The organism is Vibrio sp. WZ-1, from assembly GCF_052037695.1.
In the GTDB taxonomy this organism is placed as follows: domain Bacteria; phylum Pseudomonadota; class Gammaproteobacteria; order Enterobacterales; family Vibrionaceae; genus Vibrio.
Genome location: NZ_JBQEQR010000082.1, coordinates 1 through 57,671, shown reverse-complemented (window position 1 = coordinate 57,671; position 57,671 = coordinate 1). Strand labels below are relative to the sequence as shown.

The following is a 57,671-nucleotide window of genomic DNA, read 5'->3' as shown; positions in this document are numbered from 1 at the left end:
TGGAAACGCTATCGAAAAACTGTGAAGAGTTTGGTGTTACGCTTTACGACATCAACCACAAATACCAAGGTATTGTCCACGTTATGGGCCCTGAGCTTGGTATTACCCTACCGGGCATGACTATTGTTTGTGGTGACTCGCACACTGCTACACACGGTGCGTTCGGCTCTCTCGCTTTTGGTATTGGTACATCTGAGGTTGAGCACGTATTAGCAACTCAAACGCTAAAACAAGCGCGCGCTAAAACGATGAAGATCGAAGTGAAAGGCAAAGTGGCTCCGGGCATCACGGCGAAAGACATCGTGCTAGCGATCATCGGTGAAACCACAGCTGCTGGCGGTACAGGCTACGTGGTTGAGTTCTGTGGTGAAGCGATCACCGACCTTTCAATGGAAGGCCGCATGACCGTATGTAACATGGCGATTGAGCTCGGTGCGAAAGCCGGTTTGATTGCACCAGATGAAACCACATTCGAATACATTAAAGGCCGTAAATTCTCACCTCAAGGTGCGGACTTTGATGCAGCAGTAGAATACTGGAAGACATTAAAAACTGACGATGATGCTCAGTTTGATGCGGTTGTGACGCTAAACGCAGCAGACATCAAACCACAAGTCACTTGGGGTACTAACCCAGGCCAAGTTATCGCGGTAGACCAGCCGATCCCAGCACCAGAAAGCTTTGCCGACCCAGTAGAAAAAGCATCGGCAGAAAAAGCATTGGCGTACATGGGTCTAGAAGCGGGCAAGTCATTGTCTGATTACAACGTCGATAAAGTCTTCGTTGGTTCTTGTACTAACTCACGTATCGAAGACATGCGCGCAGCCGCTGAAGTAGCGAAAGGTCGCAAAGTCGCGTCTCACGTTCAGGCGCTAATCGTTCCTGGCTCTGAGCAAGTAAAAGCGCAGGCGGAAGCGGAAGGCTTGGACATTATCTTTAAAGAAGCGGGCTTTGAGTGGCGCCTACCAGGTTGTTCAATGTGCCTAGCAATGAACAACGACCGTTTGGGTCCACATGAACGTTGTGCGTCGACTTCAAACCGTAACTTTGAAGGCCGCCAAGGTCGTGATGGCCGTACCCACCTAGTGAGCCCTGCGATGGCAGCGGCGGCAGCAATTGCTGGTCACTTTGTAGATATTCGTGAACTAGACTAAGGAGCAAACAAATGTCAGGCTTTAAACAACACACAGGCTTAGTTGTTCCTCTAGATGCAGCGAACGTTGATACTGATGCCATCATTCCAAAGCAGTTCCTACAAAAGGTCTCTCGTCTAGGTTTTGGTAAGCACCTGTTCCATGACTGGCGCTTTCTAGATGATGCTGGCGAACAGCCAAATCCTGAGTTCGTGATGAACGCTCCGCGCTACCAAGGCGCTTCTATCTTGCTAGCGCGTGAAAACTTCGGTTGTGGTTCTTCTCGTGAACACGCACCGTGGGCACTAGCGGATTACGGCATCAAAGCGATGATCGCACCTAGCTTTGCCGATATTTTTTACGGTAACTCAATCAACAACCAAATGGTGCCAGTGCGTTTGACTGAGCAAGAAGTGGATGAAATCTTCCAGTTTGTTGAGGCGAATGAAGGCGCAGAAGTCGAGGTCGATCTAGAAGCCAATGTGGTTCGTGCTAACGGCAAAGAGTACAGCTTTGAAATCGATTCGTTCCGTCGTCACTGCCTGCTAAACGGGTTGGACAACATTGGTCTAACCCTTCAACACGAAGACAAGATTGCCGAATACGAAGCGAAGATTCCAAGCTTCTTAAGCTAATTCAAATTGAAACAAATACAAGGTTGGCTTATGCCAGCCTTTTTTCTTTTATTTTCATTACCTCAGAAAGAAACTACTTCTTCTACGGGTCTACACTATCAACAAGGTTTAACCCAAAGGTCTCTCTATGAAGCGTCTGTTATTGCTATTGTGTGCTCTGGTTTCTTTCTCAACATTTGCCGCACCTAAATCGGATTTATGGCCGTATTGGAAACAATCGAATCAGGCTAATCAAACCCAAATCTCTCATCAGGAATGGCAACAACTGCTAGACAGTTACTTGGTTGAACAAGGCGAGAATACTTTGTTTCGTTATAGCCAAGTCACCTCTACCGACAAAACTAAGCTAAAACAATACATCCAGCGTTTGGCAAAACTCGACCCTCTACAATACAGCCAAGCAGAGCAATACGCCTATTGGGTGAACCTTTACAACGCCATCACGGTTGATCTGATTCTGGATAACTATCCCGTCAAATCGATAACCAAACTGGGTGGCTTGTTTAGCTTTGGGCCTTGGGGAGATGATGTGGTCGTAGTCAATGGTAAAGATCTGACTTTGAACGACATTGAGCATAGAATTTTGCGCCCGATTTGGAATGATCCAAGAACGCATTACGCCGTGAACTGTGCCAGTTTAGGTTGCCCAAATTTACAAACTCAAGCATTCACCGCCGACAACACACAAGCGCTACTCGATTTCGCAGCTAAAACGTTTATCAACAGCAACAAAGGCGTATCAATCCAAGGAAACACGGCACAACTGTCTTCCATTTATGATTGGTTTGCAGCGGACTTTGGTGGCGAGAAACAAATCTTCAACCACATCGCGAAGTACGCCCCGCAATACGAAAACTTCTCTGGCAATGTGAAATACCAATACGACTGGAACTTGAATCACGCCAACTAAACTGCGGAGATTTGAGGTCAATTAGCGTTAGGATCATGATAGGCCAAAAGCTAAAGACACCGACAACTCAAAGACTAAGACATGAAAAAAGGGCACTCTGTGCCCTTTTTTAAATCCAATACTTGATAGAAAACGTCCGACTACTTAAAGCCTTTCACTTTCTTAATTAGATCGTAAGCATTTTGAATTTCTTGCGATTTTTCTTTCGCTACGTTCATCATTTCTGGTGGTAGGCCCTTGGCCATCAATTTATCTGGATGGTGTTCATTCATCAATTTACGGTAAGCACGTTTCACCGTTTTACCATCTGCATCTGACGATACATCCAGAATTTTATAAGCGTCCGCCAATTGATCCGCTTGCGAAGCTTGTTGCCAGCCAGCGGATTGGTATTGTCCTTGCTGCTGGCCATGGAAGCCACCTTGACTTTGGAAACGGAACGCCGCTTCTTGCATGTGCAGGCGACGTTCTAATTGCTCTGAAGAGAAACCCAAGCCGCGGGCAATTTTATGCAGGACATTTCGCTCACTTGGATGGATCGAGCCGTCAGCAAAGGCTGCCGAGATTTGCAGTTCTAAGAAAAATTGCAACAAATCAAAGCGGCCACCTGAGGAGATTTTCACACGCACCAACACATCATCTAGAGGAAAGTCACTTTCTTTCCCTTCACGAAATGCATCTTGCGCTGCACGGCGCTGGTCACCGTGAAGACTCATGCGATCCATCATTGCTGACGCCAATTGAATCTCTTCTTTGGTCACCTGACCTTTGGCTTTTGCTAGATGGCCCATCACCGCAAATGCCGATTTGAAGAACTCTTCTTGTCGCTGAGCTTGGCTCGGGCCTTTACCAAAACCACCCGAAGAGAATCCAGCTTGGCTTAAGCGACGAGCTTTATCAAATTGGTGGCCAATAAAAAGACCAAACAGTAAACCGAATGGACCTCCAAGCAACAAGCCAAAAAAGGCTCCTAATATTTTGCCAAAAATATGCATTATGTGTTCTCTATCAATGAATTTTTATCGACGATGACGGTCTTATAGTGCTGGACGCGATGATTTCCTTTATGATAAGGGAATTGTTTTTATTTCGGCCAGGCCATTTCGCCTTTTATCTTTGCGACTTATTTATTTGGCAATTATGCCACAACTATATGAGCACTGAGATATGCGCCGCTATAGTTAGATTCATTTGGCTATATAGCGAAGGGATACCGACCCCAATAGCCATCGAGCAGCAGTGACATAGGACAGTTCAATTCCATGCAACATTTCTCCCGCACGTTTTTAGCGGCCTCTATCAGCACCGCTCTGTTTGTACCCACAACTCACGCTGAAACAAATATGCATGATAGTGTGCAGGAAATGCCCACCACAGATCAATGCTTGGTCCAAACCAGTGACAGTGAAGATGCACTAAATACGCCAGTTGTTGTTCAAGCGGATAGTCTCCAAGCCATTAATGGCGACAAAGCAATGTACTCTGGCAATGTAGAAGTCACCCAAGGCCACAAAAAAATTACCGCTGATAGCGTTACACTTCATCAACAAGACAATGTCGTCGTTGCTGAAGGCAATGTTACTTTCAATGATGGTCAAGTAAAGGCGAAATCCGATAAGGTCACCAACGACATAAATCGAGATACTTTCTCTCTAGAAAATACTGATTATCAGTTTCTATGTCAGCAAGGCCGTGGTACTGCCGCATACATTGCTCGTACAGGCCAATCTGTCTATGAGTTAGAAGATGGCTCAATCACTTCTTGCCCTCAAGGCGATAATTCTTGGCGCCTAGTCGCATCCGGAATAGACGTAGATCAGGATGAAGAAACTGCAACACTCCATCACCCAAGATTTGAAGTGCTCAACGTTCCCGTTTTCTACGCTCCATACTTAACACTACCAATTGGTGATACTCGTAAAACCGGCTTCTTATTTCCATCGATTTCTTATGGTTCAAGCGATGGCTTAGAACTTGAAGTTCCATTTTACTGGAATATGGCCGCTAACTACGACATGACTCTTACGACGCTGTACATGCAAGAGCGTGGCACCAAACTCGACTCAGATTTTCGTTACCTCACCGATGGTTGGGGAGCTGGCGAAATCAAAGGCGAGTACATGAATAGTGATAAGAAGTATCAAGATGAACGTCGTTGGGGTTATCAGATTAAACACGACGGCATTATTGATAAACAATGGGTTGTAAAACTAGATTACTCTCAAGTGAGTGATATTAACTATTTCCGCGACCTAGACTCAGATATTGGTAACCGTGAAGATGGCCAGTTAGTTCAAGAAGGGCAAGTCAAATACCGTTCGAACAACTGGGATATGGCTCTTACCGTTCGTGACTTCCAAATTCTACTTAAGGAAGAGAACCAACCATACCGCTTACTTCCACAAATTGATTTGAACTACTACACCCCACTCTGGGGTCAATACCTCAACTTTGATGTAAAGAGTCAAATTAGCCAATTCGATACCAGCGATACTGCAAAACCTGATGCAACACGTGTACACGTAGAGCCTGGTTTAACCGTACCACTATCTACCTCATGGGCGACTTGGACCACAGAGGCAAGAGTACTTTCGACCTACTACTCACAGAACATCGATAGCCTTACCGATGCAAACTTGAGAAACCAACTGGACGAAAGCGTATCCCGCGTTATTCCTGAGTTTCGCTCCCACGCTCGAATTTACTTAGAGCGCGATACTAGCTGGTTAACGGGGTATACTCAAAGCTTAGAGCCTCAGGTGCAATATCTGTATGTACCAGATGAAGATCAAACCAATATCTACAACTACGATACCACCTTGCTGCAAACCGACTACTACGGCTTGTTCCGCAGTCGTAAATACAGTGGCATCGATAAGATCGCATCAGCAAACCAGCTAAGCTATGGTGCAAGTACGCGCTTTTTTGATGATGAGTACAAAGAAAGACTCAACATCTCTTTTGGTCAAATTTACTACTTTGATAAAAAGACCAAGATAAGTAATAGCCCAACTGAGCCCGATAAAACCACCAATTACTCATCATGGGCAATTGAAGCGGACTTTAACTACAACGATTACCTGTTCTACCATGGTGGAGTTCAATACGATATCGACTTGAGTGCAATGCAGCTAGCCAATAGCACACTTGAGTACCAATTTAAAAATGGCTTTATTCAAGGTAACTATCGTTATGTAACACGTGATTACATTGAAGATACGATTATCCTAGAAAACTTAGATACCATTACTCGTAAGGGCATCTCTCAAGCGGGTATCGTTGCAGCTTATGACATTAATCGCAATTGGTCAGCAAGCGGGCAATACTACTATGACTTGAATGAAAGTATTGATTTAGAGTGGCTAGCAAGCCTTCGTTACCAATCTGACTGTTGGTATATTGGCTTCACGTACTCGAACCAGCTTCTAGGTTGGGATAATGCAATCATTGGTGCAAATGGCGCCTCGGCTCAATACGAAAACAACGTTAGCGTTAACTTTGGTATTCAGGGTTTTGCCACGAACCAACGTGCAGATACCGCGGCAAAAGAACTTGACGGCTCAGACAATGCGATCAAATACGGCCGACCATTCTATCTGAACAATTAATCAAATTAAGCGTCATATATATCGATGACGCTCAATTTTAACAACGGAATATTTAATGAAAATTTGGAAATCCATCTTATTCACCACCCTACTGTCTTGTGGTGTTGTAGCTGCACCTGTTGAGCTAGATAAGGTTGCCGTAATTGTAAATGATGGTGTGATACTACAAAGTGACATCAACACCGCGATGAAAACGCTCCAAGCTAATGCCAAACAAAGTGGGCAGAGCTTACCTTCAGCAAGTGTACTGAAGGAACAGGTGGTTGAAAAACTGATCATGGACACGTTACAAGAGCAAGAAGCTGAACGTATCGGTGTTCGTATTGATGACAACCGTCTAAACCAAGCGATTGCAGAAATTGCGCGTAACAACAACCAAACGATTGAACAGCTAACCACTTCAATTCAACAAGATGGCTTAAGCTACGCGGAGTTCCGTGAACAAATTCGTAAAGAAATTGCCGCATCTGAAGCTCGCAATGCATTAGTTCGCCGCAGAATTAATATTCTTCCTGCTGAAGTAGATGGTCTCGCAGAGCAACTAGCACAAGAAACCAACGCAACCGTTCAATATAAAATTGGCCATATTCAACTACGATTCTCCGATGACAAGCAAAAGTCAGAAGTTGAAGCTCAAGCAAAAGAACTGGTTAAAGAACTAGACAAAGGTGCCAACTTTGCAGAAATGGCATACGCCTACTCTAAGGGCCCTAAAGCACTGCAAGGTGGCGACTGGGGTTGGATGCGTAAAGAAGAAATGCCAACCATCTTTGCCGACCAAATCAAAATGCAGAACAAAGGCAGTATCATCGGCCCATTCCGCAGTGGCGTTGGTTTTCATATCCTGAAAATTGAAGATGTGAAAGGCCTAGAAACAGTCGCAGTAACAGAAGTAAATGCGCGCCACATTCTGATTAAACCGACCGTAATTTTAAGTGATGATGGTGCGAAAAAGCAGCTAAACGAATTCATTCGTCGTATTAAAGCTGGCGAAGCAACATTTGCTCAACTGGCGACACAGTACAGCCAAGACCCTGGCTCTGCGGCGCAAGACGGTGAACTGGGCTACCAAACTCCAGATCTTTACGTACCGGAGTTCAAACACCAAGTTGAGACATTACCAGTGGGTTCAATCAGTGAACCATTCAAAACGGTACATGGCTGGCACATTGTAGAAGTGCTAGATCGCCGTCAAGTAGACCGCACAGACTCAGCGATGAAGAACAAAGCTTACCGTATTCTATTTAATCGCAAGTTTAATGAAGAAGTAGGCGCATGGATGCAAGAGCTTCGAGCGAGTGCATTCGTTGAAATCGTGGATGACAATGATGAAAACTAATTCGATTCGCAGAATCGTCGTCACCGCAGGGGAACCTGCGGGGATCGGCCCTGATTTGGTGCTGGCTCTATCTAAAGAAGACTGGGCGCACCAAATTGTCGTTTGTGCAGACAAAAATGTATTGGCAGAAAGAGCCAATCAATTGGGCATAGACGTTCAACTGTTTGATTACAATCCAGAAGAAGCACCGAAAGCACAAAAAGCAGGCACATTAATCGTAGACCACATCGAAATTACAGAGACAGCGGTTGCTGGTCAACTTAATGAAGCCAATGGCCACTACGTACTAAAAACGTTAGAAAGAGCCGCTTTGGGCTGTATGAATGATGAATTTGATGCTATTGTCACCGGCCCTGTTCATAAGGGGGTGATTAATCGCTCTGGTGTTGCGTTCAGTGGTCATACTGAATTCTTTGCTGAGAAGTCCAATACGCCGCTAGTCGTGATGATGCTGGCAACGGAAGGACTACGAGTAGCGCTCGTCACCACGCACATTCCTTTGGCTTACGTATCAAAAGCCGTCACGGAAGAGCGATTAGAAAAAATCATCGATATTCTTCATAAAGATCTTGTAGAAAAATTTGCCATCTCGCAACCAAACATCTATGTTTGCGGGTTAAATCCACATGCGGGAGAAGATGGCTGTTTAGGTCGCGAAGAGATCGAAACCATCACTCCGACATTGGAAAAGATTCGACAAGAAAAAGGAATCAATCTGATCGGTCCTTTACCGGCAGATACCATTTTCAATGAAAAGTATTTAAACGATGCTGATGCTGTTTTAGGTATGTACCACGATCAGGTGTTGCCTGTATTAAAATACAAAGGCTTTGGTCGTTCAGTAAACATTACGCTTGGTCTACCATTTATTAGAACCTCGGTGGATCACGGTACTGCATTAGAACTGGCAGGGACAGGTCAAGCGGATACAGGGAGCTTCCGAACAGCGCTCACGCATGCGATAGAATTGGTAGAGAAGAAACAATGAGAAATGATGTCCATTTAGGACACAAAGCGCGTAAACGTTTTGGTCAAAACTTCCTGAACGACCCATACATTATTGATGGTATCGTATCAGCAATTAACCCAAGACCAGGTCAGAACCTTGTTGAGATCGGCCCGGGCCTTGGTGCAATTACTGAACCTGTAGGTCGTGAAGTCGACAAGTTCACGGTTATCGAACTAGACCGAGATCTAGCTGAACGTCTACGCAACCACCCAGAATTAGCTGACAAGCTTACGATTCATGAAGGTGACGCGATGCGCTTTGACTTCACGCAATTAGTGAAGCCAAATAACAAGCTACGTATCTTCGGTAACTTGCCATACAACATCTCTACACCATTGATGTTCCATCTATTTGAATTCCATAAAGACATTCAAGACATGCACTTTATGCTTCAAAAAGAAGTGGTAAACCGTTTAGCAGCAGGCCCTGGTAGCAAAGCTTACGGCCGTCTAACGGTAATGGCTCAGTACTACTGTAAAGTGGTACCGGTACTAGAAGTACCGCCAACGGCATTTGTTCCGCCACCAAAAGTAGATTCAGCAGTAGTTCGCCTAGTTCCTTACGAAGTACTTCCACACCCTGCAAAAGATTTGCGTTTGTTGGAGCGTGTATGTCGCGAAGGCTTTAACCAACGCCGTAAGACTGTACGTAACTGCTACAAATCACTATTGAGCACAGAAGTATTGGAAGAGTTGGGCGTAAACCCAAGTATGCGTCCAGAAAACCTGACGCTACAACAGTTTGTCGCCATGGCGAACTGGCTTGCGGATAACCCGCAGCACCAATAACTCAAACGATGAGCCAAACCCTTCGCGGTTTGGCTTATTATTATTGAGATAGTCGTTTTTCGAGGAGTGCACATGGACGTCATTCAACCTTGCATCAAGATTCAAGTTCATACCAAATACATTGAAGAACAGTCCAATCCAGAGCTACAACGCTACGTTTTTGCTTACATCATCACAATAAAGAACCTTAGCCAGCAAACCGTGCAATTGATCAGTCGTCGCTGGTTGATTACAGACTCCAATGGCAAGCAGATGACGGTAGAAGGTGAAGGCGTTGTCGGTCAACAACCTTTCATTGCCGGTAGTGACGAATACACCTACAGCAGTGGTACCGCACTTGAAACCCCCGTTGGTGTCATGCAAGGGCACTACATACTTCTGGATGAAAAAGGACAGGAATTTATCACCGAAATTGATCCATTCCGCTTGGCTGTTCCAAATGTTTTAAATTAATCAGGAGAGTCAGTGGCTACCTATATTGTTGGTGATATCCAAGGCTGTTTCGATGAGCTGCTACAGCTGTTAGAACAGGTCAACTTCTCAGCAAATCACGACCAACTTTGGTTGGCAGGCGATCTTGTCGCCCGCGGACCTAAGTCATTAGAAACTCTGCGTTTTGTTAAATCTCTTGGCGACAGCGCTAAAGTCGTGCTCGGCAATCATGACCTGCACCTTATGGCAGTGTCTCAGGGGCTGAAAAAAGTCAAAGATAAAGACAAAACCGCACCTATCTTCTCTGCTCCAGACAAAAACGAGCTACTGGCTTGGCTCGCTCAGCAACCACTACTGGCAGAGCACGATGAGTTTGTCATGTGCCATGCGGGTATCTCTCCGCTATGGGATTTACAAACGGCTCGAGAGTGCGCACGTGAAGTAGAGAATATCATCCAGAGTCAGCAACTATTCTGGCTGCTAGAAAACATGTATAGCAACCAGCCTGATCTTTGGGATGATAATCTATCGGGATTAGATCGTTATCGCTATACCATTAATGCATTCACGCGTATGCGTTTTTGCTTTCCTGATGGTCGCCTAGATATGGATTGTAAATTGCCACCGCAAGAAGTGTCTGAAGATGAACTGGTGCCGTGGTTTCAACTGCCACAGCGAGTGCCATTAGAAAAAACCGTACTGTTTGGTCACTGGGCTGCACTGCAAGGTCATATCGATGAGCACATTATTGGTCTTGATACTGGCTGTGTATGGGGAGGTTTATTAACCATGATTCGCTGGGAAGACAAACAAGTTTTCACTCAACAAGCACTCAGTTAACGGCCCTCGATTACCGGACTAGAAAACAAAAAAGCACCGCATTGACGGTGCTTCTCTTATTCTTCAAGCTTACTTTTCTAGAATGGTAAACCGCATGTTATAAGCGTTTTTCTCATCCGCTTGATACGCTTCAGAGTAAATTTCTTTAAACTCACTCCCCCAATCTGGGAACTGAGTATCGCCCTCAATTTCGGCTTCAATATGCGTGATATACAGTTTGTTAGCCATGGGTAAACAAGCAGAATAAATCGCCCCGCCACCAATGATCATTACCTCTTCAATATCACCAGCAACATCAAGCGCTTGCTCAATCGAGGTTACTGTCGTTACTCCCTCAATTGAGAGTGAAGCATCACGACTAATAACAATGTTCAAACGACCAGGTAAAGGACGCCCGATTGACTCGTAGGTCTTACGTCCCATCACAACAGGTTTACCCATGGTACAGCGCTTAAACCATGCAAAATCTGCCGGAAGGTGCCAAGGCATTTGGTTATCTTTGCCGATGATTCGGTTGTCTGCCATCGCGGCAATCATGCTGATGATCATATTGGTTCCTTATACTATGGGTCTACGTCGATAGAATAGCAGCCCCGGAACCGCCAAGCCAACCGCTAAGCCTGCAATAATAAACATCGCTTTAAGAAAGTTTTCCATGCACGTCGCAATAAGTTCTGGAGAGTAACCCAAGTGGTTTATCTCTACCATGGCAATCATGGCTTTATAAGCGAATACACCCGGAACCATAGGGATTAAGGCAGCAACAGTGAATACTTTCGGGTGAGCAAGAAAACGATGTGACCAATGAACACCAATCATGCCAACCAGAGTCGCGGCAAAAAAAGTAGCCCACTCAATCGGTAAGCCAAAATGCATCATCAAATATCGACTGCCATGACCAATAGCACCACCTACTGCACAATAGATCAAAGCTCTCTGAGGTACATTGAACACCATAGCAAAGCCAACCGCAGGAATGGCAGCGAAGAACATATCATTTAAAAGCCCGAAAGCCAGTTCAAACACACTCATTAGCTCATCCACCCCCAAATACCCGTCACTTCCATTGCCGCAACAATACCAAGACAAGTCGCTAAAGTAAGAAGGCTTGCCATAGTGAATCGAGCGATACCCATATTGATATGACCTTTCAGCATATCTGCTACTGAGTTAATGAGTGGAAAACCAGGAACCAGCATCAATACTGATGACGCCATAGCAACGGTAGGCAAATTTCCGATATCAAAGATAACCGCTTGCGCAGAAACAAGAGTGGTAACAAAAGCTGTTGCAGCAAAGTTGAGCAAGGGATTAAAGTGACGGTGGCCAATTTCCTGACGTACTGTCATACCAACGGCTGAAGCGATAAAGGTCATCACGAATACTCCCAAATCACCTCCTGCAAGATGACTAAAAGCAGCGCACGATAGGCCAATCATAAATACTACTAACCATCGGTTATAACGCTCAGGGCTGATATGATTGAGTTTTTTTTGCGCCATATTGAAATCCAGCAACCCACGCTCCATCAAGATACAAATGCGCTGAATTTGGGTAATCACACGCATATTGATGCCGCGATCGGCACAACTTCGTGCGGTGGTAATACAGTGGTCTTCCATAACAGTGGTCACAACAAGCGCGTTAGCAGAGAGTGCTACAGCGACTTCAGATACTCCACATGCAAGACCAATACGACGCATTATGTCACTAACTAAAGTGCTTTCTGCACCATGAGCTAATAACATCTGTCCAGACTGAGCGACTAACCTAGATATCGCTCTCTGCTTTGATGACATAGAGACTTCCTAATTCCTTTTATAAAAGCATGCAGACGCAAAGACTATCGTCCACTAAATATGTGATTAAGCACAATTTGGTATTGTGCCGTAAATCAAATCGGCTAAACATGATTTAGATACAAAAAAAGCCGCAATACACATTGCGGCTTAATAAAATAGCTAGCGATTAGTCGCGGACGTAAACAACGTGGCCGTCGTCTTCTTCATCGTCCCAGTCATCCCAATCGTCGTCGTCATCTTCAGTGATCACGTCTTTACCAGCGATAGCGTCTTTATGGTAATCATCCCACATGAAGTTAACTTTATCTTCTTCAGCCACTTCTTCCTCTTCACGAGGTAGGTTTTCCATGAAGTCTGCCAACTTGTAGCAAAGCTCTTTGGTACCGTTACGGTTGATCGCTGAGATCTTAAAGAACTCATCTTCCCAACCAAGCGCATCTAAGATCTCTTGGATCTTTTCGTTCGCTTCTTCTTCCGGCATAAGATCAGTCTTGTTGAAAACTAACCAACGAGGTTTGCCAGCAAGTTTCTCGCTGTATTGCTCTAACTCATCAATGATAGTTAGGGCATTTTGAATTGGATCTGACTGATCGATAGGCATGATATCAATCATGTGCAGCAACACTCGGCAACGCTCTAAGTGCTTCAAGAAGCGAATACCAAGACCAGCACCGTCCGCAGCACCTTCGATTAGACCTGGAATATCTGCTACAACAAAGCTCTTCTCAGGAACCACACTCACTACACCCAAGCTTGGGATCAAGGTAGTAAATGGATAATCTGCTACTTTTGGTTTCGCTGCCGATACTGCGCGGATAAAGGTTGATTTACCTGCGTTAGGTAGACCAAGCATACCAACGTCAGCCAATAGCAATAGCTCTAAACGGATTTCACGGATTTCACCTTTAGTACCCAGCGTTCTCTGACGAGGAGCGCGGTTTACTGAAGATTTAAAACGCGTGTTGCCAAGACCGTGCCAGCCGCCTTTAGCGACCATCACTTTCTTACCGTGTTCTGCTACTTCTGCAACGATTTCGTTAGTGTGGATATCAACTGCGCGAGTACCTACTGGTACGCGAAGTGTGATGTCTTTACCACGTTTACCAGTACAGTTACCGCCGCGACCGTTTTCACCGCGTTCTGCTTCGTAAAAGCGTTGGAAACGGTAATCGATCAGGGTATTTAGGTTTTCATCGGCTTGGATGTATACATCACCACCATCACCACCGTCGCCACCATCTGGGCCACCTTTAGTGATGAATTTTTCACGCCAGAAACTTACAACGCCGCTACCGCCGTCACCAGCCTGAACTTTTACTACCGCTTCATCTACGAACTTCATCTTTTACTCCGACTACTTCGTGCGTGGATTAAATCTGACTTGTCATCAAACAATTTTAGCAGATGACAGATCTAAGCTCCCAGATACCTACCGTTCGGGGTCAGGACGAGAAACTTCGATATGTCGACTGCTACAAATAAAAAACCCCGCCGAATCGGCAGGGCTTTTGAATTCAGCTTTAAAGCTTTGGTAATTAACCTAAAAGGTAAATTACTCAGCTTCGATGCTTACAAACTTACGGTTCTTAGGACCTTTAACCTCGAACTTCACTTTACCTTCAGTAAGAGCGAATAGAGTGTGGTCTTTACCGATACCTACGTTGTTACCAGCGTGGAACTTAGTACCACGTTGACGAACGATGATGTTACCTGCAAGAACAGATTCACCACCGAAACGCTTAACACCTAGACGTTTGCTTTCTGAATCGCGGCCGTTACGAGTAGAACCACCAGCTTTTTTGTGTGCCATTGTTAAACTCTCCTAATAGATTAAGCGTTGATACCAGTGATCTTCACTTCAGTGAACCACTGACGGTGACCCTGTTGCTTACGAGAGTGCTTACGACGACGGAACTTAACGATTTTAACTTTATCGCCACGACCGTGTTGTACAACTTCAGCAACAACTTTGCCGCCCTCTACAAGAGGAGCACCAACTTTGATGTCTTCGCCGTTAGCAACAAGAAGAACTTTATCAAATTCTACAGTTGCACCAGTTTCAACGTCTAATTTCTCTAAACGAAGAGTTTGACCTTCGCTTACACGGTGTTGTTTACCACCAGATTGGAAAACAGCGTACATATTTTACTCCGCTTTTTCCGCACAGCCTTTTCATGAGGGTGTGCGCTAAACTAATCATCAATAGGGCGCAGATTCTACAGAAGATATGCCCCTATGACAAGCCATATTTTGAAAAAATTGGCGAAAAGCTAATCGCCAAAGAAAAGTGCGGCAATCATGCCCTTTAGTAATGTATTAATCAACGTTTTTTAGTGTATTATTCGACAATTATATAAATCGAATAAGCCTTGCAGGGTCTAACTTCAGCCGGATATACGATGGATTTTAAAACTATCCAAGCGCTTACTGCCGATGACATGGCAAAAGTGAATGAAACAATTCAAGCTCAACTAAATTCTGATGTCTCTTTAATCAACCAGCTCGGTTTCTATATCGTGAGTGGTGGAGGTAAACGCCTAAGACCGCTTCTGGCGATATTGTCAGCACGCGCTCTTGGTTACCAAGGTAGCGGTCATACCATGGCAGCGGCATTTATCGAGTTCATCCACACTGCGACTCTGTTACACGATGATGTCGTAGACGAATCAGACATGCGCCGTGGTAAAGCAACAGCAAACGCTGCCTTTGGTAATGCGGCTAGCGTATTAGTTGGGGACTTTATTTACACTCGCTCATTCCAAATGATGACTGAACTAGGATCAATGAAGATCCTTAAACTAATGAGTGATGCTGTTAATGTGATCGCAGAAGGTGAGGTTCAGCAGTTGATGAACTGTAATGATCCTGACACTACTGAAGAAAGCTACATGCAGGTTATCTACTCAAAAACTGCACGTCTGTTTGAATCAGCAACGCAAATTGGTGCGATTCTTAACGATGCACCTGAAGAAGTAGAGATCGCATTCCAGAATTACGGTAAATACTTGGGTACCGCATTCCAACTGATCGACGACGTGATGGATTACACGTCTGACGGTGAGGATATGGGTAAGAATGTTGGTGATGATTTGGCTGAAGGTAAACCAACACTTCCTTTACTTCATGCCATGCGCAATACGACCCCTGAGAATGCTCAAATGATTCGTGAAGCAATAGAAAAAGCCAACGGTATGGATCATTTAGATGATATTCTAGCCGTAATGAAAGCAGCAGGCTCACTAGAGTACACGACTCAGAAAGCGCTGGATGAGGCGGATAAAGCTATTGCTGAGCTCGTAATCCTGCCCGAGTCTGAATATAAGCAAGCACTCATTACACTAGCCCATATGGCAGTGAAACGTACTAGCTAATAAAGTAGACCCAAATATAAAAAGGAAGAGCAGAGCTCTTCCTTTTTGTTATCTGTTGTCTTTAACATTGGGCGTGCCCTAGAACTAATAGTACTGGTCACTACTACCATGGAGTTGGGGGTTATCTTCGATCTCATCAAAGCTCACAGCTAATTGCTCTTCAGAGCCTTGCTTGGCCAACAGTACCGTTTCTGCTTCCTGATCAACCACCAAAATGGTCCCCACTCCCTGCTGGCACTCTACTACCATACCTTTACGGATTCGACTCGCTTCCATCATCTTCTCCTTCACAACACTGTTTGGTCCTGACTCTGATACGTAAGCCAATAAAAAAAGATCAAAAAAGCCGATCATGGGATCGGCTTTCTTCTTTATATGGCTTTCTCTATATAGAGGAGCGCTTATTTCGCAAATTCAACACCAATGTTGATATCGCCATTTAGTGTTTCTAGCATGCCATCAAGTGCTGATTTTTCGTAGTCACTTAGAGCACCGTAGCTTAGCACTTCTTCGACACCATCTTTACCTAGCTTCACAGGTTGTGCAAAGTAAGGAGCGTGCTCACTACCACCTTCTACGTATGCACACTCAACTACGCCTTCTTCGCCTTGAAGTGCACGTACAAGCGCTAGACCAAAACGACACGCGGCTTGACCCATCGATAGAGTCGCACTACCACCACCCGCTTTCGCTTCTACAACTTCTGTACCTGCGTTCTGGATACGCTTAGTCAGTGCTTCTACTTCTTCAGCGGTAAACTCAACGCCTTCAACTTGAGATAGTAGAGGAAGAATCGTTACGCCAGAGTGGCCACCAATAACAGGAACGCGAATGTCACCTGGATCTTTATCTTTTAGCTCAGCCACAAACGTTTCTGAACGGATAACGTCTAGCGTTGTTACACCAAATAACTTGCGCTTATCGTAAACGCCTGCTTTTTTCAGAACTTCAGCAGCGATTGGCACTGTCGTGTTCACTGGGTTAGTAATGATCCCTACGCATGCTTTTGGACATACAACCGCAATTTTCTCAGCTAGGGATTTAACAATGCCAGCATTAACATTAAATAGATCCGCGCGATCCATACCAGGCTTACGAGCTACACCTGCTGAGATAAGTACTACATCTGCACCTTCAAGTGCAGGTGTTGGATCCTCACCAGCATAACCTTTGATAGAAACTGGAGTTGGGATGTGGCTAAGATCTGCTGCCACACCAGGAGTTACTGGAGCAATATCGTATAGGGCTAAATCAGAACCTGCAGGAAGGCGGTTCTTAAGTAGAAGGGCCAGAGCTTGACCGATGCCACCAGCGGCACCAATAACGGCTACTTTCATGTAGTTCTCCTTGAGGGTATTTCTCTTATAAACGTATTCGTAGGGTATTTTGTAACCAGCTAAAATAAAGCTATCGGAATCACAACTTGATTACAATCAATTAACGTCAGCTTTGCGACCTCGCGCAACTCACTGTTATCGTGCTACAAATGGGGCGTCGATTATTCTGTTATTCGACTGAAATGACAAGAAATTCAATGTCATTTTTCACCTAGTTTTTTGAGAAATACGAAACACTATTCTCTTAAGTGTTTACAGTGATGGAATTAACATATTAGCTGGAGCTTTTGGCTTTAGATGAATATCTATGCGAAAATATGCACATTGCTGATACTTAGATGAAGAGAATCAAAAACACTATGCGCAATTCAGAAAAACAAGACAATTTAGTTCGCGCTTTTAAAGCATTATTAAAAGAAGAAAGCTTTGGTTCACAAGGTGAGATTGTTGATGCACTAAAACAGCAAGGTTTCGAAAGTATTAACCAATCTAAAGTCTCTCGCATGCTAACCAAGTTTGGTGCGGTTCGTACACGTAATGCGAAAATGGAGATGGTTTACTGTCTTCCTGCTGAGCTAGGCGTCCCAACAGTAAGTAGCTCTCTGCGTGAATTGGTGTTAGACATCGACCACAACGCCGCTTTAGTTGTTATCCATACTGGTCCAGGCGCAGCTCAACTTATCGCTCGTCTACTTGACTCACTTGGTAAATCCGAGGGCATCTTAGGTGTGGTTGCTGGTGATGACACCATTTTTATCACACCAACAATGGCAGTAACGACGGAACAGTTGTTCCAATCCGTATGTGAGTTATTCGAATACGCTGGTTAATGCTAACTACTTATGGGCTATGAAAATAGTTGAATTTTTGTAGCCCATAATTTATGTAAAATGTTTGCTAATTAGGCTGATTTTTACCCACAAAAAACGTGACATACATCACGCTATTAATTATTTTCACCAACCCCATCAGAAAACACTTAAGTAGCTGTAATAAAAGAACTATTACTCTCTATTTTCTTTTACTACCATGACTACCCATTAGATTTTTTCGCTATAAGTTTTAACAATCGGATAATTTTCTGCCAAATTTTTGTTATTATTCGCTCGCTTTTTCAAACATTAGGATTGAAAAAGATGCCGTTTCCAGACAGGAAACTTCAGAAGTAACTTATGGTTACTTTTGGGTAGATAAAAAATAAAGGAAGGGAAATTCATGGCATTTACCAAACTTATTAAAGTAGGCGCAATCGCTGCAGCTGTAATGGGCGCAGGCGCTGTTAACGCTCAAGAATTCATCACAATCGGCACAGGTTCTGTAACTGGTGTTTACTACCCTACCGGTGGTGCAATTTGTAAATTGGTAAACAAAGGTCGTAAAGACCACAACGTTCGTTGTTCTGTAGAGTCTACTGGCGGTTCTATTTACAACGTGAACACAATGCGTGCTGGTGAGCTGGATTTTGGTATCGTGCAATCGGATTGGCAGTACCACGGCTACAACGGTACAAGCAAGTTTGCAGATCAAGGTCCATACAAAAAGCTACGCGCGATGTTCTCTCTTCATACAGAACCTTTTAACATCATTGCACGTGCTGATTCTGGCATTGAAAGCGTTCAAGACCTGAAAGGTAAACGTGTAAACATCGGTAACCCTGGTTCTGGTGACCGCGCGACAATGGGCGTAGTGATGGATGCTATGGGCTGGACAAACGACAGCTTCAAACTGGCATCTGAGCTAAAAGGCTCTGAGCGTTCACAAGCACTATGTGACAACAAGATCGATGCGTTTATCTACATGGTTGGTCACCCGAACGGTTCAATCAAAGAAGCAACGACATCTTGTGATGCTAAGCTAGTATCAGCAACTGGGCCGCAGATTGAAAAAATCGTAGCTGACAATCCATACTATGCATATAGCACAGTGCCAGCAGGTATGTACCGTGGTACAGACAAAGACGTAAACAGCTTTGGTGTTGCTGCAACAATGGTAACAACAACAGATGTATCAGATGATGTTGCATACAACGTAGCAAAAGCTGTGTTCGAAAACTTCGACACATTCAAACGTCTACACCCTGCATTTGCAAACCTGAAAAAAGAAGACATGGTGAAAGCTGGCCTTTCTATCCCTCTTCACCCAGGTGCAGAAAAATACTACAAAGAAATTGGTTTAATTAAATAATCAATTCACCATAAATCAAGCAGAGAGGGATGGCTCTCTGCTTGAAAACAGGTGGTAGTTCTAATCGCCTGCTCAATTCAATAATCCGATTCTATTTCCTAGAATTGCGTTCAACGACTCAAAAATAAAAACTGGCGTCATTATATCCAGAGCTTAGCCGTTCAACTGGAGTTAGCCAGACGTCAATCAAGAAGCAAGTTTTGCCCTATTCACTACACTGAAAGAGGCGAGATAAGGTTCTCGAAAAGTAAATCTAAGACAGGACCATCAATAATAAGGGAAAAGTACATGTCGACGAACAACACTCCGTCACAAGATGTGCAAGAAATGGTGGCTCAAGCCGATACTGGCGCACGTAGCCCTTCAGGGTTACAAGGACGAATCTTGTGGTTCGTGCCTCTATGCTGGTCACTATTTCAATTATGGTATGCGTCCCCGCTGCCATTTATTTTTAATTTTGGCGTACTGAATGACACGGAAGCGCGTGCTATTCACCTTACATTTGCCACTTTTCTAGCATTTACCGCTTATCCAGCAATGAAGAATTCGCCACGAGATCATATCCCATTAATTGATTGGGCATTGGCACTCGCAGGTAGCTTCGCTGCGGCTTATATTTATATTTTCTACACTGAGCTTGCTGGTCGCTCCGGAGCACCAACCACGGTAGACATTGTTGTCTCAGTGACAGGCATGGCATTGTTGCTTGAAGCAACGCGTCGTGCATTAGGGCCACCACTAATGGTCGTTGCTGCCGTGTTCCTGACTTACACCTTTGCAGGCCCGTATATGCCCGATGTGATTGCCCATAAAGGTGCAAGCTTGAACAAAGCAATGTCACACCTATGGTTAACCACAGAAGGTGTATTCGGCGTTGCACTTGGTGTATCAACTTCTTTCGTATTCTTGTTCGTACTGTTCGGTGCCATGCTAGAACGCGCAGGTGCTGGTGCTTATTTTATTAAAGTTGCCTTCTCGTTGCTTGGTCACATGAAAGGCGGTCCTGCGAAAGCGGCGGTTGTAGCATCCGGTCTATCCGGTCTCGTTTCAGGTTCATCCATCGCTAACGTGGTAACCACAGGTACATTCACCATCCCGCTAATGAAGCGTGTTGGCTTTCCTGGAACCAAAGCAGGTGCAGTAGAAGTAGCGGCTTCAACCAATGGCCAGCTTACACCACCTATCATGGGTGCGGCGGCATTCCTGATGGTAGAGTACGTCGGTATCTCTTACGTTGAAGTCATCAAAGCAGCCCTACTTCCAGCGCTAATCTCTTACATTGCCTTGATTTACATTGTTCACCTAGAAGCATGTAAAGCGGGTATGACCGGCCTTCCTCGTCGCCATAATCCAACTATGTTGCAAAGCCTACTGTCATTTACTGGCACTATCTTAGGCTTGTGCGTTATCAGCGCCCTCGTTTATTACGGCGTAGGTTGGACTAAAGATGTATTTGGCGATGCAGCAACACCTATCGTAACTGTCGCGCTATTGATTACTTATGTCGGTCTTGTGAAGATTTCAGCGAATCACGTTAAAGATGGCGCGATTGAAATTGATGCTGAGCTAACCGAAGTACCAGATCCGGGCCCAACGATTAAATCTGGTCTGCACTACCTATTGCCTATCGTCGTATTGGTTTGGTGTTTGACGGTTGAGCGTTTTTCGCCGGGTCTGTCGGCATTCTGGGCAACCGTATTTATGATCTTCATCTTACTGACACAACGCCCTTTGATTGCGTTGCTATCTAAAGAAGGTGATCTTGTTGAACAAACTAAAGACGGCTTTATTGACCTAGCTGAAAGCTTAGTCTCTGGTGCGCGCAATATGATTGGTATCGGTGTTGCGACTGCAGCTGCGGGTACCGTTGTTGGTGTAGTAACACTAACTGGTATTGGCCTTGTAATGACTGACTTTGTTGAGTTCATCTCCGGCGGTAGCATCATACTGATGTTGCTATTTACTGCAGTGATCAGCTTGATCTTGGGTATGGGTCTACCAACCACAGCAAACTACATCGTGGTATCAACATTGATGGCGCCAGTTATCGTCACTTTAGGTGCAGCACACGGCTTGATCATCCCACTGATTGCGGTGCACTTATTCGTGTTCTACTTCGGTATATTGGCTGACGATACCCCTCCGGTAGGTTTGGCTGCATTTGCCGCTGCCGCAATAGCCAAGTCAGATCCAATTCGCACCGGTATTCAAGGCTTTACCTACGATATCCGAACCGCAATCTTGCCATTTATGTTCGTCTTCAACACACAACTGTTGTTGATGGGCATCGATACTTGGTGGCATTTGGCATTAACCGTGATCTCTTCAATCATTGCCATGTTGATCTTCTCTGCTGCTACACAAGGTTGGTGGTTCACACGTAACAAGTGGTGGGAAACCGTCCTACTATTAGTACTGACGTTCTCTTTCTTCAGACCGGGTTTTTGGTGGGACATGCTCTATCCAGCGAAAGTTCTTTCCCCTGGCGTTGAGATAGCTCAAATAACAGAAGAGCTAAATGTAGGAGAATCCATAGAGTTACGTGTCGCTGGTGAAAACCTAGAAGGTGACTACGTAGAGAAAACGGTACGTCTTCCGTTCGAAGATGAAGCAAAAACCGCAGAAGAGCGCATCTCTTCTATGGGCTTAATGCTAACCGAGAACGACGGCAAAATGATCGTAGATATGGTCGAGTTTGGTAGTCCGGCAGAATCATCCGGTATCGATTTCGACTGGGAGATCAAATGGATTGTTCAAGACGCAGATCGTCCAATGAAAGAATGGGTATTTGTGCCTTGCTTAATGATCTTGCTAGCACTTGCCATGAACCAAAAACGTCGTGCTCGTAAGGAACAGCTGAGCGCATAACCGATTAGGCCCCGAGGATACGGGGCCATAATGAGAGACTCTGAATGTACAAACAAATTCTTGTTCCGGTTGATTTAAACGACCAAGGCTTCTCTGACAGAGCTGTTGAGTTGGCCGTTTGGCAAGCTAAACAAGCCAATGCGGAAGTTCACTTACTGACTGTTCTACCTGGTATTCACATGTCAATGGTCGCGACTTACTTCCCGAAAGATGCGGCGGCGAAGATGAAGCAAGATGTGAAACAACAACTTAAAACCTTCGCTGATCAACACATCGATGATGAAGTGATTTACAAGGTACACGTAGCAGAAGGCAAGGCGTATGCAACCATCTTGGATTACGCAGAACGTTTAGGTGCAGACCTTATCATTATGCCAAGCCACAAGCGTTCAAAAATCAACAAAGTGATGCTGGGCTCAGTGGCGAGCAAAGTCGTGGAGAACTCACCAATTAACGTGATGGTGGTCAAGCCTCAAGGCTAACGTGTTCATTCAAACTCCGAAAAAAAAAGGTTGATGCTTGCATCAACCTTTTATTTTTACAATGTAGAAGACTTACCCCGCCGCTTTGACAAAAGCTTTCAATGCTTCACTGCTATGTTGAGCGTTAAGCTCACCAATCGCACCAGCAGCTTCAACCTGACCACCAGCTACAAATGCAAAATGACTAGCAATCGCTCTGGCGTCACTTAAATGGTGCGTCACCATCAAAACGGTAATACCACGCTCAGCAGCAAGCTGTCTAACCAGTGTCAGCATTTCTTCACGCAGCACTGGGTCTAGTGCAGAAAAAGGTTCATCGAGTAACCACATTGGATGCGGCTGAACAAAACAACGTGCAAGTGCCACACGCTGACGCTGACCGCCAGAAAGGTGTTCCGGTAAGCGATCTAAATACTCAGCAACGCCGACTTGCTTGGCTGCTTGCTCGACAAGAAGCTTTTGGTCTGCCGTAAGCTTTAACCCCGGATGTAAGCCCAAACCAATATTGTCTCTTACTGACAGATGGGCAAACAGATTGTGTTCTTGGAACAGCATTGAAAACGGGCGCTGATACGGCTCTTTACTTACGATAGACTCACCATCAACCAGAATATCGCCTTGGTCTGGGTTGATAAAACCTGCGACTAACGCCAACAAGGTTGATTTACCTGCCCCACTCGGTCCCATCAGTGACACGATTTGCCCACGTTGAATGGCTAACTCAAAACGAAACAGCTCACGTTGATAGGTGTACTGCACATCATCCAACACTAACATTACGCTCTCTCCTTCGTTTTCAATACTATTTCAATCAAAGTAAAACAGCCGACGCTGAGTAACAATAAGGTAACGGACACCACCGCTGCCGCATCCATTTGATAACTGCCTAGCAGTTGGAACAGATACAGCGGTAAGGTTCTAAACTCTTGTCCACCAAACAATGCAATCGCACTTAAGTCACCAATCGCAAACATAAAGCTGATGGCAAAGGCGTGTGCAAATGGCTTACGCAATGCCTGCCACTCCACCACTCTAAAGCGTTGCCAACCGCGCATACCCAAACTGGCGCACACATACTGGTATTGCTGCTCAATGTGCAACATTGGTTGAGATAAAGTCTTGATGACGTAAGGCAATGCCATCAAGCCATTAACTAAGATGACCACAAAAAACGCTAAGCTGAATACATCGGTAAATGAGCGTAGTAATAGAAACAATCCAGTACTGATCACCAATCCCGGCGTCACCAAAATGATGGTTCCGATCAGCTCAATTTGATCGGCGCGAGTATTTTTATACTGCAATCGCCAACGTCGACTGGTCAGCAAAATCGATACGCCTGCTGCAACGGCAAGAGAGCTCGCCAGTACCGCAACTTTGAGTGAATTAAACAGTGCAGACCAAAAACGCTCGTCAGTCAGTACCGACCAAACTTGCTGGTTGATTCCACTGAACACCACCATCATAAGTGGTGGTATTACTAGTAAAAAGGCACCTATGATCCAAAAGCTATCCCAAGCTTTTGACCACCCATGATCCTTCGTTAAATATTGCTGTACCAATGTGCTGCCAGCGCTTATTGAGACTGGCTTTGTCAACTTCTGCACGCCAATCGCTAACAAGCCACATAGTAGCATTTGCCACAGCGCCAAAAGCGCCCCAGCCTGCAGATCAAAATCAAACTTAATCGCCTGATAAATGGCAAGTTCAATAGTGGTCGATTTCGGTCCGCCGCCTAACGCCATCACGGTGGCGAAACTGGTAAAGCAAAGCATAAACACCAAGCCGCTTACGTGTGGTAGTTGTTGTCTTAAGCGAGGCCATTCCACCCAGCGGAATTTGTCCCAATGGCTCATTCCAAGGTGCGCACACAGTTTATGTTGCTCTGCGGGGATCGACTCTAATGCCTGCAAAAGGAGCCGCGCTGCATAAGGCATATTGAAGAACACATGCGCAAGTAAAATGCCGTTCAGACCATAGATAGAAAACGGCAGCTCCGCATCGATGCTTTTCAACCATTGAGCTAATAAGCCGCTATTACCATAAATCGCCAATAAGCCAAATACACCGACTAACACAGGCAGAACTAAGGTAGACGCAAACAACTTTAATAGTAGAGACTTACCAAAGAACTCACGTCGAGAAAGAGCGTGCGCAGCGGGAACAGCAAAGCCAACACTCAATAGTGTAGAGAGAAAAGCTTGGTAAAGGCTGAACTTGGTAACGTGCTGATAGTATGGGTCTCCCCACACCATAGACACATCAAGAGAAGGCGCTTGAACAATCAAAGCACCTAGGGCAGAAACAACAAAGGTCGCGATAATCATCGCGACCCCTAACCCTATTTTCGGAACAGAATTCAAAAGTAGAACCTATGTTAGAACGTCAATGCGCTTTGCCACTCGCGAATCCAAGTCTTGCGCATTTTCGCTACTTCGTCTGCACTAAAGCTAAGTGGCTTGCTTGGTACGCTAAGAGTTTCAAAGCCTTTTGGCAATTCAACGTCAGTTACTGGGTACATCCAGTTGCCTGTTGGCATTGCAGATTGGAACTCATCACTCAAAATAAAGTTCATGAACTCATCCGCAAGTTCCGCATTCTTTGAGCCTTTGACCTTAGCCGCCACTTCCACTTGCATGTAGTGCCCTTCAGCAAAATCTGCACTGGCGTATTTCGCATCATCTTCTGCAATCAAATGGTACGCGGGAGAGGTGGTGTAAGACAGCACGAGATCAGACTCACCGTTCAAGAACATCGAGTAAGCTTCTGACCAACCTTTCGTAACGGTAACCGTTTTCGTTGCCAGTTGCTTCCACGCTTGAGTCGCATCATCACCGTAGATGGACTTCATCCACAACATCAAGCCTTGACCCGGAGTCGAAGTGCGAGGGTCTTGGTAAATCACTTTCAGATCATCACGCTCTTCCACCAGCTCTTTCATGCTTTTTGGAGGATTCGCCAACTTCTCCTTGTTGTATACAAACGCAAAGTAGCCGTAGTCGTATGGCACGAAAGTCTTGTCTTTCCAACCGTTAGGCAAGGTCGTCTTCGATGTATCGACATTGTGCTCAGCCAGCAGCCCGGTCTTTTTCGCTTCCGCCATCAGGTTATTATCCAAACCTAACACGATATCCGCTTTGCTATTGTTTCCCTCTAAACGAAGACGATTAAGAATGGAAACACCATCGTCCAGCGCAACAAAGTTAACATCGCATCCACATTTGGCTTCAAACGCTTTTTCGACTTTAGGACCTGGTCCCCAATCGGCAGCGAAAGAGTCGTACGTGTAGACAGTTAGAGTGTTTTCAGCGGCAAACGCTGAAGTAGAAGTGATGGCTGCAAGGGCAATCAGACTAAGAGTGGTTTTCACTGCTCGCTCTCCATTTGCATTAGTAAAAATGAGTTGAGCGGCACAGGGTTGAGACGGTATTTAGGACTTCCAATATCCAGGCTCAATTCCTACGCCAGCATTATCTGGTTCAGGTAATACGGGTCCCTGCCTGCTCAACAACGTTAAGCGATTAGGTCTCAGCGCCCAAATGCATTGATGAGTTCAATGCCTGATGGGTTTGCTCCCCGATGAGTTGGATGGATTGTAAAGGTCTTTGATTGATTACACAATCAACGTTGGTCATAACCCCAACGTGGCACTAAACCTTGCTCAATGCCGAGGTGATCAAGAATTCTCGCCACCATGAAATCCACCAAATCTTCAATACTCTTTGGTTGATGATAGAAGCCCGGCGCAGCAGGCATGATGGTGACGCCCATCTGCGAGAGCTTGTGCATGTTTTCAAGATGCAGCGTAGAGAAAGGCGTTTCACGCACCACAAGTAATAACTGTCCGCGCTCTTTCATCACCACATCAGCAGCACGTTCAATCAAGTTATCCGACATACCATGTGCAATGGCCGCAACACTTCCCGCAGAACATGGGCACACTACCATTTGCTTAGGCGCCGCAGAGCCCGAAGCCACAGGCGAGAACCAATCGTCTTTGCCACAAACGGTGATGTTATCTGGATTACAGTTAAGATGTTCGACCAGCGCCTTTTGCGCCGCCTCTGGGCCGCTTGGTAGTTTCAGCTCATGTTCGGTCGCCATTACCACACGAGCGGCCGAAGAGATCAGCACATATACGTGGTAATCCGCTGCCACTAAACATTCAAGAAGACGAAGCCCATACGGGGCACCAGAGGCGCCCGTTAATGCTAATGTGATGGCTTTTTTAGGGGTTACTTTTTGCTGCATAGATGTCATTAAGCTTTTTGTTTCAGTTGTTCTAGAAGCTTGCCGTGAATACCGCCAAAGCCACCGTTACTCATCACGAGGATTTGGTCACCCGGCTGCGCTTGCTCTACGATTTTTGCGACAAAACTGTCCATCTCTGCGCCAACAAACACAGGCTGTTTACACTGGTCTGCAATATCCTGTACCGACCAATCAATATTATCTGGTTGGAAGAGGAACACTTCATCTGCACTGTGTAGAGAAGCCGCCAAAGTATTCTTATGAACACCGCGTTTCATGGTCGCAGAACGTGGCTCTAAAACGGCAAGGATACGTTTTTCGCCAACCTTGTTACGTAAACCACCTAGAGTCAGTTCAATCGCCGTTGGGTGATGAGCAAAATCATCGTAAACCGTTACGCCTTGCTCTTCACCTTTTAACTCCAAGCGACGTTTGGTGTTAATAAAACGACCGAGTGCCTGACAAGCCAGATCAGGTGCCACACCAACATGACGCGCAGCAGCGATAGCCATCAAAGCGTTATCTACGTTATGATCACCAACAAGATCCCAATCTACGACGCCCACGTTTTCGCCTTGCAGTGACACTTCAAATTTAGAGCCATCGACAACCAGCTTGTGTGCTTGCCAATCACCATCGACACCAGAGAACTGCTTTTCTGTCCAACAACCGCGCTCGATCACATCTTGCAGCGACTGATCTTGCTTCGGAGCCAAGATCAAACCATTTCCCGGAACAGTACGCACCAAATGATGGAATTGACGCTTGATCGCCTCTAGATCGTCGAAGATGTCTGCATGATCGAACTCAAGGTTATTCATGATCAGTGTGCGTGGGTGGTAATGAACAAACTTAGATCGTTTGTCGAAAAAAGCACTGTCATATTCGTCTGCTTCGACGACGAAGAACATGCTTTCACCCAAGCGAGCTGACACACCGAAGTTACCCAGCACGCCACCAACAAGGAATCCCGGTTGGTAGCCGCAATCTTCTAGGATCCAAGCCAACATACTTGAAGTGGTGGTTTTACCATGAGTACCCGATACCGCCAGAACCCAGCGGTCATGCAATAAGAACTCTTGTAGCCACTGTGGGCCAGAGGTGTAACGCATATTGGTGTTGAGTACATGCTCAACACATGGGTTACCACGGCTCATCGCGTTACCAATCACCACGAGGTCGGGTTGTGGGTCAAGCTGAGAAGGGTCAAATCCTTCAATAATTTCAATACCTTGAGACTCCAACAGGGTGCTCATTGGTGGATAAACGTTGGCATCCGAACCCGTCACTTTATGACCTAGCTGACGCGCTAAAATTGCCGCACCGCCCATAAACGTGCCGCAGATACCCAAGATATGAATGTGCATAAACTTAACCTTGTAATGCTTTCTTTAATCCTTTCATTATCGTGATAACCACCAGAAAAGCGAGAGCCTTTCGCTTTGTTCTTGCAGTCTCTTTCACAAATCTGACAGGGCTTAGTACTGACTGACCAAGCATTAACCAAGAGACTCCCTTCTTATGCAATAAGACAAATAAATTGAGATCTCAGTCGGTTACTTCATTACCATTAATAAGATCCACGTCATAAACTTACATCTAGCGCAATCGTTTAACATCCATAAAGAGATGACCCATTGCGTAACACCCCCAACGAAATGAAAAATGTAAGGATAAATCATGTCAGGACTGCGCACCCTAGGCGAATTCATTGTTGAGAAACAAGCGGATTTCCCCCACGCTAGCGGTGATCTTTCATCTCTATTAGCTTCTATTCGTTTAGCTGCAAAAATTGTTAACCGCGAAATCAACGCGGCAGGTCTTGGTGATATCACTGGTGCTGTAGGCACAGAGAACGTGCAAGGCGAAGATCAGCAAAAGCTTGATGTTTATGCGAATGACAAATTCAAAGCGGCACTCGAAGCACGCGATCAAGTGTGTGGCGTTGCAAGTGAAGAAGAAGATGAAGCGGTTGCGTTCAATAAAGAACTCAACCAAAACGCAAAATACGTTGTACTAATGGACCCACTCGATGGCTCATCAAACATCGATGTGAACGTGTCAGTCGGTACAATTTTCTCTATCTATCGTCGAGTTTCTCCTATTGGCACCCCAGCAACAGAAGAAGACTTCCTACAACCAGGTCACAAACAAGTGGCTGCAGGCTACGTAATTTACGGCTCATCGACCATGTTGGTTTACACCACAGGTAATGGCGTAAACGGCTTCACTTACGATCCATCGATTGGCAGCTTCTGTCTATCTCATGAAAACATGATGATCCCAGAAGACGGCAAGATTTACTCGATCAACGAGGGTAACTACATTCGCTTCCCGCAGGGCGTGAAGAAGTACATCAAGTACTGTCAGGAGAATGTGCCAGAAGATGGTCGCCCATACACTTCTCGCTACATCGGCTCATTGGTTGCAGACTTCCATCGTAACCTGCTTAAAGGCGGTATTTACTTGTACCCAAGTACACAAAGCCACCCTCAAGGCAAACTGCGTCTATTGTACGAGTGCAACCCAATGGCATTCTTAATTGAGCAAGCTGGCGGTCTGGCTTCTGACGGTGTGAACCGCATTATGGATCTAAAACCAACTGAACTGCACCAGCGTGTGCCTTTCTTTGTCGGTTCCAAGAACATGGTCAACAAAGTCGAAGAGTTTCTTGAACTGAATCGCGAAGAAGACTAATTTCAGACCTTTGTCCAACGCGGCAGGTGTTTACCTGCCGCGTTTTTGTCGTTAAAGTGAACTGCGTAAATGTTAGCCAGATTAAGCCTCTAAACGCTTAATCCTCAATGAAAAGGAATATTCAAATGAGCTTAAACAACGTACCAGCAGGTAAATCACTGCCTGACGATATCTATGTCGTGATCGAAATCCCTGCTAACGCGGATCCAATCAAATACGAAGTAGATAAAGACACTGGTGCTGTATTTGTCGACCGTTTCATGTCTGCGCCAATGTTCTACCCATGTAACTACGGCTATGTGAACGACACCCTTTCCCTTGATGGTGACCCAGTGGACGTACTGGTTCCGACCCCTTATCCATTGATGCCAGGTTCTGTGATTCGTTGCCGCCCAGTTGGCGTATTGAAGATGACAGATGAATCGGGTGAAGATGCAAAAGTCTTCGCTGTACCGCATTCGAAAATCTCAAAAGAGTACGAACATATTCAAGATGTCGGTGATATCCCTGAACTACTAAAAGCGCAAATCACACAGTTCTTTGAGCGTTACAAAGAGTTGGAGGCTGGTAAATGGGTAAAAGTGGATGGCTGGGCTGATGTTGCAGCAGCGAAGGCAGAAATTCTTGAGTCTTATGACCGAGCACAAGACAAAAAGTAATTGCGAATGAAAATACAATGAGCCGCTTCTACTGCTTGCGGCTCCTTGTTTCTGACGAGTATTGGTTTCATCAGTAGCGCTTACTGCCTTTAAGCGTTCTGCCCAACTCGTATTCTCGACGGAATCTATCATTTAAGTCGTCACAGATGCCTCGGTAGTAACGTCGACTCTCGCCTAGAGAAAACGCATCTTGCGCGCAGTATTGACCGCGACCCGCCTCATATCCGCTGCTATAAGCCATGTAGGTGGCGCCATCATCAATTCCTTGTGCCGCGAACTCATTTTCCGATAATTTTACGTCACCCGATTCTGCGGCCATCATGCCATATTTTTCCCAATCGACATCATCAGAAGTTGCCGTTGGTAGCATGGTGTTTGAACAGCCAACCAGAAAGATTAACAGTAGTGCTGATACATATTTCATCGCAGACCTCCTAAGCCTTTGTTGTATATATCACCATTACATACGAACTATCATATCCGTTGGTTCACACTCGCTGACACCAATCTCCAGACGCAATTTCTTCAGAAAGCTGCTCTGTATCTTGGTAAAGGTAGATCCAAGCTTGACCAAATGGCGTTGTGATACTCTCTCTACGGTACTCAACAGGAACATCTTCAAGTTGATCTAAAGCTTGCAAAGTCGCTTCATCTATAAGGTAGATCTCTCCCACTACCTTCTTTTCACCCAGAGATAAAGCGGGGTAAGGCCCAAGATCAAATAATGCGAACTGGGCACCAGTCTCATGGTGACCTAAGAACTCTGCTGATTTCAGATAATGATGGTTTGACTCCCCTTCTCTAAGAGTCCCATAAACGAATACCAGATGCTGCATAACTACTCCTTGTTATCGAACCCTGCCTACCTAATCAAACTCGAACTGGTAAAGAATATCGACTGCACTATCCAACCCTGAAACTGCCTCAATATAGAGATCCTTCATTAAGCGATAACGGATGGTAAATTCACCTAGTGAGTTAAAAATACCAACACCATATTTCACTTGAAGGCCAGGCAAGATATACCCGCTCACCGTTACTTGAGAGTCATCACCAGAACCCGCTGTATCCAATTGTAGATCTTGTACACCAAATGCCTCACCAATCTCACCAACTACTTTACCACTCTTGGCTAAGCTTAGACCGATTAACGTTGTTGTCATGGCATTACCACCCGACTCAGCATCAATATCTTGTCCTCGCAATAGGTAAGAAAGTGCATTAGCTTGTGGCATAGCAGGGTCGGAAAAGATTTCTACCGATGGATCACTTGCTGGGCCAGTTACTCGAACACCGGCTGTCACATCGTCTTGCGTGTTATCAGGGTTTCGTATCGCCTTAATTGAAACGTAGGGCTGATCCGCTGGACCATTCATCATGATCTTTCCTTCTTGGATCACCAAGTCTTGGCCGAATGAACGGTAAGAACCATCGACAATGTTCACTTCCCCAACAATAAATGGCCCTTTATCTTTTTGAGTGACATTGAGGTTACCTTGAAGGTTACCTTTCAAGCCGAAGGCAGACAGTTGGAACTCATCACCAATTTTAATATTGATATCAGTTTCAACATTAAATGGTAATGGAGGGGTTTCATCAACTGGCTGCATGTCTTTGTTCAGGATCACGGTATCGTTCGACACACTCACCGCACTTGGTGGCAGTTCATCAATAAAAATTCGCCCCCAAGGCAGATTGATATTACCTTCGACCTTGGCAAGTTGAGGGGTGACGTCAATCGTCATATCCGGCTCAACTTTGATTTTTACCATTGGCGGCATATCCACTTTCAGCTCTTTTGCAAACACACGAGCCTTCGTATGCCAGTTGTCTAGATCACGCCAATCCGCATCACCATTGACTTCAAGTTTACCGTCTGGAGTAATAATGCCCGCATCTAAATCTGCTTGGTGTCCATTAAAATTAATCACCACCTGACCAGAATCGATATCGATCGGCGTGACTTCCCCTTGCAATTTCATCTGGTCAATCAAGAATTGCCCATTCACCTTCGGATGCATCACATCGCCAGATAGAGCAAGATCGGTGTTCATGTTGGCTTTAAACAAGCTGTATTCACCAATTAAAGGCGCTAAGAAATCTAAATGGAATGTTGATAGTGACACCTTACCGTCGATAGTCGGCTTGTCTGAAGAGACATCGTTCAGCGATACCTTACCGGATAAATCACCGTTATCCGTCACATCAAGCAACCATTCAGCATCCAGTTTGTCTTGTGCAAGCTTGGCCTTCACAGTGACACTTTCCCAGCCAACCTTTATTGGCTGCTCCAAAGCTTGCTCAACCTGACCTTTCGGCATATCAACATTGACCATTACTTCCGGCTTCATGTCGGGAGCCCACTTAGCGAAAGCGTTGGCATTCACAGAACCTTGTAGTTGAGTTTCTGCCGGTAAGAACTGCTTGATTTGTTCAAAGTTAAAGTTAGTGATTGCTAACTTTGCCTCTCCGCTTTTACCAACACTAATATCTTCACTTAAACATACGCTTGATTTTGACTGTAACCAACAGTGCGCTTGCACATCAGCAACCTGCTTATCAATGTTGACTTTAACTGCCGTCGACTTTTGTAATGCCCATGGGCCTTGAGGTGTACTCAAAGTTAGACGACGCAGCGCGCCATCCCAGACCATTTCTGGTTTTTGCTTAAAGGTACCTTCGATTTCTAAACTGGTCGAAACGATGTCTGATACCACATCCAAGGTCAGTTGGTGCAGCTTTTCGTCACCATTAACTTCAAGATCAGCACTATCGATTTTGATGTCATCATAAGTAATATTCTTAGCGATCAGGCTAACATCGGCCTTTGGTGCAGGAAGAGGCGTTACATCTCCTTTTAATGTGATGGTTTCAACTTGGGCTTGCTGCTGCCAATCTACTTGGTTAAGTGCAAGATCCAGATTGATATCTGGTTGCTTCAAACTACCACGCAAAGCAACCGTGCCATTCATCTTACCGCCAAGATCAGGCACACTTTTCGCAAAATCAGGAAAGTTAACATCAACATCCATTAAGATCTGCTTATCGATCTGACCTTTTGCTCGTAACGAGTTTGGACCGTGCGATAAAGCTAACCCCTGCGTATTTAAGCGAATATCCTCGCCTTTTCCGTTCTTATCAGACGCTTCTAATTGACCTTCAATATTCAACGGGTAGCCACGCAAAATACCATCAATATCCAGCTTAGGCAGACTCACTTGCCAGCCTCCCTGCTCGGTTAAAGAGCCAGATGTTGATAGGTTACCACTGATGTCACCTTCTGCTTCTTGCCACTGCAATCCCGGCTGAATATTCTTTAAGTTCAGATCGGCTTGCCAGTTGATTGGCGTAGCCCAGTTGGCCATCACCTTACCGGCTAATTCACCACCTAGCGTTTTGACAACGATGCTATCCAAATCAATCTGTTCTAGGGTACCTTTACCATTTAACGCCACATCCACAGCAGGAATATCTTTACCTGATGCTTTGGTTTCTAGAGCAACGGTATAGCCCTCCAATGAACCTTTTGCTGCTAAACTAGGAACAGAAACTTGGTAATCACTCTTACCGCTTAATGGCCATTGCGCAGCCACATCTTTCAGTTTGATATCAAATGGTAATTCAGGTTTGAGCGGTTGAAGTTGACCTTCAATTTTCGCTTTCACCAAATTTGACAATGTTGCCTGAAATGATAAGTCGCCAACCGAGCCTGATGCAGACAGCGATAGTTTCTGACCTTTTACATCTGCTTGTTTAACCAACGCATCAATCTGCGCTTGAATTGGGTAGTCGGCCGATAATGTCACTTGCGTACTTAGTTGGCCTTCCACTTCTGGCATATCAAGTTCTAGCGTTTTGACATCGACTTTGTCACCACCTGCTGTTGCTTCTAGCCCCAGGTGATGGACAACAACTGGTGTGTCACCAGCTAATTTAAAATCATGAATATCAAGACGCTGCGCCTCAATAGTAAGTGGAATCCATACCTCAGGCAGTACAATCCCTTCAGGTTTAGCTTCTGTTGTCGCTTGGTTTTTTGCGTCTTTTTGTTGATCTTCCGTTACGCCTGGCGTCGCTTTAGTTTGTATCTCTGCTTGCTTGGTCTTTGGCTCCACACCTGTTGGTTGCACTGGCTTCTCTTCTTTCGCATCTTCGCTTGGTGCTAGTGCCACATTGATAGCCTTCAATGCCGTTGGTGCAATGACCAAACGATCACCTTGCATCGACAATGCGGTTGAGAAGTCTTGCCAATCAATCTTATTACCTAAGATGTTCAGGTTGATATCGTTAAAGCTCACTTTATTGACGAAGATTGGCACAGGCGTGCTGATAGAGCGCAACGGTGGCGTTTCTTCTTCCGGCTCATCACTTGCCGGTGGCAACTCTGGCATTTGGAAGTTAACCCCCTGCAGCGCGAGCTCATCGACACACACTTTAGGGTCGAAGAAACAACGGAAGTTAATCGCTAACGTTAAGCTTTCCACCTTAGCATCAACATGGAGAGACTCATCCACAAAGCTAACGTTATGCAGCGCAAAACGTGGGAATAGCGAACCTTGAATTTGCTCGACTTTAAGCTGCGGTACCGCTTTCTCTGCCCCCCAAAGAGCCAACTTTAGACCTGGATGGGTAAACAGAATTGTGCCGACGAAAATCGCCAGCAACACAATAAGAGTCAGTAGGCCGATTGAGAACCATTTCGTCCACTTCAGAGTTGTTTTGATCATAATTCAGGCCCCAAGGAGAAGTGGATGCGGAAGTCATTCTTAGGCACAGCATCTAGGCCCCATGCGAAATCAAAGCTCACAGGACCAACAGGAGAAGCCCAACGAATACCAACACCGGCACCGGCTTTCCAATCTGGGGTTTTATTGAATGCATCACCGTAATCGTAAAAGGCAGCTAACCACCAATTGCCATAGACACGATATTGATATTCTAAAGTGCTGGTCGCGATATATTTAGCACCTGTTAACGCACCACTTTCATCGGTTGGTGAAATCGACTCGTAGCCATAACCACGGATATTATTGTCACCACCAGCAAAGAAACGTAACGAAGGTGATAACTTTTCAAGCTCATCAGTAATATTGGCCCCGCCTTCTAGGCGGAATAAGCCTCGATGATTTTCTCCAAGACCTCTAATCCAAGAAGTCCGGCCCAACAGTCGTAATACGCGAGTATTAGACAACAGTGCAGGATCACCGTACTCGATGGTAACGCTTTGCTTATCTCCCCACATCGGCATGTTTCCGCCACGAGTTCGGGTTCTCGAAAAAGACGCCCCAGGAAGGACAAATTGTACGCCATCTTCTTGTAAACCTTGGGAGTAGTTTTCATACAAGTGGCGAACGTACAACGTCTTATGCCAGCCACCATCGGTGATCCAATGGCGTTCAACCGCAAGATTGGACTCTAAGCTCTCTGTGTCACGATTGTCCAAGTGCTTAAGACCAAACTGTAGCTGGTAGTATTCATGCAACACATCATCAAGCGGAATTTTATAACCTGCGGTAACCGTTTGCTCTGGTTTAGAAAGAGATAACGCTGTATCAAAGCTGTGGCCTCGTGCGCTCACCCATGGTTTTTTCCACTTTAACGTTCCGCGAACACCAGTATCGGTTGAATAACCAATACCCGTTTCAATTTGGTTTTTCGCAGCTGGTGCAAGGGAAACTTTAATCGGTAAATCTCGGCCGTCATCGAGCTTACTTAAATCTGGCTCAACAAACACAGATGAGAACCAATCAGTATTGGAAAGGTTTTGATTGTATTGACCCACTTCAGAAACTAAATACGGCTCACCGGTCTTAAACGGACGAAGTGAATCCACTCGCTCTTCCCAGATTTGGCTACCGGTGATTTCCACAGAACCAAAGTGGTAGCGGATACCACTGTCATAATGCAAACGTACGTTCGCTTCATTGAGCTCAGGAATCACCTCAAGCCTATTCAACTTAAAGTCACCATTAAAGTAGCCTCGTTGCAAAGCTAAATTACGAATCCCCGACTTTAAACTGTCATATTCTCCCTGATTAAGCACTCTTCCTACTTTCAAAGGCGATTTTGCTAATAACTTGGTAAAAGCCTCATCCGTATTGGCTTCACCACTGATCACGACATCCATAACCTTGACACGAACAGGCTCCCCCGGAACCACATTCACGATCAGTTCATCATTATCTTTGGTAATAGTGTATGAAATTTTTGCATGATAATAACCAAGCGCATTGAGAGCCTCAGTGATACTTTGTTCTAAGCGGGCTTGGAAACGTAATGATGTGGAGTAATCTTCCTCAGGAATCGAGGAGAGATAGGCATTAACATTATCTTCTAAAGCACCACCGAGCCCCTTAATAGAAAGAGATACATCGGCATAGGCGCTATGAGAAAAAACAAGCAGGCTCGCAATTATGGGGATAGCTTTTTTTATCATGCTTTTTAGCTGAATGAAGTTAAATAAACGTAAACAATAATAACGCCAATTAAAGGCTAAGTCTGTAATATTAGTAGGATTACTGCGGTCTATGTCATCACAACATCATATTCAGACTGAATAACGTTATTCGCAAAATTAAGACACGTATTGAAGGACAAATACTATGCTCAACAAACAGACAATGATCAGTATAGAAGATGCACTGCCGGGTCGAGAGACTCCCATGCAAATCGATGATACCCATTTTGTAAATCAGTCGAGTTTAATCGCACAACCACAAGCTAACCAGCAACAGATCTTACTAGGTATGGGGTGCTTTTGGGGGGCTGAACGTCTGTTTTGGCAACTCGATGGCGTGCTATCAACATCGGTCGGTTACGCTGGCGGTCATACACCAAACCCAACTTACGAAGAAGTGTGCTCAGGCAAAACGGGCCATACCGAAGTAGTACGCGTGATATTTGATGAGCGCGTGATTTCTTTAGAACAATTACTGGCGGTATTCTGGGAAAAACACGATCCGACTCAAGGCATGCGCCAGGGTAACGACTTAGGAACTCAGTACCGCTCTGCGGTTTATACTTACTCGCAAGAACAACAAAATGCAGCAGAGAAATCGAAACTCCAATATCAACAAGCACTGCACGAAGAGCAGCGCTCGAGCATTACGACCGAAATTCAACCTGCTGGACCATACTACTTTGCAGAAACCTACCACCAGCAATACTTAGCAAAGAACCCTAACGGTTACTGCGGCTTAGGTGGTACAGGGATCTGTTTTCCACCTAGCCACGAAGAATAACAACGAAAAAGAGCGACGATAACGTCGCTCTTTTTGCAATTCTTACTTTTAAATTGGAAGAGATAAAATCGCTTGGTTTACTTCTCTAAAAATAGAAAGTTGTTGTGGATTTTTGACGTCAGGCAGTAACACTTTTCCATTATCAAAACGAAATTCACCCACACCTACAATTGAGAACTGACCTTTAAATAAAGTCTTAACAAAACGCGCCACCTGACGTGGACGATACACAGCAAACTCACGTAGCATAACTCACCTCAACATCCCTTTGAGAAAACACCAATTGCTCTTTCCTGGCAATCTTTATGCGCAATTTGCGACTGAGTTCATTTTAACAAATATCTTCATTATCGCAACTATTTTGCACGCCGTACGTTAAATAATTGTTATGAATGGTTCTACATTTTTATTCACTGTAAGTATATACTTGGAAAGTCTCGCAACCCATACGGAACATAACAATATGAAAACTAAGACTCTCCTCCCGATTTTGTTTGCTCTCACGCCAAGCTTAGCACTTGCTCATAACCTCTCCATGGGAGAAAGCGTCCCTACCGTTAAAGTTGATGCTTACGGGGAGATCGTCATGCAAGGTGAAGGGGTAGCCTACCAACCTTGGGCAACGCAACAAATGCTAGGTAAAGTCCGTGTCATTCATGCAATCGCTGGGCGCAGCAGTTCAAAAGCAATGAACGCGCCGCTAATGACCGCGCTAACTGAAGCGAAATTCCCAGAAGATGCTTACCAAACGACAACCATCATCAACCAAGATGATGCGGTTTGGGGTACCGGATCATTTGTAAAATCATCAGCACAAGACAGCAAACAAGAATTCCCTTGGTCATCAATGGTACTTGATGAAAATGGCGTGGTGGCAAACACTTGGGCTTTGCAAGAAGAGAGTTCTGCCATCGTAGTGCAAGATAAGCAAGGCAAGATCTTGTTCGTCAAAGAAGGCGCTCTAACCTCTGATGAAATCAACCAAGTACTTGGTTTGATCCAAAAAAACATCTAATAAGCCTCAGCTCCTTGTGGACAATAAGCAAGGGGCTCTTCCCTTTTTCTGAACGTAAGTTCTTATTTCACATAAGATAATTTCTTTAGTCGCAACAAAAGAGTGAACTTTTCGCGAAAATGAGTGTTATATTATAACACCAGGTATCGTTTCAGGCTTTAAGATGTCCCATCGCTGGCAAGTAACCACACATCATTGGCGTCGCACTGTTGTATTACTCAGTGTTGCGTTACTGCTTGCATGGAACTTTGCCACCATCGCACATCAACTTGATCTCATTCCAGAGCACCATAGCCATCATCATTGCCAGATGTTTACAGGCTCACATCATGGCCTGACTAAGACTCAACCAGAACTTCTCACCCCAACTTACCAGCGTTCGACCTATTCTAACTGTACCGAAACACAGTTTAACGTCAGTGATGTACGCTACACTGCACGTGCACCACCTATATTTGCCTAAACTTAAGAAGCCCCCTTACTAGAAATTAAACGGGTTGCTAACCCTATGATTTAAAAGCAACCACAACAAAACATTAAGCAAATTAGGAAAAGATAATGCCTTCTAAACACGCTCTAGCTCTTGTTATCGGCCTATCACTAACAGCAACTGCAAACGCAGAAGAATACCGTCAACACGAAGCGCATGTGCACGGTCTCGTTGAGTTCAATATTGCTCAAGATGGTAAAGACTTACTGATCGAAATTACTTCTCCGGGAGCAGACGTCGTTGGCTTTGAACACGCGCCTGAAAACGCAGAACAAGAAGCGGTTCTCAGCAATGCCGTTGCCGCTCTAAAAGGCACCGACAAACTGCTTGTTATCAACAAACAAGCGAAATGTGCGATAGAAGATGTTCACGTATCTCACACGCTTGGCCAAGACTCTCATGAAGGTCATGATCACCACGATCATGAAGGCCACGATCATAGTAAACATGACCACGAAGGGCATGATCACGACAAACATGACCATGACAAGCATAGCGGCCATGATCATGATGAACACGCACATGATGACCATCACGATCATGAAGGTCATGAGCATCACGACGAGCACGAAGGTCACGATCATGAACACGGTGGCCACGGTGAGTTCACGGCTCAATATCGCTACCACTGCGACTCAGTTGCTGACCTAAACAGCATTGATACCACTTGGTTCCAGCAGTTCCCGGCGACAGAATCTATCAGTGTGAACCTGTTCACTGACACGACTCAGTCTGCGACTAACCTAAGCAAAAACAACTCTAACATCGCAATTAAATAACTTATATGGCGTGTAAGTAATCACTTACACGCCATTGCTTTGGTGATTTACTATGACTGAAACCACGTCAAACGTTGTTGAGCTGAATAACGCCCAGTTTGTCTGGCCCGGCTCAGAAAACGCAACCATCCATATTCCACAACTACACATTACTCAAGGTGAGCATGTATTTATCAAAGGCCCGAGCGGCTGTGGTAAATCAACTCTGCTTGCTCTGTTAACAGGCATCAATACGCTCACATCAGGTTCGCTCTCGGTGTTAAATACCGATGTCGCGAGCCTACGAGCAAGTCAAAGAGACAAATTTCGTGCCGATCACATTGGCTATATCTTCCAACAGTTCAATTTGTTGCCTTATCTAAATGTGATTGAAAACGTCCTAATTCCATGCCAATTCAGCAAAATTCGCCGTAACCGTGTTGCACCAAATGCTTCAACAGCATTACTGGAAGAACAAGCGACAACACTGCTGGAGCGTTTACGTTTACCAAAAGAGCTGCATGACAAACCTGTTTCTGAGCTGAGTATTGGGCAGCAGCAACGTGTCGCAGCAGCACGAGCGCTGATCGGTCAACCTGAATTGGTGATCGCCGATGAGCCCACTTCGGCATTAGATCACGACAACCGCAAAGCATTTATTGAACTACTAATGGAACAAGCCAATCTTGCCAACGCCACGCTAGTATTTGTTAGCCATGACCCAACGCTAGAGTCTTTGTTTGACAGAACGCTTAATTTGCCTGAAATCAATCAAGCGCAAACCCTAGGAGCCGCATCATGAGTGCCGTTGTAAAGCTCGCTTGGAAAAGCCTGATGAATCGCAAAGCGACCGCCATACTCACCATCATGACGGTCGCAATTTCTGTTGTGCTGTTATTAGGAGTGGAACGTATTCGAACCCAAGCAAAAGACAGCTTCGCGAACACTATTTCTGGTACAGATTTGATTGTCGGAGGACGCTCGGGGCAAGTGAATCTGCTGCTGTACTCGGTATTCAGAATCGGCAATGCCACCAACAACATCGACTGGAAGAGTTACCAAGAGTTCGCAAACCACCACGCCGTAGACTGGACTATTCCAATCTCGTTGGGTGATTCGCACAAAGGCTTTCGAGTCATGGGAACCAACCACAGTTATTTCGAGCATTACAAATACGGAAGTAAGCAACCACTAACCTTCTCTGATGGCAAAGAATTCAATAACTTATTTGAAACCGTGCTTGGTTCTGACGTTGCGAAGCAACTCGGCTATAACATTGGCAGCAAAATCATCATTGCTCATGGCATCAGTGATGTTGGTTTTAGTCGTCACGATAATTTGCCATTTAAAGTAGTCGGTATTCTGGAGCCAACAGGTACGCCCGTCGATAAAACCGTTCATGTTTCACTCGAGGCAATTGAAGCCATTCACGTTGGTTGGGAAAGTGGCGCTCGCTTAGGACCAACGCCAAAAGCTGAAGACCTCAAAACCAAAGATTTCCAACCCAAGCAGATCACTGCCATGTTAGTCGGCTTGAAGTCACGCATTCAAACTTTTGCTCTACAAAGACAAATCAACACTTACCCGAAAGAGCCACTCAGCGCCATCATGCCGGGCGTAGCACTGCATGAATTGTGGGGTATGATGTCAGTCGCCGAGCAAGCACTAATGGCCGTATCAGGCTTTGTAGTCGTAGCGGGCTTGCTTGGGATGCTGAGTAGCCTACTAACAAGCTTACAAGAGCGCCGCCGTGAAATGGCAATACTACGTGCTATGGGCGCACGACCAAGACACGTATTTTCACTACTGATCAGTGAAGCTAGCTTGCTCACATTTGCTGGTATTCTTACAGGTATAGCGGGCTTGTATTCCATTCTTGCCCTCTTGCAACCGATAATCCAACAAAGCTATGGTATACACCTTACATTAACAGCGCTTTCCCCCTATGAGTGGCTGCTACTTGGCTTGGTACAATGTGCCGGTATTGTGATTGGCTTTATCCCAGCATTCCGCGCTTACCGACAATCGCTAAGTGATGGGATGACAATAAGGATCTAGTAAAAATGTGGAAAAAAATTCTCGCTAGCTGCTTGCTACTGATTTCGTTTACTGCGCCAGTCATGGCCAGTGATGAAGCTCTTACACTCGATTGGATTGATCTCGTACCAGAAGCTGAACGGAAAATGTTTGATAGTGTGGGGATGCCAGCCTCCGATCACAGTGGTGGTGCCGCTCAGCAGTCAAAGATTGGCAATGTTCGCCCGGAGCTGAACGGTAGTGAGGTGAAGATTCCAGGCTTCGTGATCCCTTTAGAAGGCGATGCGAATACGGTGACGGAATTCCTACTGGTGCCGTACTTTGGCGCTTGTATCCACGTGCCGCCACCACCACCAAACCAGATCATTTATGTAAAATTCCCGAAAGGTGCACCAGTTCAAGAGCTGTGGGATGTCATTTATGTGGTGGGGACCTTAAAAACCGAGACCATCAGCCACGAATTGGCAGAAACTGGTTACGTCATTGAAGGCACTGCGATCGAAGCCTACGATGACATGTAATATGTTTGCTTAATTGACTTAGTTGATTAACTGAATAGATACACCAAGGCGTCGTTTCGGCGCCTTTTTAATACCTGTTAGTTACACGATATAGCGAGACAAATACACTAATACACCAACATACAAAACCAAAAGCAGCGCTATCGACAGGTGTTTTCTCAGTTTGCTTGCGTCTGAATATTTCATCACCCCTCCAAAATAACGATAACAATTTTAACAACTCATTATCATTTTGAATAGTCCTTATTCTGTCAAAATCCGGACATGCCTCTCTGGTCGCACAACATTTATCGGTGTAAATTGAAAAAAGCATAAAACGCAAGTTCTTGGTAGGACACAGCACATGGCAGAATCAATCAAACAACCCGTCGTCATCGAACACGATTCAAGTACCTCAACTCATCAAGCACATGATAAGAAATCAAGCTATATCAAAGACAGTGCGAGTCGAGTTCAAACAATAGCGCAGACCTATGGCTTAGATGCGTTATTACAAAGCGATCCGCCTGCCAAGTCTGTAATAGAACGAGCCCAACTACGAGAGCAAAGACGACAAGAGCAAAGACAAAAGAATCTAGAACAGATATTAAAGCTTGCTCACACATCGTGTCGGGATGAGACCGCTGGTGATCCAGACCAAGATTGGTTATATCGCTTCTTCGATATGGCGCAAGATATACACAACGGTTCAATGCAAAAACTCTGGGCTCAAGTATTAAAACGTGAGGTAACTAACCCAGGTTCAACATCAATGAAAGCACTCAAAGTGCTGAAGGACATGACGCCTAAAGAAGCGCAAATTCTCCAACGAGCCTCTTCATTAGCCTGTAGTTTTGGCGGAGATAACAGCCGTAAACTACTTATTGGCTATAAAGCGCATGGCGGCATATTCAGTTTTGGCAAACGAGACACGACCAACAGCCTTAATATGGGCAGCTTCCAGCTCCCTTATTCGAGTTTGTTAGTGTTGATTGAACTGGGGCTGCTGCACAGCACCGAATTAGAGTCTGGAGAGATTGGCATTGAAACGCCGTTAATGCTCACCTATCAAGGCAAAAACTTGTCACTTCAGGTGAACACGAAAGGTGTGCGCCTGCTGTACTACCGTTTTACTCCAACAGGGAATGAGTTGTGTAAGCTGCTTGGTAACAAAACTAACAGCCAGTACTACGATCAAATGTTAGCCATTTTAAATCAGAAATTTAGCGTTCATAGTGAAGCAAAAACCACGGTAAACCACACCGTGTAGTACAGCAAAAAGAGCTTTTGGTTACCTATGTTCCAAAAGCTCTCTGAGCAGTACAGTGACCTTTTGGTCACCCATGATCCAAAAGCTTTTTTATCGGATCACGCCACGCTTCTTGAGGTCGACTAAACACAACTCCACCAACTCCTCGACACTCATCTCGCCTGCCGGTAAATCGATTTCTGGATTCGCTGGCGCTTGATACTCTGAATCAATCCCAGTGAAGTTTGGGATTTCACCTGCGCGAGCTTTTTTATACAAACCTTTTGGATCACGACTTTCACACACATCAAGAGAGGCGTTGACGAACACTTCAATAAACTCGCCTTCAGGCAGTAGATCACGCACCAATTGACGTTCAGCGCGGTGAGGAGAAATAAATGCCGACAGAACAATCAAACCAGCGTCTGCCATCAACTTGGCTAACTCACCAATACGACGAATGTTCTCTCTGCGGTCTTGTTCAGAAAAACCAAGATCACTACATAATCCGTGACGCACATTGTCGCCATCGAGTAAATAGGTGTGATAACCCAGTTCAGCTAAGCGATTTTCCAATGCACCCGCTACGGTGGATTTACCAGCGCCAGATAGCCCAGTAAACCAAAGTACCGCAGGCTGCTGCTTTTTTAATCCAGCACGAAACTGTTTATCAACCGAGTGCTGATGCCAAACGATGTTTTCATCTTTTACCGGAGTTTCGGCAGTCATAACGTATCCTTGTAAATTTACAGATTAAAACGGAAAGAAGACCGGAATCAGCGTCAGTACCAGCACTGAATATACAATGGAAATCGGCACGCCAATTCGCACGTAATCGGTCAATTTATAATTCCCTACGCTGTATACCAACAAATTGGTCTGGTATCCGTAAGGAGAGATAAAGCTGGCACTGGCGCCAAACAGCACCGCCATAATGAAAGGCATTGGGTCAACGCCATAGCCTACCGCCATACTGTAGCCAATAGGAAAAGACAGCGCTGCCGCGGCATTGTTGGTCACAAGTTCGGTCAACACTAAGGTCATGATATAAGTCGCCACCAGAGCCCCAAAGACCCCCCATCCATTGAAAGCTTCTATAAACATGTCACCCATTCGCACTGATAACCCAGAAGAGATCATCAGCTGTGCGATGGACAATGCCGATCCAACAATCACCACAATATCGATTGGAAAGCGGCGACGCAGTTCAGAGAGCTGAATCACCCCAAACGCCAATAGAGCAATTAGATAAGCCGCTAAACCTTTAATAATGGGTACTAACTCTAGCAGCGCAAACGCAATCACCGCAGCAAAACCAACAAGTACCAGTGCTGATTTATTGGCATCCAAACGCGCGCTGGAGTCTAAATCGTTAACTAATACAAACTCTTTGCGATGAGCACGACGCTCAGTTTCAAAGCGCTTACCAGGGACGAGCACTAACGTATCACCAGCGGCTAAGGTAATGTTTCCCAAGCCACCTTCGAGACGCTCATGACCACGACGAATCGCCACCACGACGGCATCGAAACGATCTCGGAAACGGCTCTCTTTCAGTGTTTTGTGGCAGAAAGTCGCCGATGAGCTCACCACTACTTCCATAAAATTCTGCCCATTGAGGTGTTGATGACCAAACAGCGTTAAACCAGGAATTTCCTGTAGAGTCGCCACGCTCTCTACATCACCACAAAACAGTAGTCGGTCTTTGGCATTGAGGACAAAATCAGGACCAACGGAAGGAACACTCACACCATCACGAACCACCTCGGCAAGAAACAGTTTTCTCAATGCGCGTAAATTATTTTCACTGATCGTGCGCCCTACTAGCGGAGAGCCTGGTTCAACTCGAGATTCAAGAAAATAAGGTAGGTCTTCTTGGCTTTGGTCATCATAATTTGGCAATAAATAACTGAGCGGAATAAGGATAAGCACCCCGCCCACCAGCACCGCAAGGCCAATAATGGTTGGAGTGAAGAAATTCAAGCTCGGTAGGCCGGCATCTTCGACAAAACTATTGATGATTAGATTGGTTGAAGTTCCTATTAACGTTAATGTGCCACCAAAAATCGCCGCATAGGAAAGTGGAATTAACAGTTTAGAAGGAGCGTGTTGCTGATTGCGTTTGATCGCCCCAATTAACGACACCACAACAGCGGTATTATTAGTAAAAGATGACAGCAATGCAGTAGAAAAACCCAGCTTGGCAATCACACTACCAAGGTTACCTTCAGAAATACTGCGACTGACCCAGCTAATTAGTAAGGTTTTTTCCAGTGCGCTTGATGCAAGAATTAATAGCACTAAGGTCAGAAGTGAAGAGTTGGTAAAGTTTGCCGCAATGGTATTGAGCTCTAACATGCCAGCCATAAATGCAATAAAGGCCGCACCGGCAAACACATAACTCGGTTTAAGTTTGGTTACGAGCAAACAAGTGATAATGCCAAGCAAAATCGCTAATACAAATCCTTGTTCCCACATAGCCTTTCCTTACCAACAAACCCGATTCGGGCATAACAACAACTGCTGCATACAAGATGAACTGAGTGACAAATTAGTTACTAGACAAAAAGTAAAGCAAGCGAAAAAGAACGCCAGAATGCTTGGTTTCTTGGGCTTCCTTGCATTCTGGGTCCGGGGGAAATCAGCCTGACGATATTCGCAATTCAATCAGGCTTTGTGAGCGAACTACTTCTTCAGTAGTTGGCTCAGGTCTTTAGCTTCCCAGTGTGGGAAGTGCTTACGAACCAGCGCGTTTAGCTCAAGCTCAAACGCAGAGACACCCGAAAAGTCACGCTCAACAGCCGCAAGGCTTTCTTTCACCATCCCAGCACCAACAGTAACGTTTGTTAAGCGGTCAATAATGATGAAGCCACCGGTGTCGGCACACGCTTGGTAGTTATCAATCGCCACAGATTCGTTGAATGACCATTCACATAGACCAATACCATTGAGAGGCAATTCCGGTGCGCTGTGGGTAGAAAGGTTATTGATGTCGTATTGATGGCGAATTACCTCAACATGACCAACCGTCTTTTTACCCGCAATCTTAATATCGTAATCACGACCCGGTTGCAGAGGTTGCTCAGTCATCCATACCACGTCTGCTAATAGATGATTTGTCGACTCAACTTGTGCGTTTTCTAACACAATCAAATCACCACGACTGATATCAATCTCATCATTCAATGTCAGTGTTACAGCTAAACCAGCTTGCGCCTCTTGTACATCACCATCAAAAGTAACAATACGTTCAACCGTTGATGTTTTGCCTGACGGCAGCGCTTTGATCGCATCACCTACTTTCACCGAACCCGATGAAATCGTGCCAGCAAAGCCACGGAAATCGAGGTTAGGACGATTCACATACTGAACAGGGAAGCGGAAGTCCCCCTCCTCCTTCTCTTGACCAACGTCCACATCCTCAAGTAGCTCAAGCAGAGATGGGCCTTCAAACCAGCTCAGGTTTTGCCCTTTCTCTACCACGTTGTCGCCTTCTAGTGCTGACAACGGAATAATTTGAATATCTGTCTCGCCTTCAAGGTTTTCTGAAAATCGTAGGTATTCATCACGAATTTCTTCAAAGCGTTCTTGCGAGTAATCCACCAAATCCATTTTGTTGATTGCCACTACAAAGTGTTTCAAGCCCAATAGGTTAGAAATGAATGAGTGGCGACGCGTCTGATCCAATACACCTTTACGTGCGTCAACAAGAATCACAGCTAAATCACAGGTCGATGCTCCTGTTGCCATGTTACGCGTGTACTGCTCATGCCCTGGCGTATCTGCAATGATGAACTTACGTTTCTGCGTCGAGAAGTAACGGTAAGCGACATCAATCGTGATGCCCTGCTCGCGCTCAGCTTGTAGGCCATCGACCAACAATGCTAAATCTGGCTTCTCACCCGTGGTGCCAACACGTTGGCTGTCTGAGTGAACCGCCGCTAGCTGATCTTCATAAATTTGCTTTGAGTCGTGGAGCAAACGGCCGATTAGGGTACTTTTACCATCATCTACCGAGCCACAAGTCAGGAATCTAAGCAAAGACTTGTACTGGTGTTGTGTTAAATAGCCTTCAATTCCAAGCTCGGCTAATTGAGCTTCAACTGCACTGTTCATTATCTTTCCTTAGATCCTTTAGAAATAGCCTTGACGCTTCTTAAGCTCCATCGATCCTGACTGATCGTGGTCGATCGCTCGCCCTTGGCGTTCACTTGAAGTTGCTACCAGCATCTCTTCAATAATACCCGTTAGCGTATTCGCCTCGGATTCAATCGCCCCCGTCAATGGGTAACAGCCAAGAGTACGGAAACGTACGCTTTTCTCTTCAATCACTTCACCTGGTTGAAGCTCCATACGATCATCATCAACCATGATCAGCATGCCATCACGCTCAACAACCGGGCGTTTATCTGCAAGGTACAGTGGCACGATTTCGATGTTCTCTAGATAGATGTATTGCCAGATATCCAGCTCAGTCCAGTTTGAAAGAGGGAATACGCGGATGCTCTCACCTTTATTTACTTGACCGTTGTATGTTTTCCAAAGCTCCGGACGTTGGTTTTTCGGATCCCAGGTATGGTTCTTATCGCGGAACGAGTAAACACGCTCTTTCGCACGTGACTTCTCTTCATCACGACGCGCACCACCGAATGCCGCATCAAACCCGTACTTGTTCAGAGCCTGCTTTAAACCTTGGGTTTTCATGATGTCAGTATGTTTAGAAGAGCCATGTACGAATGGGCTACAACCCATCGCAAGACCTTCTGGGTTCTTGTGAACCAAAAGCTCAAAGCCGTATTTCTCAGCGGTACGATCACGAAACTCGATCATCTCGCGAAACTTCCAATCCGTATCAACATGAAGTAACGGGAATGGAATTTTTCCTGGGTAAAAGGCTTTACGTGCAAGGTGCAGCATTACCGATGAGTCTTTACCAATCGAATACATCATGACTGGGTTATCAAACTCCGCAGCCACTTCGCGGATAATGTGAATACTCTCCGCTTCGAGCTGTTTAAGGTGAGTTAAACGTTGTTGATCCATGTTTGGTATTTCCTTTTAAGCTTGAAGGCTTGGTTAGTCCTTTATCTTTGGCTGGGGATTATAGGGAGCTGGCTATAGCACTTTTGTTGATTTCAGTACTAGAAGAAAACCAGTCTAATTTTTGAGACAGTGAAACCACCTCACCAATAACAATCAGAGATGGCGATTCTGCATTCTTAGCTAAATCAGATAGTTGAGATAACTTTCCAGTAAAAACTTGCTGGCGTATTTGCGTACCACGTTCAATAATTGCGATAGGCGTATTTCCATCTCTGCCATACCCAATAAGCTGTTGCTGAATATAGTTTGATTTCATCAAGCCCATATAAATTACAAGCGTCTGGTTTCCTCTCGCTAATGTCGACCAATCCATATCATCACTGTCCTCTTTGAGGTGACCAGTAACAAAAAGCGCGGATTGAGCAAAGTCACGATGCGTTAATGGAATCCCAGCGTAAGCAGTCGCGCCTGCTGCAGCGGTAATGCCTGGCACGACTTGGAAACGCACGCCGGCGTCTGCCAAGACTTCCAGCTCTTCACCACCACGGCCAAACACAAATGGATCTCCACCTTTGATGCGCACCACTTTGTAGCCTTGCTGAGCAAAATCCAGCAGCAGTTGGTTGGTCTTCTCTTGTGGCACACTGTGGTGACCAGCACGTTTACCTATGCACACTAAAATGGTTTCGCTTGGGATTAACGCCATGATCTCGTCAGACACTAGGTAGTCGTATAGCACAACGTCAGCTTGTTGCAGGCAGTTAAGCGCTTTAAGCGTTAATAGCTCTGGGTCGCCCGGACCGGCCCCCACCAGCGCTACTTCGCCTGGTTGTAGAGATTGCTTGCTAAAACGCGGAAGATCGGCAGCTTGGTTATTCGAAACCAGCCGAGGCTTATTGATTGGGAAAGTCGTTACTGAATCGTTCACTGCCATGTGCTTGCTCATCATCCATTGATATCGTTATGAACAGCATTATGGCGGGCTGGTTATATTACCTGAAATTCTAAAATTTCATTTTTTATTCAAAAAACTGCTAAGAAGCTTTGGTTTGGTCTCATTCGAATTTGTACAAACAACAAGCACGCTAGAATATTGTGAGGTAATTTCTCACCTGATTATCACAATTTTCTATCCTGCAATCGTTTAGTTACATAAAAGTTTGTTACAGTACGCCACACTTCCCTATCCCATTAAATTGGAGCACTTCATGAAAATGGCAGTTAATCCCGTATCCGTCGCAGTTTTAAGCGGTATGTTGACACTTGCAGGTCCAGCAATGGCTGACACCATCAAGCTACGTATTATCGAAACCACTGACATTCACACTAACGTGATGGATTACGATTACTACAAAGACCAACCTTCACAACAAATTGGTCTTAGCCGTGCAGCAACACTGGTTAAGCAAGCTCGTGAAGAAGCAGTGAACAGTGTTTTGGTCGACAATGGCGACTTGATTCAAGGCAGCCCGATGGGCGATTACATGGCAGCGAAAGGGATCAACGCTGGCGAAATTCACCCGGTTTACAAAGCGATGAACCAGTTGGATTATGATGTGGGTAACATTGGTAACCACGAATTCAACTACGGTCTTGAATTCCTGAAAAACTCTATCGACGGTGCAAACTTCCCTTATGTTAGTGCTAACGTTTTCGATAAGAAGACAGGCGAGCACTACTTCAAACCTTATCTAATTAAAACGCACACGTTCAAAGACACTGATGGTCAAAGCCACGAAATCAAAGTGGGTTACATCGGCTTTGTACCACCGCAAATCATGGTATGGGATAAGAAGAACCTAGAAGGTAAAGTCTTCGCTGAAGACATCACTGAGACAGCGAAAAAGCTGGTTCCTCAGATGAAGAAAGAAGGCGCAGATGTGATTGTGGCGATCCCACACTCGGGCATTTCGACTGACCCATACAAGCTAGGCGCTGAAAACTCGGTTTACTACCTCACAGAAGTTGAAGGCATTGATGCGATTGCCTTTGGTCACTCTCACGCCGTGTTCCCGGGTAAAGACTTTGCCAAACTGCAAGGCGTCGACAACGCGAAAGGCACAATTAATGGCGTAACCGCAGTGATGCCAGGTCGCTGGGGTAGCCACGTTGGCGTAATGGACTTGATGCTGAAAGAAAAAGACGGCAAGTGGCAAGTCGTTAAAGGTCAGTCCGAAGCGCGTCCTATCTTCGACAAAGCCAACAAGAAGTCTTTGGCTGAAGCTGATAAAGGCATTGTGGATGCGCTTGTCGAAGACCACAAAGGCACACGTGAATTCGTCAACCAGCCAATTGGTAAAGCAAATGACGTGATGTACAGCTTCCTAGCACTTGTACAAGATGACCCAACGATTCAAATCGTAAACCTAGCGCAGAAAGATTACGTGGAACGCTTTATCCAAGGCGACCCAGATCTTGCAGACATTCCAGTATTGAGCGCAGCAGCACCATTTAAAGTCGGCGGACGTAAAGACGATCCAAATGGTTTCACGGAAGTAGAATCCGGTCAGCTGACTTTCCGTAATGCCGCAGACCTTTACCTCTACCCGAACACACTGGTAGCGATGAAAGTCAAAGGCAAAGAAGTACACGAATGGCTAGAGTGCAGTGCGGGTCAGTTCAATCACATTGATGTCAACAGCACTAAGCCTCAGTCTTTGATTAACTGGGATAGCTTCCGTACGTACAACTTCGACGTGATTGATGGTGTGAGCTACCAAATCGATGTCACTCAACCACCGAAGTACGATGCGGATTGTAAAGTGATTAACGCAGATTCACAGCGTATCGTGAACCTGACTTACAACGGTAAACCGGTTGATCCGAAGCAAGACTTCATCATCGCAACCAATAACTACCGCGCCTACAGTGCGACCTTCCCAGGTACTGGTCCGGACTTCATCGCATTTGATGCTCCAGATGAGAACCGCTCAGTGGTTGCCGCTTACATCTCTCGCATCAGTAAAGAGCAAGGCGAAGTGACACCAAGCGCGGATAACAACTGGTCTTTCGCACCAATCAAATCGGATAACAAACTTGATGTTCGTTTTGAAACCTCACCAAGTGATAAAGCAACGCAGTTCATCAAAGAGAAAGGACAATACCCGATGAAACGTGTCGCAACTGACGAAGTTGGTTTCGCGATTTATCAAATCGACCTGAATAAATAGGTAGATTTGGCAATGATGCTAAGCGGCTCTCATGAGCCGCTTTTTTGTTGTTAGTAAAAACCGTTAGAATGAGGAAAACCGTTTTTGAGTTATCACATGCACAGCGATCTTTTTTCTGACTTAATCAATCATGGCTTCCTTGAAGATGAGGCGAATCAGCTTATTGAACACGGACAACAGCTTGAGCTGCCAACGCGCCATATTCTCAATCACCAAGGTGAGTTCAGCTCGCACATCTACTTTGTGTTAGAGGGCTTATGCCACGCCAGTTACCTGACAGACAAAGGGAAGGAGTTCAGTAAAGAATTCTATTGGGAAAAAGATTGGGTGATTGGCTTTGAAGGGCTTATCAAGAATCAGCCTTCGCCATATTTATTGGAAACACTGACGCCTTGCCATCTATTTTGCTTGCCAATTGAAGTGCTGCATCAATGGCGTGCAGAAAAACACCCTATCTATCTCAAGCTACTTGAATCTCAATTGATGTATAAAGAGAACAAAGAACGCTTTATGTTGCTTTATTCCCCAGAAGAGCGCTACCTGTTGTTTTGTCAGCATTATCCAGATCTGGAGCAACGCATTACCGATAGCCAGATTGCCGCTTACTTGGGGATTACCGCGATCAGTCTTAGCCGCATTAAGTCACGCTTAAAGAAAGGTAATGAATAAGGTCAGATAGACTGGAAAAGACAAAGGCGCTCAATGTCGAGCGCCTTTGTTTTAAGTGAAGTTCTGATTACTTGAGAATACGAGCTCGGAATTGACGACCTTTCATCTTTCCGTTGCTGATGGTTTGCAGCGCTTTCTTCGCCACAGACTTCTCTACCGCAACATAAGAGCGCATCGCCATCAACTGAATCTTACCTACTTGGGCCCCCGTAATACCGCCTTTGCCCGTTAAGCAACCTAGAATATCGCCAGCACGTACTTTCTGTTTCTTACCGCCATCGATGTTAATCGTCACCATCTTAGCTTGGTATGGCTGTTGGTTTGATTTTTCAGGCAATGTTGCTGGCATTACATCCATATCTAGGTACTCTTCGATACGAGCAACACGTAGGCCGTCTTTCTCACCAAAGAAACTGAACGCCAAACCTTTACTGCCCGCACGACCTGTACGACCGATACGGTGAACGTGTACTTCAGGATCACGAGATAACTCGAAGTTAAAAACTGCATCAAGGTTATCGACATCGAGGCCACGCGCCGCAACGTCTGTTGCAACAAGGATAGACACACTCTTGTTAGCAAACTGAACCAATGCTTGATCACGTTCACGCTGTTCTAGATCACCATGAAGATCAATAACACTGAAGCCCTTGTGATGCAGTTCATCCGCAACATTCTGTACTTCTTTCTTGGTATTACAGAACACCACCGCTGACTCTGGTTGGTGCGTCAGTAGCAAATTTGCTAGCGCTTCATCACGAGCTTCAGAACCTTCAACCTTGTAAAAGTACTGTGCAATGCTTGATGTATCATGTGTCGCTTCCACTTTGATCATCTCTGGTGATTGCATGATGCGCTGAGCAATCTGCTCAATTTTTTCAGGGAATGTTGCACTAAATAGTAGGGTTTGACGCTGTTTAGGCGCTGCATCAATGATCGCATCCAACGCATCTTGGAAGCCCATATCGAGCATACGGTCGGCTTCATCCAACACCAAGGTGTTTAACTCTTCAAGATTGATGCGGCCTTTATCTAAATGGTCAAGGATACGACCTGGTGTTCCCACTAGGATATGCGCACCATGCTCTAGCGAACCGATTTGCGGCCCCATTGGCATGCCGCCACATAAGGTTAGTACCTTGATATTGTGAATACCACGACCTAACGTACGGATCTCTTTCGCCACTTGATCAGCCAGCTCACGCGTTGGACACAATACCAAAGATTGCACACGGAAGCGCTTCACGTTCAAGTTGGATAATACGCCAAGGCCAAACGCCGCCGTTTTACCCGAGCCAGTTTTGCCCTGACCAATCACATCACGCTGATTCAAAATCGCAGGTAAGCTCAACGCTTGAATTGGCGTCATATGGGTGTAGTTCAATGATTCAAGCGTCTCGAGTAGCGCTGGATTAAGCCCTACTTGGTCAAAAGTTTGTTTGCTCACAGGGAAATATCCTCAGGTGGGATGAAAGAGAGGGCACATTATCGCCAGATTTATCGCGAAGACCAGTGAAAATTAACCATTGTTAATGAGTAATAGCAGAAAACGACGTAAAGTCAGCGGCATTGGCTCATTAATGGATATTGAAAATGATCAACTGGATTGCCCTACCTTTTTCTCAACTGACGACGACACAACTTTACGAGATGCTGCGCCTGCGCGTTGATGTCTTTGTGGTGGAGCAAACTTGCCCCTATCCGGAGCTAGACGGAAAAGATACGCTAGAAGGCGTTTATCACTTATTGGGTTACAAAGGCGATGAGCTGGTTGCCTGCGCTCGCTTATTACCTGCTGGTACCACTTACGATAATGTGAGTATCGGCCGTGTGGTAACCAAACAAAGCGCACGCGGTGGCGGCCTTGGGCATGAACTGCTTGAGCAAGCCTTACAACGTAGCCAACAACTTTGGGCAGGTCAAACGATAGATATCGGTGCCCAAGAGCATCTGATGGCTTTCTATGCGAGCCATGGCTTTGAGGTGATTTCCGAAAGCTACCTTGAAGATGGTATTCCTCACGTGGATATGCGTCGAGTAAGTTAAATGTCACCTTACCATCTGGCGTTACTCTTATTAGTTATCGGTAATTTGGCGGCATCGCTCTCAGATGTTGCCGTCAAACTGATTGAGGGCGGTATCAGTCCGTTCCAGTATATGTTTGTGCGCCAGTTGTTTTCATTGCTGCTCATCCTACCTTTTTACCTCAAACAACAACCGAATAAACGTAGCCTGAAGCAAGCACCTATTACCTTGTTACGCGCGCATCTTATACTGGTTGGCAGTGGTTGCATGATGGTTGCGGTGACTCACCTCCCTCTCGCTACTGCTAACGCCGTTTTTTACGCCGCACCAATTTTAATGCTGCCATTGTCAGCATTGTTTCTCAAAGAGCATCCACCGTTGAGTAAAATCTTACTCACTTGCTTTGGCTTCCTTGGCGTCTTAGTGGTGCTCAGACCAAATCATTTTCATTGGGCGGCTTTGTTTGCACTCGGCACGGCAACCACGCTGGCAATCTTTAATTTATTAGTAAGGAAACTGCCCAGCGAGCAATCGGTTGTAACCACGCTCTGGTGGACGACATTGTTCTCATTACCCGTTTCGGCGCTGTTGGCTGGATTTTATTGGCAGCCAATTAGTTACCAGGAGCTAGCATTAGTTATCATCAGTGCAGTCTGCATCTTAAGTTATAACGGCTTAGCGGTATTGGCGTATCAAAAAGCCCCAGCGGGAGAAATAGCCTTAGCAGAATACTCAGGTCTAGTGTTTGTGACGCTATTTGGGATATGGTGGTTTAATGAGATTCCTGATTGGCTTACCGCCTTCGGAATCTTGATGATCGTATTACCACTCTTTCCTTGGAAAAAGCCAAGAAAGCGAACGAGTAACCAGATACAAGATTAACTGGTACAAAAAAGGCGCGAATCATCGCGCCTTAGGAATGGACTGTTGTTTGTCGTTATTTATTACGACCAAATGTGCCATCAGATAAACGGAAGAACATCACCGACTCGCCACTCTTTTCGAGCTGCAACATATCCAATTTGCCATCATCAGCCAGTTTAAAGCGCACCAGTTGGCCTTGCTTGATTCGACTCAGAGGTTTATCGCTGCCTTCGATTTTGACCAAGGCGTTAAGGTCTGCCATCGACAGTTGGTTACTACGGAAAACCTGGGCCAGCGTATCACCATTTTTCACCGTGTACTCTTTCCACTGTTCCGATTTTGGTTCTGAGTTCTGCGCTGAGCGCTGTTCGCTTAAGCTTTGCGCGTTCAGTTGGATGGCAACACGTTGATTGTCTACCTGAGTGCTGTCAATTAGCTCTTCTGTATCTTTTGGTACTGGGATAAACAGAAGCACTAACACCACCGGCACTAACACCATCAGTGCACGTTGATGAAGTTTTGGAAGGCGAAACCAAAACTGAGTCACAGGCTCAATTCTTTCCTGCCACTTCTCTTTGTTAAACGGCTGCTTCCAATCGATAGCAGCGAGCTTTTGTTTCATCAATTCGACATGGTCGACTTGCTGCTTTTTCTTTCTGCGACGATTCATTCTGATGAGTCCCTTAATACTTCTAATCTCAGTATAAAAATACCAGCGCGGAGAGTATATGTTTTTCGCCAAAGTAAAATGTAATTTGGCGTAAATTAGCAGAAATTTCACTTGGAGTAAGAGATAAGTCACACCCTCTGCTCCAGAATGCGACATTCGAGCGCAATCATTTAAACCGAGGCTCGAACCTGATATCCTGTGCCTTTATCACTCCTAATAAGAGCGACATTCATGTCTGAAATTAAATTTGAAACTGCAGAACAGAAAGCTAGCTACGGTATTGGTCTGCAAATGGGTCAGCAACTAGCTGGTTCTGGTCTAGAAGGTCTTAGCGTTGACGCTATCGCTGCTGGTATTGCAACTGCACTAACTGGTGACATGCCATCTATCGAAATCGACGAGATCAACAACGCACTGCAAGAGCTACACACTCGTGCAGAAGCAGTTCGTCAAGAAGCAGCTAAAGCAGCAGCAGCTGACGGCGAAGCGTTCCTAAAAGACAACGCTCTACGTCCAGAAGTAAACGTTCTTGAGTCTGGTCTTCAGTACGAAATCATCACTGAAGGTACTGGTGAAATCCCAACAGCAGCATCTCAAGTACGTGTTCACTACCACGGTGAGCTAACTGACGGCACTGTATTCGACAGCTCTGTATCTCGCGGTCAACCTGCTGAGTTCCCAGTAACTGGCGTAATCAAAGGTTGGGTTGAAGCACTTCAACTAATGCCTGTTGGTTCTAAGTGGAAACTATACATCCCACAAGACCTAGCATACGGTGAGCGTGGCGCAGGTGCTGCTATCCCTCCATTTGCTGCTCTAGTATTCGAAGTAGAGCTACTAGACATCCTTTAATTTGGATTTTTAGCAAAGCTAATAACGGCGACACATTGTGTCGCCGTTTTTTTTGGATAATACTGAGACAAATTCTTAGAAAGAATGGTTAGCAGTAAGTAATAAGGAGATGATATGTATAAGAAAGTGGCTATTGCAGCACTTGCCAGTGTCGCATTGATGGGCTGTCAAAGCACATCGAAAGAGAACCAAGTAGGCGCTGACAGCGGCTATAGTGAAATTGCGAACGCGGCACTAATGGGAGCAGTTAAAGCTTGGTCAAAACAGGGGGCAGCAGATACTGACCTAGTTTCTGCCATTCAAAAAAGTACAAACGTGTCATCCGAACAAGCTATTGGTGGTGTAGGTTCACTATTGGCCTTAGCTCAGAGCTCTCTGGGTAATAATGAGGCTTCAGAATTAGCGGGACTAGTTCCAGGCTTTGACTCTCTACAGGCAAGTGGCCTGTCTGCTTTAATCGTAAACAACGAGACAGTAAAAGGTGCGTTCTCTGCTCTAGGTATGGACCCATCCCTGATTTCCACTTTTACTCCCCTAATCTTAAGTGCACTGCAAAGCCAAGGTGCAAGTTCTGGCCTACTCGATAGCCTAGGTGCTATCTGGAAATAAGCGAGAAGCGAGAAGCGAGAAGCGAGAAGCGAGAAGCGAGAAGCGAGAAGCGAGAAGCGAGAAGCGAGAAGCGAGAAGCGAGAAGCGAGAAGCGAGAAGCGAGAAGCGAGAAGCGAGAAGCGAGAAGCGAGAAG

General features: G+C 45.4%; 56 protein-coding genes (1 of these 56 running past the window's edge). 30 read left to right on the top strand and 26 right to left on the bottom strand.

All coding sequences use genetic code 11. The features are described 5' to 3' along the window. The 3 genes from leuC to ACTS60_RS19800 form a co-directional block, all read left to right on the top strand. Positions 1-1,154: the 3' portion of a 3-isopropylmalate dehydratase large subunit gene (gene leuC / locus ACTS60_RS19810; RefSeq protein ID WP_440889656.1), read on the top strand. 247 nt of this gene lie to the left of the window's left edge; only the last 1,154 of its 1,401 coding nucleotides appear in the window; its start codon lies off the left edge, out of view; it ends in the stop codon at positions 1,152-1,154. A gap of 11 nt (positions 1,155-1,165) precedes the next feature. Further along, on the top strand, positions 1,166-1,768 hold the full coding sequence (gene leuD / locus ACTS60_RS19805) for a 3-isopropylmalate dehydratase small subunit (RefSeq protein WP_440889655.1): 603 nt from the start codon (positions 1,166-1,168) through the stop codon (positions 1,766-1,768). 127 nt (positions 1,769-1,895) lie between these two features. Next, positions 1,896-2,678 (top strand): DUF547 domain-containing protein, encoded by a 783-nt coding sequence (locus tag ACTS60_RS19800; protein WP_440889654.1) that lies wholly within the window; start codon positions 1,896-1,898, stop codon positions 2,676-2,678. 140 nt (positions 2,679-2,818) lie between these two features. Here ACTS60_RS19800 and djlA read toward each other — a convergent pair whose 3' ends face one another. Beyond that, a complete protein-coding gene (gene djlA, locus ACTS60_RS19795; protein ID WP_440889653.1) occupies positions 2,819-3,673 on the bottom strand; it encodes a co-chaperone DjlA in 855 nt (284 codons plus the stop codon). 267 nt (positions 3,674-3,940) lie between these two features. Here djlA and lptD point away from each other — a divergent pair, with 267 nt between their 5' ends. The 6 genes from lptD to apaH all read left to right on the top strand — a co-directional run bounded on the left by lptD (position 3,941) and on the right by apaH (position 10,694). Next, the gene (lptD, locus tag ACTS60_RS19790) at positions 3,941-6,286 is read left to right on the top strand and encodes an LPS assembly protein LptD (RefSeq protein WP_440889652.1); all 2,346 of its coding nucleotides are present in this window, start codon (positions 3,941-3,943) and stop codon (positions 6,284-6,286) included. A 55-nt stretch (positions 6,287-6,341) separates the two neighbouring features. Continuing rightward, positions 6,342-7,625 (top strand): peptidylprolyl isomerase SurA, encoded by a 1,284-nt coding sequence (surA, locus tag ACTS60_RS19785; RefSeq protein ID WP_440889651.1) that lies wholly within the window; start codon positions 6,342-6,344, stop codon positions 7,623-7,625. Next, on the top strand, positions 7,615-8,613 hold the full coding sequence (gene pdxA, locus ACTS60_RS19780; RefSeq protein WP_440889650.1) for a 4-hydroxythreonine-4-phosphate dehydrogenase PdxA: 999 nt from the start codon (positions 7,615-7,617) through the stop codon (positions 8,611-8,613). Before surA ends, pdxA begins: the two co-directional genes overlap by 11 nt. Further along, entirely contained in the window at positions 8,610-9,422 is an 813-nt protein-coding gene (gene rsmA, locus ACTS60_RS19775; RefSeq protein ID WP_010445616.1) for a 16S rRNA (adenine(1518)-N(6)/adenine(1519)-N(6))-dimethyltransferase RsmA, read from the top strand. The genes pdxA and rsmA overlap by 4 nt, the downstream gene beginning before the upstream one ends. 72 nt (positions 9,423-9,494) lie before the next feature. Beyond that, positions 9,495-9,875 carry a Co2+/Mg2+ efflux protein ApaG gene (gene apaG, locus ACTS60_RS19770; protein ID WP_440889649.1) on the top strand — a complete coding sequence of 127 codons (381 nt, stop codon included), beginning with the start codon at positions 9,495-9,497 and terminating at the stop codon, positions 9,873-9,875. 12 nt (positions 9,876-9,887) lie between these two features. Further along, on the top strand, positions 9,888-10,694 hold the full coding sequence (gene apaH / locus ACTS60_RS19765) for a bis(5'-nucleosyl)-tetraphosphatase (symmetrical) ApaH (protein WP_440889648.1): 807 nt from the start codon (positions 9,888-9,890) through the stop codon (positions 10,692-10,694). Positions 10,695-10,763: 69 nt separating this feature from the next. On the opposite strand, the gene folA is transcribed toward apaH, so the two are convergent. The 6 genes from folA to rplU all read right to left on the bottom strand — a co-directional run bounded on the left by folA (position 10,764) and on the right by rplU (position 14,638). Next, positions 10,764-11,243 (bottom strand): type 3 dihydrofolate reductase, encoded by a 480-nt coding sequence (gene folA, locus ACTS60_RS19760; protein ID WP_440889647.1) that lies wholly within the window; start codon positions 11,241-11,243, stop codon positions 10,764-10,766. 9 nt (positions 11,244-11,252) lie between these two features. Further along, entirely contained in the window at positions 11,253-11,726 is a 474-nt protein-coding gene (locus ACTS60_RS19755) for a threonine/serine exporter family protein (RefSeq protein WP_440889646.1), read from the bottom strand. After that, positions 11,726-12,493 carry a threonine/serine exporter family protein gene (locus tag ACTS60_RS19750; RefSeq protein ID WP_440889645.1) on the bottom strand — a complete coding sequence of 256 codons (768 nt, stop codon included), beginning with the start codon at positions 12,491-12,493 and terminating at the stop codon, positions 11,726-11,728. Before ACTS60_RS19750 ends, ACTS60_RS19755 begins: the two co-directional genes overlap by 1 nt. Positions 12,494-12,662: 169 nt before the next feature. Further along, the gene (gene cgtA / locus ACTS60_RS19745; RefSeq protein WP_440889644.1) at positions 12,663-13,838 is read right to left on the bottom strand and encodes an Obg family GTPase CgtA; all 1,176 of its coding nucleotides are present in this window, start codon (positions 13,836-13,838) and stop codon (positions 12,663-12,665) included. Between the two features lie 210 nt (positions 13,839-14,048). Further along, positions 14,049-14,306, bottom strand: coding sequence for a 50S ribosomal protein L27 (rpmA, locus tag ACTS60_RS19740; RefSeq protein WP_005383095.1), 258 nt, complete (start codon positions 14,304-14,306; stop codon positions 14,049-14,051). A 20-nt stretch (positions 14,307-14,326) separates the two neighbouring features. Beyond that, positions 14,327-14,638 carry a 50S ribosomal protein L21 gene (gene rplU / locus ACTS60_RS19735; protein WP_000271393.1) on the bottom strand — a complete coding sequence of 104 codons (312 nt, stop codon included), beginning with the start codon at positions 14,636-14,638 and terminating at the stop codon, positions 14,327-14,329. A gap of 257 nt (positions 14,639-14,895) precedes the next feature. On the opposite strand from rplU, the gene ispB reads away from it, so the two are divergent. Next, positions 14,896-15,867, top strand: coding sequence for an octaprenyl diphosphate synthase (gene ispB / locus ACTS60_RS19730; protein ID WP_440889643.1), 972 nt, complete (start codon positions 14,896-14,898; stop codon positions 15,865-15,867). 84 nt (positions 15,868-15,951) lie between these two features. Here ispB and ACTS60_RS19725 read toward each other — a convergent pair whose 3' ends face one another. Next, positions 15,952-16,143 (bottom strand): hypothetical protein, encoded by a 192-nt coding sequence (locus ACTS60_RS19725; protein WP_010445455.1) that lies wholly within the window; start codon positions 16,141-16,143, stop codon positions 15,952-15,954. A gap of 125 nt (positions 16,144-16,268) precedes the next feature. After that, entirely contained in the window at positions 16,269-17,204 is a 936-nt protein-coding gene (gene mdh, locus ACTS60_RS19720; RefSeq protein ID WP_440889642.1) for a malate dehydrogenase, read from the bottom strand. Between the two features lie 359 nt (positions 17,205-17,563). Here mdh and argR point away from each other — a divergent pair, with 359 nt between their 5' ends. From argR to ACTS60_RS19700, 4 genes are all read left to right on the top strand, one after another. Continuing rightward, positions 17,564-18,034 (top strand): transcriptional regulator ArgR, encoded by a 471-nt coding sequence (gene argR / locus ACTS60_RS19715; RefSeq protein WP_010445450.1) that lies wholly within the window; start codon positions 17,564-17,566, stop codon positions 18,032-18,034. Between the two features lie 385 nt (positions 18,035-18,419). After that, positions 18,420-19,388, top strand: coding sequence for a TAXI family TRAP transporter solute-binding subunit (locus ACTS60_RS19710; protein ID WP_409575033.1), 969 nt, complete (start codon positions 18,420-18,422; stop codon positions 19,386-19,388). A 288-nt stretch (positions 19,389-19,676) separates the two neighbouring features. Beyond that, on the top strand, positions 19,677-22,256 hold the full coding sequence (locus tag ACTS60_RS19705; RefSeq protein ID WP_440889641.1) for a TRAP transporter permease: 2,580 nt from the start codon (positions 19,677-19,679) through the stop codon (positions 22,254-22,256). A gap of 44 nt (positions 22,257-22,300) precedes the next feature. Beyond that, positions 22,301-22,738 (top strand): universal stress protein, encoded by a 438-nt coding sequence (locus tag ACTS60_RS19700; protein WP_005437370.1) that lies wholly within the window; start codon positions 22,301-22,303, stop codon positions 22,736-22,738. A 72-nt stretch (positions 22,739-22,810) separates the two neighbouring features. On the opposite strand, the gene thiQ is transcribed toward ACTS60_RS19700, so the two are convergent. From thiQ to mpl, 5 genes are all read right to left on the bottom strand, one after another. Continuing rightward, the gene (gene thiQ, locus ACTS60_RS19695) at positions 22,811-23,515 is read right to left on the bottom strand and encodes a thiamine ABC transporter ATP-binding protein (protein WP_440889640.1); all 705 of its coding nucleotides are present in this window, start codon (positions 23,513-23,515) and stop codon (positions 22,811-22,813) included. After that, positions 23,515-25,101, bottom strand: coding sequence for a thiamine/thiamine pyrophosphate ABC transporter permease ThiP (gene thiP, locus ACTS60_RS19690; RefSeq protein ID WP_440889639.1), 1,587 nt, complete (start codon positions 25,099-25,101; stop codon positions 23,515-23,517). Before thiP ends, thiQ begins: the two co-directional genes overlap by 1 nt. A gap of 14 nt (positions 25,102-25,115) precedes the next feature. Further along, positions 25,116-26,108, bottom strand: a complete 993-nt coding sequence (thiB, locus tag ACTS60_RS19685) for a thiamine ABC transporter substrate binding subunit (RefSeq protein WP_440889638.1) — start codon at positions 26,106-26,108, stop codon at positions 25,116-25,118. 251 nt (positions 26,109-26,359) lie between these two features. Continuing rightward, positions 26,360-26,998 (bottom strand): flavin prenyltransferase UbiX, encoded by a 639-nt coding sequence (locus ACTS60_RS19680; protein ID WP_440889637.1) that lies wholly within the window; start codon positions 26,996-26,998, stop codon positions 26,360-26,362. Then, a complete protein-coding gene (gene mpl, locus ACTS60_RS19675) occupies positions 26,998-28,356 on the bottom strand; it encodes a UDP-N-acetylmuramate:L-alanyl-gamma-D-glutamyl-meso-diaminopimelate ligase (protein WP_440889636.1) in 1,359 nt (452 codons plus the stop codon). Before mpl ends, ACTS60_RS19680 begins: the two co-directional genes overlap by 1 nt. A gap of 313 nt (positions 28,357-28,669) precedes the next feature. On the opposite strand from mpl, the gene fbp reads away from it, so the two are divergent. Both fbp and ppa read left to right on the top strand, forming a co-directional pair. Next, complete coding sequence (gene fbp / locus ACTS60_RS19670) at positions 28,670-29,686, top strand: class 1 fructose-bisphosphatase (RefSeq protein WP_440889635.1); 1,017 nt, start codon at positions 28,670-28,672, stop codon at positions 29,684-29,686. 125 nt (positions 29,687-29,811) lie between these two features. Next, on the top strand, positions 29,812-30,345 hold the full coding sequence (gene ppa / locus ACTS60_RS19665) for an inorganic diphosphatase (RefSeq protein WP_440889634.1): 534 nt from the start codon (positions 29,812-29,814) through the stop codon (positions 30,343-30,345). A gap of 70 nt (positions 30,346-30,415) precedes the next feature. Here ppa and ACTS60_RS19660 read toward each other — a convergent pair whose 3' ends face one another. The 4 genes from ACTS60_RS19660 to tamA form a co-directional block, all read right to left on the bottom strand. Continuing rightward, entirely contained in the window at positions 30,416-30,769 is a 354-nt protein-coding gene (locus ACTS60_RS19660) for a DUF2799 domain-containing protein (RefSeq protein ID WP_440889633.1), read from the bottom strand. A gap of 64 nt (positions 30,770-30,833) precedes the next feature. Further along, positions 30,834-31,181, bottom strand: a complete 348-nt coding sequence (locus tag ACTS60_RS19655) for a gamma-glutamylcyclotransferase family protein (protein WP_440889632.1) — start codon at positions 31,179-31,181, stop codon at positions 30,834-30,836. Positions 31,182-31,211: 30 nt separating this feature from the next. Next, positions 31,212-35,072, bottom strand: coding sequence for an autotransporter assembly complex protein TamB (gene tamB / locus ACTS60_RS19650; protein WP_440889631.1), 3,861 nt, complete (start codon positions 35,070-35,072; stop codon positions 31,212-31,214). Beyond that, a complete protein-coding gene (tamA, locus tag ACTS60_RS19645) occupies positions 35,069-36,781 on the bottom strand; it encodes an autotransporter assembly complex protein TamA (RefSeq protein WP_440889630.1) in 1,713 nt (570 codons plus the stop codon). The genes tamB and tamA overlap by 4 nt, the downstream gene beginning before the upstream one ends. 166 nt (positions 36,782-36,947) lie before the next feature. Here tamA and msrA point away from each other — a divergent pair, with 166 nt between their 5' ends. Next, positions 36,948-37,586: a peptide-methionine (S)-S-oxide reductase MsrA gene (msrA, locus tag ACTS60_RS19640; protein WP_440889629.1), complete on the top strand. Its 639-nt coding sequence runs from the start codon at positions 36,948-36,950 to the stop codon at positions 37,584-37,586. 48 nt (positions 37,587-37,634) lie between these two features. Here the strand turns inward: msrA and ACTS60_RS19635 are convergent, their stop codons facing one another. Continuing rightward, complete coding sequence (locus tag ACTS60_RS19635; RefSeq protein WP_440889628.1) at positions 37,635-37,835, bottom strand: DUF1107 domain-containing protein; 201 nt, start codon at positions 37,833-37,835, stop codon at positions 37,635-37,637. Between the two features lie 214 nt (positions 37,836-38,049). Between ACTS60_RS19635 and ACTS60_RS19630 the strand changes: the two genes are divergently transcribed. From ACTS60_RS19630 to ACTS60_RS19600, 7 genes are all read left to right on the top strand, one after another. After that, positions 38,050-38,601 (top strand): YtfJ family protein, encoded by a 552-nt coding sequence (locus tag ACTS60_RS19630; RefSeq protein ID WP_440889627.1) that lies wholly within the window; start codon positions 38,050-38,052, stop codon positions 38,599-38,601. Positions 38,602-38,764: 163 nt separating this feature from the next. Then, the gene (locus tag ACTS60_RS19625; protein ID WP_440889626.1) at positions 38,765-39,064 is read left to right on the top strand and encodes a DUF2607 family protein; all 300 of its coding nucleotides are present in this window, start codon (positions 38,765-38,767) and stop codon (positions 39,062-39,064) included. Positions 39,065-39,159: 95 nt separating this feature from the next. After that, positions 39,160-39,870, top strand: a complete 711-nt coding sequence (gene zrgA, locus ACTS60_RS19620) for a zinc uptake protein ZrgA (protein WP_440889625.1) — start codon at positions 39,160-39,162, stop codon at positions 39,868-39,870. 52 nt (positions 39,871-39,922) lie between these two features. Beyond that, the gene (locus tag ACTS60_RS19615; RefSeq protein ID WP_440889624.1) at positions 39,923-40,651 is read left to right on the top strand and encodes an ABC transporter ATP-binding protein; all 729 of its coding nucleotides are present in this window, start codon (positions 39,923-39,925) and stop codon (positions 40,649-40,651) included. Further along, a complete protein-coding gene (locus tag ACTS60_RS19610) occupies positions 40,648-41,907 on the top strand; it encodes an ABC transporter permease (protein WP_440889623.1) in 1,260 nt (419 codons plus the stop codon). The genes ACTS60_RS19615 and ACTS60_RS19610 overlap by 4 nt, the downstream gene beginning before the upstream one ends. Before the next feature lie 5 nt (positions 41,908-41,912). Next, positions 41,913-42,407, top strand: coding sequence for a DUF3299 domain-containing protein (locus ACTS60_RS19605; protein WP_440889622.1), 495 nt, complete (start codon positions 41,913-41,915; stop codon positions 42,405-42,407). A 343-nt stretch (positions 42,408-42,750) separates the two neighbouring features. After that, a complete protein-coding gene (locus tag ACTS60_RS19600) occupies positions 42,751-43,656 on the top strand; it encodes a TIGR03899 family protein (protein ID WP_440889621.1) in 906 nt (301 codons plus the stop codon). 90 nt (positions 43,657-43,746) lie between these two features. Here ACTS60_RS19600 and cysC read toward each other — a convergent pair whose 3' ends face one another. The 5 genes from cysC to cobA form a co-directional block, all read right to left on the bottom strand. After that, positions 43,747-44,364, bottom strand: a complete 618-nt coding sequence (gene cysC, locus ACTS60_RS19595; RefSeq protein ID WP_440889620.1) for an adenylyl-sulfate kinase — start codon at positions 44,362-44,364, stop codon at positions 43,747-43,749. A 24-nt stretch (positions 44,365-44,388) separates the two neighbouring features. After that, entirely contained in the window at positions 44,389-46,113 is a 1,725-nt protein-coding gene (locus ACTS60_RS19590) for an SLC13 family permease (RefSeq protein ID WP_440889619.1), read from the bottom strand. Between the two features lie 207 nt (positions 46,114-46,320). Continuing rightward, positions 46,321-47,751 carry a sulfate adenylyltransferase subunit CysN gene (cysN, locus tag ACTS60_RS19585; protein WP_440889618.1) on the bottom strand — a complete coding sequence of 477 codons (1,431 nt, stop codon included), beginning with the start codon at positions 47,749-47,751 and terminating at the stop codon, positions 46,321-46,323. Positions 47,752-47,769: 18 nt separating this feature from the next. Next, complete coding sequence (cysD, locus tag ACTS60_RS19580; RefSeq protein WP_045460573.1) at positions 47,770-48,678, bottom strand: sulfate adenylyltransferase subunit CysD; 909 nt, start codon at positions 48,676-48,678, stop codon at positions 47,770-47,772. Positions 48,679-48,736: 58 nt separating this feature from the next. Further along, positions 48,737-49,612: a uroporphyrinogen-III C-methyltransferase gene (gene cobA, locus ACTS60_RS19575; protein ID WP_440889617.1), complete on the bottom strand. Its 876-nt coding sequence runs from the start codon at positions 49,610-49,612 to the stop codon at positions 48,737-48,739. 274 nt (positions 49,613-49,886) lie between these two features. Between cobA and cpdB the strand changes: the two genes are divergently transcribed. Next, entirely contained in the window at positions 49,887-51,848 is a 1,962-nt protein-coding gene (gene cpdB, locus ACTS60_RS19570; RefSeq protein WP_440889616.1) for a 2',3'-cyclic-nucleotide 2'-phosphodiesterase, read from the top strand. A gap of 96 nt (positions 51,849-51,944) precedes the next feature. Continuing rightward, positions 51,945-52,517: a Crp/Fnr family transcriptional regulator gene (locus ACTS60_RS19565; protein ID WP_440889615.1), complete on the top strand. Its 573-nt coding sequence runs from the start codon at positions 51,945-51,947 to the stop codon at positions 52,515-52,517. A 67-nt stretch (positions 52,518-52,584) separates the two neighbouring features. Here the strand turns inward: ACTS60_RS19565 and dbpA are convergent, their stop codons facing one another. Continuing rightward, entirely contained in the window at positions 52,585-53,964 is a 1,380-nt protein-coding gene (gene dbpA, locus ACTS60_RS19560; protein ID WP_440889614.1) for an ATP-dependent RNA helicase DbpA, read from the bottom strand. A 146-nt stretch (positions 53,965-54,110) separates the two neighbouring features. On the opposite strand from dbpA, the gene ACTS60_RS19555 reads away from it, so the two are divergent. Then, positions 54,111-54,563, top strand: a complete 453-nt coding sequence (locus tag ACTS60_RS19555; RefSeq protein WP_440889613.1) for a GNAT family N-acetyltransferase — start codon at positions 54,111-54,113, stop codon at positions 54,561-54,563. Then, the gene (locus ACTS60_RS19550) at positions 54,564-55,424 is read left to right on the top strand and encodes a DMT family transporter (RefSeq protein ID WP_440889612.1); all 861 of its coding nucleotides are present in this window, start codon (positions 54,564-54,566) and stop codon (positions 55,422-55,424) included. 55 nt (positions 55,425-55,479) lie between these two features. Here ACTS60_RS19550 and ACTS60_RS19545 read toward each other — a convergent pair whose 3' ends face one another. After that, positions 55,480-56,076, bottom strand: a complete 597-nt coding sequence (locus tag ACTS60_RS19545) for a LysM-like peptidoglycan-binding domain-containing protein (RefSeq protein WP_440889611.1) — start codon at positions 56,074-56,076, stop codon at positions 55,480-55,482. A 231-nt stretch (positions 56,077-56,307) separates the two neighbouring features. Here ACTS60_RS19545 and ACTS60_RS19540 point away from each other — a divergent pair, with 231 nt between their 5' ends. Continuing rightward, a complete protein-coding gene (locus tag ACTS60_RS19540) occupies positions 56,308-56,928 on the top strand; it encodes an FKBP-type peptidyl-prolyl cis-trans isomerase (RefSeq protein ID WP_005437303.1) in 621 nt (206 codons plus the stop codon). Positions 56,929-57,042: 114 nt separating this feature from the next. Next, entirely contained in the window at positions 57,043-57,537 is a 495-nt protein-coding gene (locus ACTS60_RS19535; protein ID WP_440889610.1) for a DUF2780 domain-containing protein, read from the top strand. The last annotated feature ends 134 nt before the right edge of the window (positions 57,538-57,671 follow it).

Excerpts from the sequence above, each read along its gene's own strand:
- zrgA (WP_440889625.1), top strand. The coding sequence starts at position 39,160 with ATGCCTTCTAAACACGCTCTAGCTCTTGTTATCGGCCTATCACTAACA.
- ACTS60_RS19590 (WP_440889619.1), bottom strand. The coding sequence starts at position 46,113 with ATGTGGGAACAAGGATTTGTATTAGCGATTTTGCTTGGCATTATCACT.
- ACTS60_RS19705 (WP_440889641.1), top strand. The coding sequence starts at position 19,677 with ATGTCGACGAACAACACTCCGTCACAAGATGTGCAAGAAATGGTGGCT.
- mpl (WP_440889636.1), bottom strand. The coding sequence starts at position 28,356 with ATGCACATTCATATCTTGGGTATCTGCGGCACGTTTATGGGCGGTGCG.
- ACTS60_RS19535 (WP_440889610.1), top strand. The coding sequence starts at position 57,043 with ATGTATAAGAAAGTGGCTATTGCAGCACTTGCCAGTGTCGCATTGATG.
- ACTS60_RS19630 (WP_440889627.1), top strand. The coding sequence starts at position 38,050 with ATGAAAACTAAGACTCTCCTCCCGATTTTGTTTGCTCTCACGCCAAGC.
- tamB (WP_440889631.1), bottom strand. The coding sequence starts at position 35,072 with ATGATCAAAACAACTCTGAAGTGGACGAAATGGTTCTCAATCGGCCTA.
- ACTS60_RS19660 (WP_440889633.1), bottom strand. The coding sequence starts at position 30,769 with ATGAAATATGTATCAGCACTACTGTTAATCTTTCTGGTTGGCTGTTCA.
- rplU (WP_000271393.1), bottom strand. The coding sequence starts at position 14,638 with ATGTACGCTGTTTTCCAATCTGGTGGTAAACAACACCGTGTAAGCGAA.
- rpmA (WP_005383095.1), bottom strand. The coding sequence starts at position 14,306 with ATGGCACACAAAAAAGCTGGTGGTTCTACTCGTAACGGCCGCGATTCA.
- cgtA (WP_440889644.1), bottom strand. The coding sequence starts at position 13,838 with ATGAAGTTCGTAGATGAAGCGGTAGTAAAAGTTCAGGCTGGTGACGGC.
- ACTS60_RS19710 (WP_409575033.1), top strand. The coding sequence starts at position 18,420 with ATGGCATTTACCAAACTTATTAAAGTAGGCGCAATCGCTGCAGCTGTA.
- ACTS60_RS19605 (WP_440889622.1), top strand. The coding sequence starts at position 41,913 with ATGTGGAAAAAAATTCTCGCTAGCTGCTTGCTACTGATTTCGTTTACT.
- argR (WP_010445450.1), top strand. The coding sequence starts at position 17,564 with ATGCGCAATTCAGAAAAACAAGACAATTTAGTTCGCGCTTTTAAAGCA.
- ACTS60_RS19615 (WP_440889624.1), top strand. The coding sequence starts at position 39,923 with ATGACTGAAACCACGTCAAACGTTGTTGAGCTGAATAACGCCCAGTTT.
- ACTS60_RS19550 (WP_440889612.1), top strand. The coding sequence starts at position 54,564 with ATGTCACCTTACCATCTGGCGTTACTCTTATTAGTTATCGGTAATTTG.
- ACTS60_RS19750 (WP_440889645.1), bottom strand. The coding sequence starts at position 12,493 with ATGTCATCAAAGCAGAGAGCGATATCTAGGTTAGTCGCTCAGTCTGGA.
- ACTS60_RS19610 (WP_440889623.1), top strand. The coding sequence starts at position 40,648 with ATGAGTGCCGTTGTAAAGCTCGCTTGGAAAAGCCTGATGAATCGCAAA.
- ppa (WP_440889634.1), top strand. The coding sequence starts at position 29,812 with ATGAGCTTAAACAACGTACCAGCAGGTAAATCACTGCCTGACGATATC.
- mdh (WP_440889642.1), bottom strand. The coding sequence starts at position 17,204 with ATGAAAGTAGCCGTTATTGGTGCCGCTGGTGGCATCGGTCAAGCTCTG.
- ACTS60_RS19655 (WP_440889632.1), bottom strand. The coding sequence starts at position 31,181 with ATGCAGCATCTGGTATTCGTTTATGGGACTCTTAGAGAAGGGGAGTCA.
- folA (WP_440889647.1), bottom strand. The coding sequence starts at position 11,243 with ATGATCATCAGCATGATTGCCGCGATGGCAGACAACCGAATCATCGGC.
- cpdB (WP_440889616.1), top strand. The coding sequence starts at position 49,887 with ATGAAAATGGCAGTTAATCCCGTATCCGTCGCAGTTTTAAGCGGTATG.
- rsmA (WP_010445616.1), top strand. The coding sequence starts at position 8,610 with ATGAGAAATGATGTCCATTTAGGACACAAAGCGCGTAAACGTTTTGGT.
- ACTS60_RS19625 (WP_440889626.1), top strand. The coding sequence starts at position 38,765 with ATGTCCCATCGCTGGCAAGTAACCACACATCATTGGCGTCGCACTGTT.
- ACTS60_RS19635 (WP_440889628.1), bottom strand. The coding sequence starts at position 37,835 with ATGCTACGTGAGTTTGCTGTGTATCGTCCACGTCAGGTGGCGCGTTTT.
- ACTS60_RS19800 (WP_440889654.1), top strand. The coding sequence starts at position 1,896 with ATGAAGCGTCTGTTATTGCTATTGTGTGCTCTGGTTTCTTTCTCAACA.
- surA (WP_440889651.1), top strand. The coding sequence starts at position 6,342 with ATGAAAATTTGGAAATCCATCTTATTCACCACCCTACTGTCTTGTGGT.
- ACTS60_RS19565 (WP_440889615.1), top strand. The coding sequence starts at position 51,945 with ATGCACAGCGATCTTTTTTCTGACTTAATCAATCATGGCTTCCTTGAA.
- cysN (WP_440889618.1), bottom strand. The coding sequence starts at position 47,751 with ATGAACAGTGCAGTTGAAGCTCAATTAGCCGAGCTTGGAATTGAAGGC.
- ACTS60_RS19680 (WP_440889637.1), bottom strand. The coding sequence starts at position 26,998 with ATGACATCTATGCAGCAAAAAGTAACCCCTAAAAAAGCCATCACATTA.
- thiQ (WP_440889640.1), bottom strand. The coding sequence starts at position 23,515 with ATGTTAGTGTTGGATGATGTGCAGTACACCTATCAACGTGAGCTGTTT.
- msrA (WP_440889629.1), top strand. The coding sequence starts at position 36,948 with ATGCTCAACAAACAGACAATGATCAGTATAGAAGATGCACTGCCGGGT.
- ACTS60_RS19755 (WP_440889646.1), bottom strand. The coding sequence starts at position 11,726 with ATGAGTGTGTTTGAACTGGCTTTCGGGCTTTTAAATGATATGTTCTTC.
- lptD (WP_440889652.1), top strand. The coding sequence starts at position 3,941 with ATGCAACATTTCTCCCGCACGTTTTTAGCGGCCTCTATCAGCACCGCT.
- ACTS60_RS19555 (WP_440889613.1), top strand. The coding sequence starts at position 54,111 with ATGATCAACTGGATTGCCCTACCTTTTTCTCAACTGACGACGACACAA.
- djlA (WP_440889653.1), bottom strand. The coding sequence starts at position 3,673 with ATGCATATTTTTGGCAAAATATTAGGAGCCTTTTTTGGCTTGTTGCTT.
- ispB (WP_440889643.1), top strand. The coding sequence starts at position 14,896 with ATGGATTTTAAAACTATCCAAGCGCTTACTGCCGATGACATGGCAAAA.
- ACTS60_RS19545 (WP_440889611.1), bottom strand. The coding sequence starts at position 56,076 with ATGAATCGTCGCAGAAAGAAAAAGCAGCAAGTCGACCATGTCGAATTG.
- pdxA (WP_440889650.1), top strand. The coding sequence starts at position 7,615 with ATGAAAACTAATTCGATTCGCAGAATCGTCGTCACCGCAGGGGAACCT.
- cobA (WP_440889617.1), bottom strand. The coding sequence starts at position 49,612 with ATGGCAGTGAACGATTCAGTAACGACTTTCCCAATCAATAAGCCTCGG.
- ACTS60_RS19725 (WP_010445455.1), bottom strand. The coding sequence starts at position 16,143 with ATGGAAGCGAGTCGAATCCGTAAAGGTATGGTAGTAGAGTGCCAGCAG.
- tamA (WP_440889630.1), bottom strand. The coding sequence starts at position 36,781 with ATGATAAAAAAAGCTATCCCCATAATTGCGAGCCTGCTTGTTTTTTCT.
- cysC (WP_440889620.1), bottom strand. The coding sequence starts at position 44,364 with ATGACTGCCGAAACTCCGGTAAAAGATGAAAACATCGTTTGGCATCAG.
- leuD (WP_440889655.1), top strand. The coding sequence starts at position 1,166 with ATGTCAGGCTTTAAACAACACACAGGCTTAGTTGTTCCTCTAGATGCA.
- fbp (WP_440889635.1), top strand. The coding sequence starts at position 28,670 with ATGTCAGGACTGCGCACCCTAGGCGAATTCATTGTTGAGAAACAAGCG.
- apaG (WP_440889649.1), top strand. The coding sequence starts at position 9,495 with ATGGACGTCATTCAACCTTGCATCAAGATTCAAGTTCATACCAAATAC.
- ACTS60_RS19700 (WP_005437370.1), top strand. The coding sequence starts at position 22,301 with ATGTACAAACAAATTCTTGTTCCGGTTGATTTAAACGACCAAGGCTTC.
- cysD (WP_045460573.1), bottom strand. The coding sequence starts at position 48,678 with ATGGATCAACAACGTTTAACTCACCTTAAACAGCTCGAAGCGGAGAGT.
- ACTS60_RS19600 (WP_440889621.1), top strand. The coding sequence starts at position 42,751 with ATGGCAGAATCAATCAAACAACCCGTCGTCATCGAACACGATTCAAGT.
- ACTS60_RS19540 (WP_005437303.1), top strand. The coding sequence starts at position 56,308 with ATGTCTGAAATTAAATTTGAAACTGCAGAACAGAAAGCTAGCTACGGT.